The sequence below is a fragment of the Bacillus sp. Hm123 genome (assembly GCF_051842975.2).
In the GTDB taxonomy this organism is placed as follows: Bacteria; Bacillota; Bacilli; order Bacillales; family Domibacillaceae; genus Bacillus_CE.
The window spans coordinates 32,501-87,500 of sequence record NZ_CM200277.1; the positions used below are offsets into that span (position 1 = coordinate 32,501).

Here is a 55,000-nt window from a genome sequence, read left to right on the forward strand (position 1 = left end):
AGCCCCAGTAAACGGCGGCCGTAACTATAACGGTCCTAAGGTAGCGAAATTCCTTGTCGGGTAAGTTCCGACCCGCACGAAAGGCGTAACGATCTGGGCACTGTCTCAACGAGAGACTCGGTGAAATTATAGTACCTGTGAAGATGCAGGTTACCCGCGACAGGACGGAAAGACCCCGTGGAGCTTTACTGTAGCCTGATATTGAATTTTGGCACAGCTTGTACAGGATAGGTAGGAGCCTTTGAAGCGTGAGCGCCAGCTTACGTGGAGGCGTTGGTGGGATACTACCCTGGCTGTGTTGAACTTCTAACCCGCACCCCTGATCGGGGTGGGAGACAGTGTCAGGTGGGCAGTTTGACTGGGGCGGTCGCCTCCTAAAAAGTAACGGAGGCGCCCAAAGGTTCCCTCAGAATGGTTGGAAATCATTCGCAGAGTGTAAAGGCACAAGGGAGCTTGACTGCGAGACCTACAAGTCGAGCAGGGACGAAAGTCGGGCTTAGTGATCCGGTGGTTCCGCATGGAAGGGCCATCGCTCAACGGATAAAAGCTACCCCGGGGATAACAGGCTTATCTCCCCCAAGAGTCCACATCGACGGGGAGGTTTGGCACCTCGATGTCGGCTCATCGCATCCTGGGGCTGTAGTCGGTCCCAAGGGTTGGGCTGTTCGCCCATTAAAGCGGTACGCGAGCTGGGTTCAGAACGTCGTGAGACAGTTCGGTCCCTATCCGTCGCGGGCGCAGGAAATTTGAGAGGAGCTGTCCTTAGTACGAGAGGACCGGGATGGACGCACCGCTGGTGTACCAGTTGTCTTGCCAAAGGCATCGCTGGGTAGCTATGTGCGGACGGGATAAGTGCTGAAAGCATCTAAGCATGAAGCCCCCCTCAAGATGAGATTTCCCATAGCGCAAGCTAGTAAGATCCCTGAAAGATGATCAGGTAGATAGGTTCGAGGTGGAAGCGTGGCGACACGTGGAGCTGACGAATACTAATCGATCGAGGACTTTTCCTAGGCGATTTGCAAGGTTACAATACTTATTATCCAGTTTTGAAAGAACAACTCTTTCAAACTTTATAGTCTGGTGGCGATAGCGAAGAGGTCACACCCGTTCCCATACCGAACACGGAAGTTAAGCTCTTCAGCGCCGATGGTAGTTGGGGGGTTCCCCCTGTGAGAGTAGGACGTTGCCAGGCACTAACTAAAAGAACAGCATAAGCTGTTCTTTTTTCGTATGGGAAAATGATTCACTAGGAAGTCAATAGATTCGCATATTTTAAGAGAAAGTGGAAATACTACCAAGTAGGAGGTGGAGAATATGCAAAAAAAGCTGGAAGATCATATTTGTATGGTCTGTGAACAAAGTAAGCAAGAAGGTATGTATATTTATCAAGCTTTTATATGTAAGGAATGCGAAAAAAAAGTGCTACAAACGGAACCAGAAGAAAAGGCGTATATTCACTTTGTAAAGAAATTGAGAAAGATTAGAATCTCCTCTGTTTTTTCGTAAGAATTGTATGGTAGGCTAGTAGAAAAGTATAGAAAAGGATAGGATCTATAGTGAATCAAGAACGTATCCCGCTTATGGAAGTTCTTCAGCAACATATCGACAAGAATACTCTATCTTTTCATGTTCCTGGTCATAAAAGTGGACATGTGCGGATGGATGGTATTGCTGAGGACTTTCATAAGCTTTTGGCATATGATCAGACAGAAATCACAGGCTTGGATGATTTTCATTCTCCAGAAGGGTGTATTGAAGAGGCTCAACGATTATTAATAGATTTGTATCAGACGAGGAAAAGTTATTTTTTAGTGAATGGTAGTACGGTCGGAAATTTGGCAATGATTTTAGCTGTTTGTGAAGAGGGTGACTTCATTTTTGTTCAGCGTAATTGTCATAAGTCAATTTTAAATGCGTGTAAGCTTGCCAAGGTCACGCCTATATTTTTAGAACCTGAGTATGATGCTTCGTTCAATGTGGCGAGTGGCATCAGCTTAGATACGGTTGAACAAGCATATCAACAATATGATTCAGTAAAGGCCATTGTGTTAACGTATCCCAATTACTATGGGACGGCTACAAACATCGAGCAAGTGATCAATGTTGCACAGGAAAATGGCTCATTTGTATTAGTTGATGAAGCTCACGGACCACATTTTGTTTTAGGTAAGCCATTTCCTAGCAGTTCATTACAATGGGGGGTGGATCTTGTTGTGCATTCGGCTCATAAAATGTTGCCGGCGATGACAATGGGGTCCTTTTTGCATGTGAATTCGTCGAGAGTGCCATTAGAGAAGCTAGAGTTTTATTTACAGGCATTACAGTCTAGTAGTCCATCCTATCCCATTATGGCTTCTTTAGATGTAGCGCGGGCGTTTCTAGCAGGGTTTTCTCATAAAGACGTGGCTTTTACGTTAGAAATAAAAGCAATGTTGACTGAGCGATTGCAGGGGAAAGGACTGGAGGTTTTATTACCGGATGATCCTTTGAAATTACTGCTGCGAAAACAAGGATATACGGGATATGAGCTTCAAAGTCATTTAGAAGCAGCAGGGATTTATTCAGAGCTCTCAGACGCTTCGCAAGTGTTATGTACGTTACCTTTGTTGAAAGCAGGAAACAGCGATTATGTCGAGCTAGCTACGCGGAAAATTGATGGGCTTGCTCTAGATGAAAAACAGTCTGTTTGTGAAGTTGTCGATTATACATCGTCTTTAAAAAAGACTTCGATGTTAATGCTTTCTTATAAGGAGCAAGAAACGCTTCCAGGAGTATGGGTGCCTTTGGCTGAAGCAGTTGGTGAAATTGCGGCGGAGACAGTGATTCCTTATCCACCAGGTATCCCTTTACTAATCGCAGGAGAGCGAATAACGTTCGAACAGATAGCTACTTTGACTAAACTGCTTGCACAGGATGTACATATTCAAGGAGGCCAGCAATTAAGTAGAAAGAAGGTTGCAGTGTATCGAACATCTGAAGCTTAAACATATTAATAAAGTTAGTTCATGTTTTGGAGGGTACAGGATGAAAAAAGGGTTATTTATTTCGATTGAGGGGCCTGAAGGGGCTGGAAAGTCGAGTATGATGCATAGGCTAATTAAGAGTCTTGAAGAAAATGGGTTTCGTGTGACTGGGACACGCGAACCTGGTGGCATCTCTATTTCCGAACAAATTCGTGAAGTGATTTTAAATAAAGAGAATACGGAGATGGATGGACGCACAGAGGCGCTTTTGTATGCGGCCGCAAGAAGGCAGCATCTTGTGGAAAAAGTGATGCCGGCATTATTGAGAGGCGATATCGTGCTTTGTGATCGTTTTATTGATAGCTCGCTCGCTTATCAAGGATATGCAAGAGGACTTGGGATGGAGGAAGTATTTGAAATCAATCGCTTCGCTGTAGACGACGTCATGCCGGATTTAACATTATTGTTTGATGTTAGGCCGGAAGTGGGGTTAGCCCGAATTAATGCCCATGAGGAACGGGAAGTGAATCGACTGGATTTAGAATCGCTTTTCTTTCATGAAAAGGTGAGAGAAGCCTATTTGCTTTTAAGCGAAAGGTTTCCAGAGCGAATTGTCAAAATCAATGCAGAAGCAGCTGTTGAAGAAGTGTTCGACGAAAGCATGACTTGTATTTTAGAGCGAATTAGAGCTACGAAGCAATAGTTAAGAGTATTTATATTTTGTTTTCTTCTCTGCGCTTGTTTCATTTTCTTGGTATAATGGAAGAAGGAGAATGGAAAAGGGGAGGCGGGAATGATGAAATTAATCTTAGCGGTTGTGCAGGATCAAGATAGTCATCGCTTATCACAAGCCTTAATTGATCATAATTTTAGAGCGACGAAACTCGCTTCGACTGGTGGTTTTTTAAAAGCAGGAAATACGACATTTATTATTGGAACGGATGACATTCGTCTTGATAAAGCTTTAGGAATCATTAAAGAAAATTGTCAATCAAGAGATCAAATGGTGGCACCAGTATCGCCGATGGGTGGAAATGCGGATTCGTATGTTCCTTACCCGATCGAAGTACCTGTAGGTGGAGCGACCGTATTTGTCTTGCCAGTAGAACAATTCCATCAATTTTAATAGGGGATAGCTCATATGAAGATTGAAAAAGACATACATTTTAATATAGACAAGTTGCGAAAAGATCAAAAGCTTAGTTCAAATGGACAATCCAAATTTTCCACGATCGTTCAACAACAGGGAGAACAATTGAAAACGGACCAAATTCAACGGTTATTAACGGATATTGAAGGAGCCGGAAAGCGACTAGCTCATTCCCGGACCTTTCAAGATTTAGCAAAATATAAAACGCTTGTCCGCCGATTTATTCGAGAAACTGTTGAATTTGGCATGAACTTGAAAAATTCTCATACATGGAATCAATTTGGAGAAGGTCGAAAGTTAAAGATTGTTGAGACGATTGATGAGAAATTAATTGAGTTAACGGAAGATGTTGTAAATAAAGAGAAGAAATCAGTGGATCTACTTGGACAAATAGGAGAAATTAAAGGATTAATTATTAATTTATATACGTAGGCAGGGATGTACATGTCTGAGGTATGGAAAGAATTGAATGAATTACAGCCGATTGTGCTCAGAATGTTAACGAATAGCCTAGAAAAAGAGCGAGTGGCTCATGCTTATATTTTTGAAGGTGACCAAGGAACAGGGAAGAAAAACGCGGCGCTGTTTTTTGCGAAAAGCCTGCTTTGTGAAGAAGAAGGAATCACGGCTTGTGAAGCGTGCAATAGCTGTCGTCGAATTGACAGTGGGAACCACCCAGATGTTCATTATCTTGAACCAGATGGCTTATCGATCAAAAAACAGCAAATTACTTTTTTGCAGCAGGAATTTAGTAAAACAGCGGTAGAAGCGAAGCGGAAGATTTATATTATTCATCATGCGGATAAGATGACAGCTAGTGCTGCCAACAGCTTGCTGAAGTTTTTAGAAGAGCCGAATGCTGATACTGTTGCTTTATTATTGACTGAGCAAGTTCAACGCTTACTGCCTACGATTATTTCTCGTTGTCAGCTTCTAGTTTTCAAGCCGTTACCATCCGAACTTCTTCAAAATAAGCTAATAGAAGCAGGAGTTTCTGTACCGATGGCCTCTATAGTAGCCAAGTTAACTAATAATTTTCAAGAAGCGCTCGAATTAAGTCATGAAGAGTGGTTTGCACAGTCACGTACAATAGTGTTAAAATTGTATGAAGTCCTTCAAAAAAATCCACTAGAAGCAATGGTGAAATTACAAGAGGACTTTAATGGGCATTTTAAAGATAAACAACAAGTGAACCAAGCGCTTGATCTGCTACTGCTGCTGTTCAAAGATTTGTTATCGTTGCAGACAGGAAAAGAAACGGGCCTTGCTTTCCCGGATCAGCTTGCATTACTTAAGCACAACGCTCTACAATCTTCTGCCAAAAGAATTACAGAGCAAATGACAGCCATTTTAGAGGCGAAGCGCAAGCTCGATGCCAATATGAATCCACAATTGTTGATGGAACAGCTTGTGTTGAATTTACAGGGGGGAGCATCCTTTGTATGATGTAGTAGGAGTCCGCTTTAAAAAAGCGGGAAAAATATATTATTTTGATCCAGTCGAGCTGAAGATTGAGAACAACGACCATGTGATCGTTGAAACAGTTAGAGGCGTCGAACATGGACAAGTGGTTGTCGGAATGAAAAAAGTGGAGGAAGAGGATATTGTTCTTCCTTTGAAGAAAGTGATTCGCGTCGCTGACCAAAAAGATCGTCTCATCGTAGAAGAAAATAAATTAGCGGCGGAAGAAGCTTTTGAAGTATGTTGCGGAAAAATTATTGAACATAAGCTAGATATGAAGCTTGTAGATGTAGAATATACATTTGATCGCAATAAAGTAATTTTTTATTTTACAGCTGACGGACGAGTGGATTTTCGGGAACTAGTAAAAGATTTAGCTGCTATTTTTCGGACGAGAATCGAGCTTCGCCAAATCGGTGTTCGTGACGAAGCGAAAATGCTCGGAGGAATCGGACCGTGTGGCAGAATGCTTTGCTGTTCAACATTTTTGGGTGATTTTGAACCAGTTTCTATCAAAATGGCGAAAGATCAAAACTTATCATTAAACCCCACGAAAATTTCAGGCTTATGTGGCAGACTCATGTGTTGCTTGAAATATGAGAATGATGAATATGAAGCGGCGAAAGAAATCCTTCCAGATGTCGGTGAAAAAGTAAATACCCCGCATGGATTTGGGAAAGTAGTGGGGTTAAACATTTTAGAACGAGTTCTTCAAGTTGAAGTATTCGAACAAGAGCGAGTGCTTGAATTTACGATGGAAGAAATTACGACAGAAGGTGCCATTTCAGCACAAGCCACAGAGTAATGGGGTGGAATGAGTGGATAAAAAAGAGTTCTTCGATTCAGTCAGCGATATGGAATTACAAATTGGCCAACTGTATAAACAGCTCGGTGGTTTAAAAAAGAGTTTGGCAGAAATACTAGAAGAGAACAACTCATTAAAGCTCGAAAATGAAAACTTGCGACGTAGGTTAGAAGAGCTAGAATTTTCTCGGAGACAAGTTGCTCAAGGAAAAGATGGAGAAAATAACAACGCAAGTCCTTCAAAATTGATGGATATTGGAGAAGGTTACGACAATCTCGCTAGGCTTTATCAAGAAGGGTTTCACATTTGCAATGTTCATTTTGGTAGTCCGCGTAAAGACGAAGATTGCTTGTTTTGTTTATCATTTTTAAATAAAAAATAATGAATGTATTGAGGCTGTCCAAAAGGTCAGTGCCACAACTTCTGCGCGTGAGAAGATAAGGCCTGTCGAGGGGCAGTCTTTATTTTTATTCAATTGATACAACGGAGGAAAAAGAATGGTCACATTGAAAGGCGATGAAAGACTAGACTATTTGTTGGCAGAGAATTTAAGAATTATCCAAAGCCCAACGGTGTTTGCCTTTTCATTAGATGCGGTACTTCTTGCTAGATTCGCTTCAATTTCATTAAAGAGAGGGTCGATCATTGATCTTTGTTCAGGAAATGGCGTTATTCCTTTACTGATGAGTGCTCGCACGAAAGTACCGATTACGGGAGTAGAGATACAAGAACGGCTTTATGATATGGCGATTCGAAATATGGAATATAATGAATTAGAAGATCAAATTACGATGATTCATGGTGATTTGAAGGATGCTCCAAGTAGGTTAGGTCGAGAAAAACATAATCTCGTCACGTGTAATCCTCCTTACTTTCTATCATCATCCCGTGAGATTATCAATATGAATGAGCATTTGGCCATCGCTCGTCATGAAATATGCTGTACGCTTGAGGACTGCATTCGTTCAAGTAGTCAATTATTAAAGCAGGGCGGGAGGGCAGCATTTGTTCATCGTCCAGGAAGATTGCTTGATTTAGTCACCTTGATGCGAAAGTACCGTCTCGAGCCGAAGCGACTTCGCTTCGTTTATCCGAGGCAGGGAAAAGAAGCGAATACGGTATTGATTGAAGGGCTGAAAGACGGGGCACCAGATATTAAAGTATTGCCACCTTTATATATATACGATCAACAAGGTGAATATACGGAAGAAATTAGAGAGATGTTATATGGAAACGAGCAATAATCATTATTTTTATGTGCTTGAATGTCGAGATGGTTCTTTTTACGCTGGTTATACAACGAATATAGAAAAGCGTGTCAACACACATAATGCCGGTAAAGGAGCAAAGTATACACGCGGAAGAGGACCGGTGCGCCTCATCCATTTTGAAACGTATCATACCGTTAGAGAAGCGATGCAAGCGGAATATGCTTTTAAGCAATTGACGAGAAAGAAAAAAATCAACTACTTGCAAAAGGAGGGAAGGTCGAAATGATTACTAAACAAAAAAGCTTTGCAAATGAAGAAGCAGGGATTCTTTACTTAGTCCCTACTCCAATTGGCAATTTGGAAGATATGACGTTTCGAGCGATTCGCATGATGAAAGAAGCGGATCTAATCGCCGCAGAAGATACAAGGAATACGAAGAAGCTTTGTAACTATTTTGAGATTTCCACGCCAATTACGAGCTATCATGAGCATAATAAAGAAGTAAGTGGAAAAGCGTTGTTAGAAAGAATTCTCAAAGGAGAGAAGGTTGCTCTTGTCAGTGATGCTGGGATGCCTTCTATTTCTGATCCAGGCTTTGAACTGGTTGTCGCTGCAATTGAAAATGGTATTACCGTAGTGCCGCTTCCTGGGGCGAACGCCGCGTTAACTGCGTTGATCGCTTCAGGCTTAGCGCCGCAACCTTTTTACTTTTATGGCTTTTTAAGTCGGAATAAAAAAGAAAAGAAAGCAGAACTAGCTCAGCTGAATAAGAGCCATGATACGTTTATTCTTTATGAATCGCCTCATCGACTGAAAGATACGCTTCAAGCGATGGCAGAAGTGCTCGGTGAACAGCGGAAAATTGTATTATGCCGAGAGCTGACAAAGAAGTTTGAAGAGTTTTTGCGTGGAACGATGGCAGAAGCGATTCATTGGTCAAAAGAAGAGGATATTTTAGGAGAGTTTTGCTTAATTGTTGAAGGCAATGCGGAAGTGGAGGAAGAAGAGAGCGAACAGTGGTGGATGAGTTTATCGATCGTGGAGCATGTCGATCATTACATAAATGAACAATCTTTATCCTCTAAGGAAGCCATTAAACAAGCGGCAAAAGATCGCAACCTACCAAAAAGAGACGTGTATCAGTCGTATCATGTCGAATTATAAAGAAAAGAAACGAGCCCGATAAAGGCTCGTTTTTTATCATGAAATAATTATTTGATTGTCTCAAAGGAAGCAGAGATTTCTTGCATTAATTGCTCTGCACCTTCGCGGCTAAGGATTAATTTTCCGCCAGCAAGTTTCACGTTGTCGTCAGAAACTTCACCAGTAACTTGGCAAGTCATGCTTGGCTTATATTTCTTTAAGATGATTTTCTCATCATCCACATAAATTTCTAATGCATCTTTCTCAGCGATTCCTAACGTACGGCGAAGCTCGATTGGAATAACTACCCGTCCTAACTCATCTACTTTACGAACAATACCTGTTGATTTCATAATAAAATCACTTCTCCCCTCAAAAATATAAGTGTTGTAGTAAACTAGTCGTTTACTCCTTGTCGTCAATATTCGACAATTTTTTTATTTATGAATATATCATACCAACCTTTCCCATGATCGTCAACAAGAAAATGTAATTTTTCTATTAAATGTAATGTTGTTACATCCTTGATATATAAGGGTTTTTAAGGGGGGTGTGAAAAAAAGTAAAAACGTTTAGAGAAAATTGTCGAATTATAGTTAAGTAAACGATAGATTCCCGTCTTTTATCGACAAATACAACCTAAAATAGTGAGTTGCTTCTTTTTCGGAAAATTAAAGAGAGAATCATAGATTAAATATTTACAATTACTCTTGAATAAGAGAAAATGAAGAGAGTGGGTACTTTACCAACGATGTATATTCATTTCATCAAAGAGACAAAATGTTAATAAAAATCAATAGTCAATGCCCATATGGCAGTGTGTAAATGGAAGCTCTCGTCCGCTGGTGAGGGCTTTTCTATATAAAGTAAAACTTCAATCAGTCGGGGTCTTACAGCCCGTTAATACGGGATAAATATCTATATGTCTATAGGAGGTTTTGGAAGTGAAGGATCAGTCTAATACATTTTATATTACAACGCCTATTTATTATCCAAGTGGTAATCTTCATATCGGTCATGCTTATACGACAGTAGCAGGTGATGCGATGGCTCGCTATAAGCGCCTGCGCGGTTTTGATGTGATGTATTTAACAGGAACAGACGAGCACGGTCAGAAAATCCAACGCAAAGCGGAAGAAACGAACGTAACTCCGCAGCAATATGTTGATCATATTGTCGAAGGTGTGCAAGAGCTATGGAAGAAGTTAGACATTTCTTATGATGATTTTATTCGTACAACGGAAGAACGTCATAAGAAAATTGTCGAAAAGATTTTCAAGCAGTTGCTAGACCAAGGAGATATTTATTTAGATGAATATGAAGGCTGGTATTGTACGCCATGTGAATCCTTCTTCACTGAACGACAACTGGAGAATGGCAACTGTCCTGACTGCGGTCGAGCAGTTGAGAAGGTAAAAGAAAAATCTTATTTCTTTAAAATGAGTAAGTATGCGGATCGTTTATTAGCGTTTTATGAAGAGAATCCTGAATTTATTCAACCAGAATCTCGTAAAAACGAAATGATCAACAACTTTATTAAGCCTGGTTTAGAGGACTTAGCTGTTTCACGTACGACATTTGATTGGGGAGTTAAAGTGCCTGGAGACCCAGAACATGTGATTTATGTATGGATTGATGCCTTATCCAACTATATTACCGCTCTTGGTTATGGAACAGATGACGAGGAGAAGTATAAAAAATATTGGCCAGCTAATGTTCATCTTGTCGGAAAAGAAATTGTTCGCTTCCATACGATTTATTGGCCAATTATGTTAATGGCACTAGACTTGCCATTACCGAAAAAAGTATTCGCCCATGGCTGGTTATTAATGAAGGATGGAAAAATGTCGAAATCGAAAGGGAATGTCGTAGACCCTGTAACATTAATCGATCGTTACGGCTTAGACGCCCTTCGTTATTACTTGCTGCGTGAAGTGCCGTTCGGTTCAGATGGCGTATTTACACCAGAGGGCTTTGTCGAACGTATTAACTTTGATTTAGCCAATGATTTAGGGAACTTATTAAATAGAACGGTAGCGATGATCAATAAATACTTCGATGGCGTCATTCCGACGTATAAAGGATCAGAAGGTGAATTTGATCAGCAACTGTTACAAACAAATAAAGAAACGGTCGAAAAATACGAAGACGCAATGGAGAAGATGGAGTTCTCTGTGGCGTTATCGGCTGTTTGGCAACTAATTAGCCGAACGAATAAATATATCGACGAAACACAGCCATGGGTGTTAGCGAAAGAAGGCGAAACAGAAAAGTTGGGCCATGTTATGGTTCACTTAGCTGAATCGTTAAGACGATCAGCGGTGCTATTACAGCCATTTTTAACGCAAACACCGAAAAAGATTTTTGAACAGCTTTCTATTGCAGAAGGAGAATTAACCGCATGGGAGAGCTTAGCTCAATTTGGTGTGATTCCTGAAGGCACAGCGGTTGTCAAAAAAGGCCAACCCATTTTCCCACGTCTTGATTTAGAAGAAGAAACAAACTTTATTAAAGAGAAAATGCAAGGAGCTCCAGTGAAGGAAGAGAAGAAAGAAGAAGAGCCTTATACGGAGCTTGCGGATGAAATTGCGATTGATGATTTCATGAACATTGACTTGCGTGCAGCGACAGTACTTGCAGCAGAGCCAGTGAAAAAGGCAGATAAACTTTTAAAACTACAATTAGATCTCGGCTTTGAAAAACGACAAGTTGTTTCAGGAATTGCCGAATTTTATCAACCAGAAGAGCTAGTTGGACGTAAAGTGATCGTCGTTGCTAACTTAAAACCAGTAAAGCTTCGTGGAGAGCTTTCTCAAGGAATGATTTTAGCTGGTAAAAAAGATGGCGTATTATCATTAGCTGGTGTCGATCCATTTTTGCCGAACGGCGCTCGGATTAAATAATTTTGTTTTTTGAAAGCATAGAATGTTTCACGTGGAACAAAAATTCGACGAGAACTTCTATGTTTTTCTTTTCAGAAAGGATGACTAGAATGCTTTTTGACACACATGTACATTTAAATGCAGAGCAATACAATGAAGATATCGATGAGGTGATTCAGCGCGCGAAAGAAGCTAGTGTAACGAATATGGTTGTTGTCGGCTTTGATCGCCCAACGATTGAAAAAGCGATGGAGCTTGTTGAACAACATGATTTTTTATACGCTAGTGTCGGCTGGCATCCAGTCGATGCGATTGATATGACGACGGATGATCTTAGCTGGCTAGAACAATTGGCGAAGCATCCGAAAGTGGTCGCTCTTGGAGAAATGGGCTTAGATTATCACTGGGATAAATCACCGAAAGACGTACAAAAAGAAGTGTTTCGCCAACAAATTCGTCTAGCGAAAAAGGTGAACCTACCGATTATTATTCATAATCGCGAGGCAACCCAAGATATTGTCGCTATTTTAAAAGAAGAAGAGGCCGGTGAAGTGGGGGGAATTATGCATTGCTTTAGTGGCAGTGTCGAAACAGCGAAGGAATGTGTCGAAATGGACTTTTATATTTCTCTCGGCGGACCGGTGACGTTTAAAAATGCGAAAAAGCCAAAGGAAGTTGCCGCAGAGATTCCGCTTGATAAATTGCTGATTGAAACCGATTGTCCATATTTAGCTCCTCACCCTTATCGTGGCAAGCGAAATGAGCCGGCTTTCGTCAAGCTAGTAGCAGAACAAATTGCTGAATTAAAAGGACTTTCCTATGAAGAAGTAGCGAAAGCAACCAATGAAAATGCATTGAAATTGTTCCACATCGAATCATAGGAGACATGAAATGAAAATTAAAGAAATTATTGTCGTAGAAGGTAAGGACGATACGGTTACGATCAAACGAGCTGTTGATGCAGATACGATTGAAACGAATGGCTCAGCAGTGAACATGGCCACGATTGAAAGAATCAAACTAGCCCAAGAATCTAGAGGCGTGATTGTGTTCACGGACCCTGATTTTCCAGGAGAGAAAATTAGGAAATTTATTTCTGAACATGTGCCAAATTGCAAACATGCCTTTTTACCGAAGCATCAAGCCTTACATAAGCGAGGCAAAGGGGTGGGTGTGGAGCATGCATCCATCGAAGCGATTCGCACAGCATTAAAGGACGCGCAATTGATGGAGCAAGAAGCGACAGAACAGATTACGAAAGAGGATTTAGTAGATGCGGGATTAATCGGCGGAGCACAGGCGAAAGAACGAAGAGAAAAACTTGGCGAAAAGCTGCGAATTGGCTATACTAACGGCAAACAGTTGCACAAGAGACTGTTAATGTTTCAAATTACGAAAGAGCAATTTGCTAAAGCATTAACAGACGTGCTACAGGAGGAAAATGAATGAAAGACATTGCAACTCCTACGCGTACGAAAGAAATTCTTCAAAAATACGGATTTTCTTTCAAAAAGAGCTTAGGACAAAATTTTTTAATCGACCCAAATATTTTACATCGAATTACAGCAACGGCGGAATTAACGAAAGAAACGGGAGCAATCGAAATCGGGCCAGGAATCGGAGCCTTAACGGAGCATTTAGCACGGACATCTGGCAAAGTAGTGGCCTTTGAAATCGATCAACGGCTACTGCCAATTTTAGCGGATACACTTTCTCCTTATGATAATGTGAAAGTCGTTCATGAAGATGTGTTAAAAGCGGATGTAGCTCGAATTGTACAAGAAGAGTTCACTGATGTGAAAGATTTAATGGTCGTAGCAAACTTACCGTATTACGTGACGACGCCGATCATTATGAAGCTACTTGAAGAAAATATTCCGTTAAAAGGGATTGTCGTCATGTTGCAGAAGGAAGTAGCGGACCGCATATCGGCTCGTCCGGGTACAAAGTCATACGGGTCACTATCGATTGCGATTCAATATTACATGGAGGCTGAAACAGCATTTATCGTGCCGAAAACGGTATTTATGCCACAGCCAAACGTTGACTCGGCAGTGATTAAACTCATAAAAAGAGAGAAGCCAGCGGTGGAGGTAGACGATGAGAAATTCTTCTTTACTGTGACACGGGCTTCATTCGCTCAGCGCCGGAAGACGATTTTAAATAATTTAACGAATCAATTACCACAAGGAAAAGCGCATAAGGAGCAAATTATCGAAGCATTACAACAAGCGGACATCGAGCCTACTCGACGGGGAGAATCGCTGTCGCTTGCGGAATTTGCGCGTTTGTCTAATCAGCTATATCCTATTTTTCAATAAAACTAAATATAATCTCATAAGAAGTCTGATGCTTATTTTGTGTCAGGCTTTTTTGTTTGTTACTCTTTAAGAGCCAAAATTCCTACTGTTGCATAGGATAGGAGGAAGAGTAAAAAGCAACGGGGATGATGAATGTGACGATTCAAGTGAATTCTATTGTTAGCCGCCCATCATATGGAAATGATATTTTATTTAGAGTGACAGCCATTCAAGAAACGAGTAAAGGAAAGCAAGCTATTTTGTTTGGCGAGGATTATCGATTGATTGCAGACGCCCCGTTATCTGACTTAATTGAAGTAGATTCTGACGAACGCAAGCGAATCAGGGATGACACGAGGCGGTTAGAGGAGCAATCTTTACATTTGTTTCGCCAAGAATTGGAATTAATTAAAGAAAGGCAAGAGTACCGCGCGACTAGCTGTTATCGTGAAGAAAATGACGTGTTTCAAATACCAGGAAGAGTGCTGCATTTAGATGGTGACTCTAATTATTTGAAAAAGTGTTTAGCTGCTTATGAAGCGATCGGACTCCCTGTGTATGGCGTTCATTGTTTAGAGCGGGAAATGCCAGAAAAAGTATCCGATTTAATGGATCAATATCGACCCGATATATTAGTGATCACAGGGCATGATTCTTACTCTAAAGTGAAGGGGAGTAAGTCGGATCTTCAAGCGTATCGGCATTCGAAATATTTTGTGCAAACGGTCAGAAATGCGCGCAAGAAAGTACCTCATCTCGATCAACTAGTGATTTTTGCCGGAGCGTGTCAATCTCATTTCGAATCCATGATCCGAGCAGGAGCTAATTTTGCTAGTTCGCCCTTTCGTGTCAACATTCATGCGCTCGATCCTGTGTATATATCGGCAAAAATTGGATTCACTCCTTTTAATGAACTGATCAACGTTCGAGAAGTGTTAAGAAATACGTTAACCGGAGACAAAGGGCTCGGTGGCATTGAAACGCGAGGACTATTGCGACTAGGCATGCCCTTTCATCAAGTAAGTGAAGAATGAGAAAGCTCTTCGCTGATGGAAGTTTCGCTTTATTTGTCATGAATAGACGAAAGTTGGGTAGGCTAAATGTATGGTGAAAAAAGCAAAGTTTTGTAAAATAAAAAACGTTGACAAGAAGGGTGGTTGATTGATAAAATTATTTATTTATTTGACTTGAATCTTTACCTGTGTTATAATTCAACTAGTGAGGTGGAAGCGGATGCCAAAAACATTAGCCGACATTAAAAAATCTCTTGATTCTAATTTAGGCAAAAGACTGTTGTTAAAAGCAAATGGAGGACGCCGCAAAACAATTGAGCGCTCCGGTGTATTGGCTGAAACCTATCAGGCAGTTTTTGTTGTTGAGTTAGATCAAGCGGAAAATGCGTTCGAAAGAGTTTCTTATAGCTACGCAGATATTCTTACAGAGACAGTAGAATTAACATTTGAAGATGCAGCAGGAAGTGCAGTTTAAGTTGGCAGTGGACATTTTGTTTACTGCTTTTTATTTTTGTCTATTTCCCACTTTTCCATCCTTTCCCGCTTATTTTCTGTTATAGGCAGGAGAAGCTATAAGCAGGCGGTAAAAGGAGGAGAACAATGGGTAGAAGACGAGGAATCATGTCTGACCAATTGAAAGAAGAGCTTGCGAAAGAGTTAGGGTTTTATGATACTGTTCAACGAGAAGGCTGGGGAGGAATTACGACTCGAGATGCCGGAAACATGGTAAAACGTGCGATTGAACTTGCAGAAAACCAATTAGCTAACAAACGCTGATGCTTTTCATCACTTCTAAATAACAACCGCCTGAGAACCGGAATTTTCTGGTTCTCTTTTTATATGACAGCTTTTCATAGCAAAAAAGAAATGTTAAAATACCATAATCCAAAAATCTACACGGACTTTATGATAAAATAAGACAAACTGTAATGTGCACAAAAGTAGGTGGCCGATAGTGAAGATAATGATGAAAGCACCAGCGAAAATTAATTTAACACTCGACGTATTACATAAACGAGACGACGGATATCATGAAGTGGAAATGATTATGACAACTGTCGATTTAGCCGATCGCATAGAGTTGGAACCTTTACCAGGAGATGAAATCCGCATTATTTCGCATAATCGTTTCGTTCCTGATGATAGTCGAAACCTTGCTTATCAGGCGGCCAAACTTCTGAAAGACCGCTTTAACGTTCGTTCTGGCGTAGCGATTGGAATTGAAAAGGTGATTCCAGTAGCAGCTGGACTTGCGGGAGGTAGCAGCGATGCAGCTGCTACATTGAAAGGGTTAAATCAGTTATGGAAGCTTGGACTCAGTTTAGATGAATTAGCTGAAATTGGGGCTGAAATTGGCTCTGACGTCTCTTTTTGCGTATATGGAGGAACAGCCTTGGCCAAAGGTAGAGGTGAGAAAATTCAACATTTGCCTCCTCCACCGAATTGTTGGGTAGTTCTCGCCAAACCAACGATTGGTGTATCAACGGCTGAAGTGTATAAAAATTTGAAGCTAGATGGATTGAAGCATCCCGATACAAAAGCAATGCTACAAGCAATTGATGCACAGGATTATGAGAGTGTATGTACAAATATGGGAAATGTGTTAGAGTCGGTTACTTTAAATATCTATCCAGAAGTAGCTCTCATTAAAGAGCAAATGGAGCGTTTCGGTGCTGATGCCGTATTAATGAGCGGCAGTGGTCCGACGGTATTTGGACTGATTCAGCACGATTCGAGAATGCATCGAGTGTATAATGGCTTAAGAGGATTCTGTGATCAAGTGTATGCTGTGCGGTTGTTAGGAGACGGAAATCCTGTTGATTAAACCCGTATGTTAGGATATATTTAAAATTAAATATTCGGTTTTACTCCTTAGGAGGGCAGAAGTAAACATGAAGTTCCGTCGAAGTGAACGTTTAATTGATATGACGCATTATTTATTGGAACATCCGCAACAGCTCGTTCCTTTAACTTTTTTTGCAGAGCGCTATGGTTCAGCTAAATCGTCGATTAGTGAAGATTTAGCGATTGTGAAAGAAACTTTTGAGCAGCGTGGGATTGGTACGTTACAAACGGTTCCTGGCGCGGCAGGTGGCGTGAAATATTATTCTAAAGTAAGTGAAGCGGAAGCACGTGAGTTTATCGCTCGCATATGTGAACAAGTAGAAAAGCCGGAGCGTTTGCTTCCAGGTGGCTATTTATACATGATGGATTTGCTTGGCCATCCTCAAGTGATTCATAAAGTAGGGAAGTTACTAGCTTCCGCTTATGCTGGGATGGAAATTGATGCGATCATGACCGTAGCAACGAAAGGGATTCCTATTGCTCATGCGATTGCTTCTCATCTAAATGTTCCGGTTGTTGTCGTTAGACGAGATAGTAAAGTAACAGAAGGGCCTACTGTGAGCATTAATTATGTCTCAGGGTCGACAAAGAGAATTCAAACGATGGTGTTGGCGAAACGTAGCTTGAAAGAAGGGGCTAAAGTACTTCTGGTCGATGATTTTATGAAAGCAGGCGGCACGATTAACGGCATGATGAGCTTGCTTGAGGAATTCAACGCGACCGTTGCGGGAATTGCTGTACTAGTGGAAGCTGAGCATGAGGATGAGCGGCTGGTTGAGGATTATATTTCGCTCGTTAAATTGCAAGATGTTAACGTGAAAGAACAAGCCATTTCGGTAGTGGAAGGGAATTATTTTTCAAGAAATATTGATTTTTCATAAGGGGAGATTAGGATGAGAACTGTATCGACTGAAAAAGCACCTGCAGCCATTGGACCATATTCACAAGGGGTATTAGTGAATAATTTGTTTTTCAGCTCTGGACAAATTCCGTTAACGGCTGAAGGCCAAATGGTAGAGGGAGATGTCGCTGCTCAAACGCACCAAGTATTTGCTAACTTACAAGCGGTGCTGCAAGAAGCAGGAGCCTCTTTACAAACGGTCATTAAAGCAACTGTATTTTTAGCTGATATGGAGGATTTTGCTGTTGTTAATGAGGTGTATGGGCACTATTTTGCCGATCATAAGCCAGCGCGATCTTGTGTAGAAGTAGCCAGATTACCAAAAGACGCAAAAGTTGAAATCGAAGTAATTGCACTCGTGAAATAATCACGAGTGTATTTTTTTGGCAAATAACAAAAATATTTCAAACTTTTTCTTAAAAAAAGAAGGAATATTAAAAATATTATTGAATTACTAGTTTAAGCTTTTTATATAGGGGGAAAGGGTGGTGAAACAGAATGGAAGTCACTGATGTGAGATTAAGACGTGTAAATACGGATGGCCGAATGAGAGCGATTGCATCAATTACATTAGATAATGAATTTGTTATTCATGATATTCGTGTGATTGATGGCAATAACGGACTATTTGTTGCAATGCCAAGTAAACGTACGCCAGATGGCGAGTTTCGTGATATTGCTCATCCGATCAACTCCAACACACGCGGTAAAATCCAAGATGCTGTTTTAGCAGAATATCACCGATTAGGGGAATTGGAAGAAGTAGAATTAGAAGAAGCAGGAGCTTCCTAAAAAAAATCAATCGCAACAAGAGCCGACGTCTAAGGTACGGCTCTTTTTTCATTTGAACGACTAAACCGTAAAAAATCCCTCCTCCCTTCCTCTACTTTCATCAAGGACAAAAAATTGTCACTTTATCAGTATCTTGAAATGAAAGTCTTTTTAAGATATATTCAATATGGACAAAAAGGTTATAGGGGGACCCCAAATGACGAATATTTATGCTGTCATTCTTGCTGCAGGTAAAGGTACACGTATGAAGTCTAAGCTTTATAAAGTGTTACATCCAGTTTGCGGTAAACCGATGGTGGAACATGTAATAGATCAAGTTTCAAATTTACATACAGAAAAGATTGTCACGATTGTTGGTCATGGAGCAGAAGAGGTTAAGGGCTATCTTGGCGACAAAAGTGAATTTGCTTTGCAAGCAGAGCAGCTTGGTACGGCTCATGCGGTTAGGCAAGCTGAAGATATTCTTGCAAAAGAAGAGGGTTGTACTCTTGTCGTATGTGGGGATACTCCATTGATTAAGTCGGAAACGATGGAAGCACTTGTGAAATATCATCAAGAGCAAGAAGCGAAAGCAACCATTTTGACAGCCTATACAGAACAGCCAGATGGCTATGGTCGAATTATCCGGAGCCAAGAAGGAACGGTAGAGCGGATTGTCGAGCATAAAGATGCCTCTGCTGATGAACGACAAGTGAAAGAAATTAACACAGGTACGTACTGTTTTGATAATCGAGCTTTATTTGAAACATTAAAGCAAGTATCAAATGATAACGTTCAAGGTGAGTATTATTTACCAGATGTCATTGAAATCTTGAAGGATGCGGGCGAAAAGGTCACTGCTTATCAGACGCAAGATTTCGATGAAACACTTGGCGTGAATGATCGAGTCGCGTTAAGTCAGGCGGAGAAAATCATGCGTGAACGGATCAATAGTAACCATATGCGTAATGGAGTGACTTTAATCAGTCCTGAAAATACGTATATCGGTCCTGATGTAACGATCGGGTCAGATACAATTATTCACCCAGGAACGGTTCTTTCAGGTCATACAGCGATTGGTGAAGACTGTCAGATCGGTCCAAATAGTGAAATTAACAACTGCCAAATTGGCGATCGTACAACGATTCGTCAATCGGTTGCTGCAGATAGCGAAATTGGTTGTGACGTAGCGATCGGTCCATTTGCACATATCCGTCCGGCTTCAAAGATTCACGATGAAGTCAAGGTAGGAAATTTTGTGGAAATTAAGAAATCGGTCTTTGGGAAAGGCAGCAAAGCTTCTCATTTAAGCTACATTGGCGATGCTGAAGTAGGAAGCGATGTTAACATCGGATGTGGTTCAATTACAGTGAATTACGATGGGAAAAATAAATTTTTAACGAAAATAGAAGATGGTGTATTCATCGGCTGTAACTCAAATCTTGTCGCACCTGTCACGGTAGGAAAAGGTGCTTATGTGGCGGCAGGTTCAACGATTACAGAGGATGTTCCTGGAGAATCGTTATCGATTGCTCGCTCACGTCAAGTCAACAAAGAAAATTACGTTCAAAAACTAAACCTAAACAAATAAGCGGAGGCCCATTATGGATAACCAGTATTTAGACCCAAACTTAAAATTATTTGCTCTTAACTCTAATCCAGCTCTAGCAAAAGAAATCGCTGATTCTATTGGAGTTGAATTAGGAAAATGTTCTGTTAAACGCTTCAGTGACGGAGAAATTCAAATCAACATCGAAGAGAGTATCCGTGGCTGTGACGTTTATGTGATCCAATCCACAAGCGGCCCTGTAAATGATAATTTAATGGAAACGTTGATCATGATTGATGCCTTAAAACGAGCATCCGCTAAAACGATTAATATTGTCCTTCCGTATTATGGCTATGCGCGTCAAGACCGTAAAGCGCGTGCACGTGAACCAATTACGGCGAAACTTGTTGCGAACTTACTTGAAACAGCAGGAGCAACTCGTGTTATCACTTTAGATTTACATGCACCACAAATTCAAGGATTCTTCGATATTCCAATCGATCACTTAATGGGTGTACCCATTCTATCTGATTACTTTAAAGGAAAGAATATTAGCAGTGAAGATATTGTCATCGTATCTCCAGACCACGGTGGCGTAACTCGTGCGAGAAAGATGGCAGACCGCTTAAAAGCACCGATTGCGATTATTGATAAGCGTCGCCCTCGTCCGAATGTAGCAGAAGTAATGAACATTGTCGGTAACATTGATGGAAAAATTGCGATTCTAATCGATGATATCATTGATACAGCTGGAACGATCACTTTAGCTGCAAGTGCGTTAGTAGAAAATGGAGCGAAGGAAGTATACGCTTGCTGTACGCATCCAGTTCTTTCAGGACCAGCGATTGAGCGCATTCAAAACTCTAACATTAAAGAGCTTGTTGTAACAAACTCTATTGCTTTACCAGAAGAGAAAAAGATCGATAAAGTTGTTGAATTATCCGTTGCTTCTTTAATCGGTGAAGCGATCGTACGCGTTCATGAAGAGCAATCAGTAAGCACATTGTTTGATTAATACACTCAAAAAAGAGCCTGTTGAAGGGCTCTTTTTTTCATGAAAAAAAGAATAATGCTTTTTATGTTTAAAGGTATTATTTAAGGGAATACATAAAAGGGAGTAAGTTGTCATAAATAGAAAAATAAAACAGAAAGGTGAGTTTCTCTAATGAGCGCATTACTTGAAGCAAAAAAACGAAACAATTTTCAAAAATCGGGGTTAACGCAACTTCGTAATGAAGGTGGTTTTCCTGCGATCGTGTATGGTAAAGGAGTCGATAGCGAGTCTATTTACGTAGACGAAGGAGCCTTCTTCAAGGTGATTAAAGAAGTAGGGCGTAACGGTGTTATTTCTTTAGCGATGGAAGGAAAAAAATATAATGTCGTATTGCAAGATTATGATCAAGATCCGATCAAGAATCATATCGTTCACGCTGATTTCCTAGCAGTCGATTTATCTTCTGAAATGACGGCTAATGTGCGAATTGATCCAGAAGGTGAAGCTATTGGTACAAAAGAAGGTGGTGTACTTCAACAACCACTGTTTGAGTTATCAGTGACAGCTAAAGTAAGTGAATTCCCTGAACATATCACGATAGATGTGTCAAATTTGGCTATCGGTGATGTCATTGCTGTTAAAGATATTCGAGATCACTATTCTTTCGAAATCAATCATGAAGATGACGAAACTATTCTTTCTATTTTAGCTCCTCGTTCGGCAGAAGATGATGTGACGGAAGAACAAGCAGAAGCAGCTAGCGAATAATATAGATAAATGATGATGTCTCTAAGGGGCAGATCTACAAGGCTCATATCTAATTTAGATATGAGCCTTGTAAGGTAAGTAGTTCATTTTTTGTGGAGAGAAAAAATGAACTAACATTATAAATAGAGTGCTAAATCAAAAAAGTTTTTGTATATCGTGACAGAACGCAAGGTAGATTGTCCAATTCCAATTTGTAAGGAAGGTTGTGAAACAGTATACTTAGAGCAAATGGTGCTTTAGTTTAATAAAGAAATATTGATAATTACAAAATGCTTGGAGTTGAACTATATAATTTCTATCATTTGTGAGTTATACTTAAAATTACATAGCTTCAATTGGATAGTTAAGAAGGAATTTGAGGTGCAGATGATGAAATTAATAGTAGGCCTTGGGAATCCAGGCTCTAAATATGAAGGCACAAGGCATAATATTGGCTTTGATATAATCGATGAACTAGCAGAACGCTTTCAAACTCCGCTCACAGAAGCGAAGCATAAAGGCGTTTATGCGGTCGTTCGTAAAGGAACGGAGAAGATGATTCTTCTTAAACCGCTTACATATATGAACTTATCAGGTGAAAGCATCGGTGAAGTGATGCGATACTATAATATTGATGTCGAAGATCTACTCGTTATTTATGATGATTTAGATTTGCCTGTCGGTAAGATTCGTCTCCGTCAAAAAGGCAGTGCTGGAGGGCATAATGGTATTAAGTCGACCATTGCTCACGTCGGTACGCAGCAATTTAATCGAATTCGCATTGGGATCGATCGTCCAACACCCCCAATGAAAGTATCTGATTATGTACTAGGACGATTTACTGCGGAAGAACAAGCAAGCATGAAGAGTGTGATTACTACAAGTGTTGATGCAGTAGAAGCATGGATTGATCAGCCGTTTCTTGAAGTGATGAACAAATTTAATCAATAAGTGAATAAATGTCGTCTGTCGTGCCTATACTAAATTTAATTATTGATGCAGTGGGTAGCGAGGAGGAAGACAGATGGCTATTCATTATTTTTGCCGTCATTGCAATGCCCTAGTTGGTTCGCTTGATCAATCTGTGATCTCTACTAAACAGTTAGGCATTCACGCACTGACGGATCATGAAAGAACGGACATGATCCAGTACGATCAAGATGGAACGATGAAGATTAAAATAATATGTGAGGATTGTCAGGAATCCCTTGAAAGGAATCCTGATTTCCATGAATATGATTATTTTATACAGTAAGTAGCTTTGGATACCGATCCAAAGCATTTTTCTGTTTGAATTGTCGGAACAGTAGAAAGAGCTTACGCTGCAACAGGGATTGGTAGTTAAAAGGGGAGGAACTGTGTGTGAATAGTTTACAAAATATATTTTTACAAAATCAAGATATCCAAGTGTTATTTAGCGGGCTATCAGAGGGCTTAAAGGAGCAGTTAGCCGCCGGATTGACCGGATCTTCAAGAGCATTATTGATTGCTTCAGCCTATCAACAGACGAATAAGCCGATTATGGTGATGACTTATAATTTGCTACAAGCTCAAAAGCTATATGATGATCTTCTGCAATTTACTGATGAGCAGGAGGTGTATTTGTATGCCTCCAATGAGCTCATTGCGGCGGAAATCAGTGTAGCTAGCCCTGAACTTCGCGCCCAAAGAATCGAAGTGTTAAACCACATCGTTAAAGAGAAAAAGGGAATTTATATCGTTCCTATTTCTGGACTTCGTAAATTATTGCCGCCAAAGCATGAATGGGCGGCGTTACAAAAACAACTGATGGTTGGAGAAGACGTTGATTTAGATCAAATGATCAATGAGTTAGTGCATATGGGTTATCAGAGAGTGGATATGGTCGATGGTCCAGGTGAATTTAGTTTGCGTGGTGGAATTATTGATATTTATCCGCTGACATTAGAAGACCCTGTGAGGATCGAACTGTTTGATACAGAAGTTGATTCTATTCGCACATTTTCCATTGAAAATCAGCGTTCATTAGAAAATAAACAATCGATTATGATCAGTCCTGTAACGGAAACTCCTTATCAGCCTGTTCATTTAATCAGGCTTGCTCAGAGGATTGAACAGGCGTTAGAGGAATCTTTAAAGAAGGTCAAAAATGAAGAGACTCAAAAGCTATTAAAAGAAAATATCCACGCGGAAATGGAAAAGTTAAAGCAAGGACAGAGCATTGACGGTTTGTCGAAGTATACGGAGATTATGTATGAAGAGCCGATGAGCCTCATTGACTATTTGCCGCAAGATGGTCTCGTGTTTTTCGACGAAGTGAGCCGTATTAAAGAGCTGAATGACTCGCTAGAGCAAGAGGAAGCCGAGTGGTATACGTCTTTACTGGAGGAAGGAAAGATCGTCCACGGTATGAAGCTTTCTTACTCATTTGCTGAAGTGAAGGAAAAGATTAAGCAGCCAATCATTTATCTTTCGTTATTCATGCGAAAAGTTGCGGGGACAAACCCGGAGAATGTCATTAAATTTTCTAGCCGTTCGATGCAAAATTTTCATGGGCAAATGAATGTTCTTCATACAGAAGTCGAACGGTGGAAAAAGCTTGGCATGACGGTAGTGTTTCTAGGTGAGACTGAAGAACGAATGAAAAAAATAGCAACGGTTCTCGCAGATTACGAGATTGAGGCCACACTTTCTTCTGGAAAAAATATGGTGACGGAGCAAGCGATTCAAATCGGTTTAGGCTCGTTAACGGCAGGCTTTGAATTTTCCGAACAGAAATTAGCCGTTGTCACTGAGCAGGAGTTGTTTAACAAGAAAACGAAGCGGAATAAGAGCCGTCAAAAGCTCTCTAATGCTGAACGGATTAAAAGCTACTCTGAGCTTAAGCCTGGTGATTATGTCGTTCACGTCAATCACGGGATCGGGAAATACTTAGGTATTGAAACACTAGAAATGAAAGGTGTTCATAAAGACTACTTAAATATTAAATATCAAGGAACGGATCAATTATATGTACCAGTGGAACAAATCGAATTGGTCCAGAAATACGTCGGTTCAGAAGGGAAAGAGCCGAAAGTATATAAGCTTGGTGGGAGCGAATGGAAGCGAGTCAAAAGTAAAGTACAATCCTCTGTTCAAGACATTGCGGATGATTTAATTAAGCTGTATGCGGAAAGAGAAGCGGCGAAAGGATATGCGTTTTCTCCGGATGGTGATATGCAGCGCGAATTTGAAACCGCTTTTCCATATGAGGAAACAGAAGATCAGCTTCGATCAATCCAAGAAATTAAACAGGATATGCAAAAGGAACGACCGATGGATCGTTTGCTATGCGGAGATGTTGGTTATGGCAAAACAGAGGTGGCGATTCGAGCTGCTTTTAAAGCGATAGCAGATGAGAAGCAGGTGGCGTTTCTTGTGCCGACCACAATTCTTGCTCAACAGCATTATGAGACGATGCTAGAACGCTTTCGTGATTTTCCGATCAACGTCGGTTTATTAAGTCGTTTTCGATCAAAGAAGCAACAAACAGAGACATTAAAAGGGCTGAAAAGCGGAACGGTTGATATTGTCGTCGGTACGCACCGTTTGTTATCAAAAGATGTACAATATCATGAACTCGGTTTACTTATTGTGGACGAGGAACAGCGTTTTGGTGTCACTCATAAAGAAAAAATCAAAAAACTAAAAACAAATGTCGATGTATTAACATTAACGGCAACACCAATTCCACGAACATTACATATGTCGATGCTAGGTGTTCGCGATTTATCCGTCATTGAAACACCGCCGAAAAACCGCTTTCCGGTGCAAACATTTGTGGCTGAAAATAATCCTGCACTTATGAGAGAAGCGATTGAGCGAGAACTGGCACGGGATGGGCAAGTCTTTTATTTATATAATCGAGTAGAGGATATTGAAAGAAAAGCAGAAGAAATTTCGATGCTCGTTCCAGATGCGAAAGTAGCATATGCTCATGGACAGATGACAGAAAGAGAGCTAGAAGCCGTCATTTTAAGCTTTTTAGAAGGCGAATCTGATGTGTTAGTGACGACTACAATTATCGAAACAGGCGTAGATATTCCGAATGTAAATACATTAATTGTTCATGATGCCGATCGAATGGGGCTTTCCCAACTGTATCAAATTAGAGGGCGTGTCGGACGCTCCAGTCGTGTTGCTTATGCCTATTTCATGTATCGCAAAGATAAAGTGCTTTCAGAAACAGCAGAAAAGCGTTTAGAAGCGATTAAAGAATTTACCGAGCTAGGGTCGGGCTTCAAAATCGCGATGCGCGATTTATCGATTCGTGGCGCAGGTAATTTACTAGGTGCTCAGCAGCATGGATTTATCGATTCTGTCGGTTTCGATTTATACTCTCAAATGCTGAAGGAAGCAGTAGAACAAAAACGAGGCGTCGATGAACAGAATAAGGCGCCATTGTTTGAAATAGAACTATCGATTGATGCGTATATTCCAGATACTTATATTAAGGACAGTCAGCAGAAAATCGAAATGTATAAGCGTTTCCGTAGCGTGGATTCATTAGAAGAAGTAGCAGAGCTGAAGGAAGAAATTATCGATCGTTTCGGTGAATACCCTCGTGAAGTAAATGATTTATTTAGAGTGGCAGAAATGAAAGTATACGCGAGCTTTGTTCAACTCGAAAAAATTAAGCAAGAAAAAGAGCTAGTCACGATTTGGATGAGTGAAGTCGGTACGCAGCAAATCGATGGCTCTAAAGTATTTGAAATTTGCCATAAACACGGTCGTGCCGTAGGGCTAGGTATGGAAAGTAATCAGTTGAAAGTCACGATTAATATTAAACAGCTGACGGATGAAGCGTGGTTTACGATGGCCTATGATATCATTCAAAATCTTGAACAGGCTAGAAAATAATCATCAAAATGCATAGAACTTCCCAGATGAAAGATAATAACATCAATGTGACAGGAATATCGATGAAAATCGCTTATTCATTGTCCTAAAAAAATCATCTGATGAAAGTGAGGCAACAAGATGAAAGCAACTGGTATTGTTCGTCGAATTGATGATTTAGGGCGGGTTGTTATTCCAAAAGAAATCCGTCGTACGTTAAGGATACGAGAAGGAGACCCGCTAGAGATTTTCGTTGATCGTGATGGAGAAGTCATTTTAAAGAAATACTCCCCAATTAGTGAACTAGGTGATTTTGCTCAAGAATATGCTGAAGCATTACATGACAGTCTCGATAGCAGTGTATTGATTTGTGATCGCGATGTCATTATTGCGACCGCTGGTGTAGCGAAAAAAGAATATATGAATAAAAATGTAGGACCATTAATTGAGTCGGCGATCAGTGAGCGCCAGCCAACGTTAAATAACCCTAGTGGTTCGGTTGAAATTATCGACGGACGTGAAGAAGAGGTGCAATCGTATACGGTCGCTCCGATCATTGCTAACGGGGATTCCATTGGGCTCGTCTTAATTTTTTCAACGGAGAGAACGATGAGTGAAATAGAGAAGAAATCAGCTGAAACTGCCGCCAGCTTTTTAGCGAAACAAATGGAACAATAGCAAGGAAAGGAAGCAGTAAAAAAACGAGCTGCTTCCTTTTTTTGTTGAGATCATTTACATTTGTAATAGTTTGTTTAGAAGGGCTAGGTGTCATTCATTGACAAATGGGGATCAAAAGTCTTTTATGCGCGGCGCTATTATTTTAACGATAGCGGCGATTTTTGTGAAAATTTTGAGTGCAGTTTACCGTGTTCCTTACCAAAACATTGTCGGGGATGTCGGTTTTTATATTTATCAGCAAGTGTACCCGTTATACGGAATAGCTGTTGCTTTATCTACTTATGGTTTTCCAGTTATTATTTCTAAGTTAGTAGCAGAAAGAGAAGGAAATCGTCTGTATGTAGAGACGATTGCTCGATTGTCATTCACTATTATTGGTGTGTTAGGTGTAATATTATTCACTGTGATCTTTTTTTGTGCTGATACAATAGCGAAATATATGGGAGATATGGGACTAACTCCGATGATTCGGATCGTTGCTTTTTCCTTTTTACTCATGCCGTTTATGACGGTATGGCGTGGAGCTTTTCAAGGCGTAGGAGATATGGTTCCGACAGCGATCTCACAAGTGGTGGAGCAACTGATTCGGGTAGGAGGCATACTGCTATTTTCTTATTTGATGATCGAAAAAGGGCATTCGCTATATGTAGCAGGTGCTAGCGCCATGGTCGGTTCGTTAGCGGGCAGTCTAGCCGGAATGTTCGTGCTATATGTGTTTATACGGAAGCGCCATTCTACTATTAAGCTTAGTTTGCTTAGAAAGAATGAATTTTATAAGAGAGAAATGCGTTTATTAGTCGTTCAAGGCACTGCTATTTGCGTATCGGGTATGATGCTCGTGTTGCTTCAGTTGGTGGACTCATTTCAATTATATAGTGGGCTTACTCAAGCCGGATTTGGCGACTTAGAAGCGAAAGTCGCCAAAGGGATTTATGATCGCGGTCAACCGCTGCTCCAGCTTGGAACGGTAGCGGCGGTGTCACTATCATTGACGCTCGTTCCGCTTGTGACAGCCGCTTTTCAAAAGAATCAGCAACAGCAAGTGAGGGAATATATGCGGCTTGCTGTAAAGGTAAGTGTCACTATCGGGCTAGCAGCTACTGTCGGTTTGATCAATATTATGGATGCCGTCAATACAATGCTGTTTGAAAACAGCGAAGGCTCTTTCGTACTGTCGATTTTTTGTATGTCCATTTTATTTAGCTCGGTGATCTTAACTTTTTCAGGAATCTTACAAAGTATAAATAAAGATATCATTCCTGCTTTAGCGGTAGTCATTGGGGTGTTTGTTAAGTATATTGGAAATATGCTACTTGTTGCTTCGTATGGAACAGCGGGTGCTGCGATCTCTACTGTTCTTGCTCTAGGCGTTATTATGATCGTTCTTGCTTTATATATTCGCAAGCAATTGAAAATGCCATTTATCCAGACAACCTTTTTATATAAAGCATTATTCTCTATGCTAATCATGACGGTAGCTTTACAAATCTGGCGAGTGGTAGTAGAAAACCTCTTATTTGCACATGATATGGACCGTCTACAAATGACGATTCTTGCACTGAGTAGCGTGGCCGTAGGTGCGTTTGTATTTATTCATACAATGATGAAAGTGAACTTATTTACAGAAGAAGAATGGAGGCAAATTCCTTTTGGAGACAAGCTGAGAGGAATGAGTCAGAAAAGGAAATAAAATTAAGGAAGAGAGTGGTAAAGCATGACTTATTCGATTACAATTGTTGGTCTTGGAGCGGGGGAGCTGGATCAATTGCCTCTTGGTGTATACAAATTATTAAAGCGAACGAACAAGGTGTATGCACGAACGATCGCTCACCCAGTAATTACTGAACTTCAAGCAGAGGGAGTATCGTTTGAAAGCTTTGATGATGTATACGAAAAACATGATCAATTTGAAGCAGTGTATGAAGAAATTGTAGCTGAGTTGATTTCGGCGGCAACAAAGGAAGAGGAAGTGGTATATGCCGTTCCCGGTCACCCAATCGTCGCAGAAAAAACGGTGCAATTGTTGTTGGAAAAAGGGAAGTTACCGGAATGGGATATCTCCATCGCAGGCGGCCAAAGCTTTCTTGACGCTTTATTCACATCCATTGAAGCAGACCCGATCGATGGCTTTCAATTTTTAGATGGGACGGCTTTACATAGGGATGATATTAATATTTTTCAACATGTGGTCATTGCCCAAGTATATGATGCCTTTGTTGCCTCTGAAGTGAAACTGACTCTGATGGAAAAGTATGCGGATGAATATGAAGTGTATATCGTGACAGCTGCAGGTAGCTCAGAACAAGTCGTCAAGAAAATTCCTTTATACGAATTAGATCGTCAAGTAGAGCTCAATAATTTAACTTCGCTTTACGTCCCGCCAGTGAAAGAAGCGGAGAAAACGTATCGAGAGTTTGCAGTATTACGGCAAATTATCGCCAAGCTTCGTGCACCAGATGGTTGTCCATGGGATCGAGAGCAGACGCACGAGTCATTGAAAAAATATTTAATCGAAGAAGCGTATGAACTTCTTGAGGCGATCGACCGTCAAGATGATGATCATATCATTGAAGAACTTGGCGATGTCCTTTTACAAGTATTACTTCATGCTCAAATTGGTGAAGATGAAGGAATGTTTTCGATTGAAGACGTTATCGAAACGCTCGCTCAGAAAATGATTCGCCGCCATCCTCATGTATTTGGCGAAAAAGTAGTGGAGGGTTCGGAGCAAGTTGTGGCGAATTGGCAGGAGATTAAACAGCAGGAAAAAGGGACAAAGGAAACCGCTTTGCTTGATGAAGTAGCGAAAGGGTTACCGGCGTTGCTTCGTGCTTATGAACTGCAGAAGAAAGCAGCAAAGGTAGGGTTTGATTGGAAGGATGCTCAAGGAGCGCTCGATAAAGTAGCAGAAGAGTGGCAAGAGTTTCTTGTTGAAGTGAAGAGTGGCGACAAAGGTCGATTGCTTGAAGAGTTTGGTGATCTATTGTTTACTCTTGTCAACGTATCTCGCTTTTATGCGATTCACCCAGAGGAAGCGTTAATTGCTGTAAATGAAAAATTTTATCGTCGTTTTACTCACGTGGAAAAACGGGTAAAAGAGAGTAAGCGAGCATTTAATGACTATACGTTGGAAGAATTAGATGCCTTTTGGAATGAGGCAAAACAGCTCGGCTTATAAAGAAAAGGGGAGAGTATGATGAGATTAGATAAATTTTTAAAAGTATCACGAATTATTAAAAGAAGAACGTTAGCGAAAGAAGTAGCGGACCAAGGACGAATTATGATTAATGGCGTCGAAGCAAAAGCAAGCTCTAACGTAAAGCTTGGCGACGAATTGACGATTCGTTTAGGTCAGCGTCTACTCACCGTTCAAGTAGAAAAACTTCAAGAGACAACGAAAAAAGAGGAAGCAGCAGGGATGTACAAGCTGCTGAAAGAAGAAAGATTAAACGAGCAGTAAAGCTTCGTATCTTTATTACATAGTTTCGCTTTCTTCTGCATACATTTAGTGGCAAAGCTTGTACTTTCCACAATGAGGGGGAGAAGGATGAATCAATCATATGATTTTCATGATAAAGGGACGGCGGAACATGATGTAGTGATGCGAGGGAGAAAGTTATTAGAAATTACCGGAGTAAAGCAGGTAGAAAGCTTTGATAGTGAAGAATTTCTTTTGACGACTGTCATGGGTGATCTATCAATTAAAGGTCAAAACTTGCAGATGAAAAATTTAGATGTAGACAAAGGGATCGTCGCTATTAAGGGGACAATTTTCAGCTTCGTATATTCCGATCATTCAGCAGGCGAAAAATCAAAAGGCTTGTTCAGTAAGCTATTCAAATGAATCTTACTGTCCAATTTGAAACGATGATGGCAATGATCGTCATGGGATTCATTTTTGGCGCACTATTAGATACGTATCAGCGTTTTCTGCAAAGATCAACTCGCCCTCGCTGGATGACTTTTATTAGCGATATGATCTTCTGGTGCCTTTATGCGGGCTTACTGTTTTACAGTCTATATAGAATTAACTATGGGGAAATCCGTGTCTATGTTTTTTTAGCTGTGCTGTGCGGTTTTGCGGCTTATCAGGCATTATTCAAATCCATTTATTTGAAGGCTTTAGAATGGGTCATCGTATTTCTTTTCAACGTATTCATGTTAATCAAGAAAACGATTTATTATTTAATCATTTTTCCAGTTGTCATTCTCTGTCAATGGGTGATTAAATGTCTATGTTTGCTGGGCAAGGGACTGATGACCCTTGCCAAAATGTGTCTTCACCTATTATTATTTATAGGGAAAGTCATATTTTTTCCTGTTCGCCTTATTTTTAAGCTATTACCGCTACGTATTCGAAACAAAATAGCCGATATAAATAAAAAAATAGCAGGAGTTTTTCTATACACCAAGAATCAATTAATAAATATAGCAAAACGTTGGAATAAATAGGCCGGGAGGAAGAGGAATGAGCGGATTAAATAAACAAAAAGTGATCGCTTTGAAAAACGCTTTTGTTTCCAACTGGACGAAAAGAGAATTACTTGTAGCAAGGCATAAGAAAAAGTTATATAGAAGGCTTGCTGCTTTCTCTATTTTAGCACTTATTATTATTGCGGGCCTTGGGTCTACACTTATTTCTCAATCTGCTCATTTGGAAGAGAAGCAGAAACTAAAAGCAGAAACGCAAGCATCGCTAGTTGAATTAAAAAAGCAACAAAAGCAATATGAAGAAGAGCTTGAACGATTGAATGATGATGAATATATTGCAGAGCTTGCGAGAAAGAAGTACTTTTTATCAGATGAGGGAGAGATCATTTTCAATATTCCTGAAGCTGACGAAAAAGGTGAAAAGACAGGAGAATAACTAGAGGTTATATTGACACCTTTTTTTTACGTAATATAATATAATGTAAAGTTCGATCATTTCTAAGGAGGAAAAATTTTTTTATGTCAATCGAAGTAGGCAGCAAGTTACAAGGTAAAGTGACAGGCATCACTAAATTCGGAGCGTTTGTTGAACTGCCAGGAGGCTCGACTGGATTAGTGCACATTAGTGAAGTAGCGGACAATTATGTGAAAGATATTAACGATCACTTAAAAGTTGGCGATGAGGTAGAAGTGAAGGTTATTAATGTGGAGAATGATGGAAAGATCGGTTTGTCCATCCGCAAAGCGAAAGATCAACTACAGCAGCAACAGCAGTCCTATCGTCCACGTCCCAAAAATAATGATTACCGTTCTAAAGGGCCAAGAGGAAGCTACACGCCTCCAAAAGAAAATTTTGAACAGAAAATGGCTCGTTTCCTAAAGGATAGTGAAGACCGTCTGTCAACTTTGAAGCGCCAAACGGAATCACGTCGTGGGGGAAGAGGCGCGAAACGCAGTTAATTGCTGCCTATTCAAACTATATGTGATAGATTTTCTAAAGGCGTTGCTTTCACAAAAAAAAGCTGTTTCAAGAGCTCGGACGTTCAAGCTCTTGAAACGGCTTTTTATTTTTAACACTTTATTGCGTTTACGCTTTTGGATAGTCAAGATCCCAGATAATGCCGAAACGATCTTGTACCTTAGCGAATTTTGAGTTCCAAAAAGTATCTTGAAGCTCCATAAGAACTGTACCATCTTGGCAAAGAGCATCGTAAATGGATTGAATTTCTTGTTCAGTTTCTAATGTAAGAGCAAGTGAAATGTGATTGCCAGATTCAACATGTTGCCCTAAAAATGCATCGGATACCATGATGACAAAATCACCTTTTCCGAATCGAGCATGCATAATTTTTTCTGCCGCTTCAGGCGGAGTTGGAAAATCGGCTTCTCCAAATGTTTGAATGCCTTGTACTTCAGCGTGAAATGTGTTGACGTAAAAATCGATCGCTTCACGTGCGTTTCCGTTAAATGTTAAATAAGGTGTTGCTTGTCCTTTCAAGAAATTCACTCCCTTCATTTTATAAGATAAATATAAGAGGTAGTATAATGAAAGTCAATAAAAAACCAGATGCGTTTGAACCACTTGGATTCAAAAACATCTGGTTTTTTGTGCCGATGACCCGTACGGGATTCGAACCCGTGTTACCGCCGTGAAAGGGCGGTGTCTTAACCGCTTGACCAACGGGCCTTTATAGATTTTGCTATTTTGGTAGCGGCGGAGGGGATCGAACCCACGACCTCACGGGTATGAACCGTACGCTCTAGCCAGCTGAGCTACGCCGCTATAAAAATAATTATTTGAAGCACAATGAATATAATACTTTACGACATAATCAATTGTCAATCATTTTTGATGTGCATATTGTCGAACACTTTTTTGAGGCAGGTCTCTCATTTTGACAAAGTTTTGTCTTGTTCTTCTTTATAATATTCAACAAACCAAAAACGAATAGAGGTGCTAACTATGGAGAGGGTGGAAAGAAACATAGTAGAGCCGGTCGGTCAGGTAGATTTGGAGGAGAGAAAAGTAGAACTGTTCCGAGGGTTGAAGAAAGTGATTTTTCAACTGCAGGAATGGATGCTTGAAAAAGGGTTTGTCTTTTTATTGATCGGTTTTTTACTGGGACGTGCCTTAATTCTGTCGCATTTAACCCCTTTCGCTCTACCATTCTTTGTATCCGTTTTTATGTTAAGGAGAGAGTCTGCTCCATTAGCATTTATCGGTATACTTGCTGGATCTCTCACTTTATCAATTGATCAAATTAGTTACTCCTTTGCAACGATTGTGCTCTTTTTAGTCGTACATCGCCTGTTTAAGAATTTCACTAAACAAGACACAATCTCTATTCCATTTCTCGTTCTGTTTATTGTGTTAAGTGTGAATTTAGGTTTGGCTTATATTCAAAATAGTTACATTCTTAATAGCTATGATGTATTGATGGGGGTGATTGAAGCCGCGCTTGCTTTTGTTTTGACACTTATTTTTATGCAGAGCATCCCGTTTTTAGCACTTAATAAACGAGTAAAGTCTTTAAAAATGGAAGAGGTCGTTAGTTTAATTATTACGCTTGCCTCTATTACGTCAGGAACGATTGGTTGGTCCCTTTACGGCTTATCAATTGAACATATCTTTTCAAGGTATTTAGTGTTAGTTTTCGCTTTGATTTCTGGAGCTGCTGTTGGGTCAACTGTAGGGGTAGTGACAGGGTTGATCTTCAGTCTTGCGAGTGTAGCTAGCTTCTTTCAAATGAGTTTACTTGCCTTCGCTGGATTGTTGGGAGGATTATTGAAGGAATGGCGCAGGCTAGGAGTATCTATGGGGTTATTGACGGCCACGTTGCTTGCTGCAATGTACAATGAAAATGGTATTCCGCTAGCGCCATCGATGTATGAATCGTTAGTAGCCGTTATGTTCTTATTTTTAACCCCAAAGATTGTTACTGATCAGTTGGCCAAGCTTATTCCTGGTACGGCAGAACATTCGAAAGAACAACAACAATATTTAATGAAAATGAGAGATGTGACTGCTAACAGAGTGGAACAGTTTTCTGAAGTGTTTCAAGCTTTATCGAAGAGCTTTTCTCATTTTAACGTGAATAATCTGGATGAATGTGAGGAAAGGGAGGTAGATGTGTTCCTAAGTTATGTGACGGAGAAAACATGCCAGACCTGCTTTAAAAAAGAACAATGCTGGACCACTAATTTTAATCAAACGTATCAATTAATGACAGATGTATTGCACGAGTTCGATGAAGGCAATGAAAAGCTTTCGCAAAAGCTTGCTAAAGATTTGGAAAGGCATTGCTTCCGTCCAAAACGAGTTGAGGAGGCGGTTAACCAACAACTGACTTATTACCAAGCGAATCAAAAATTAAAAAAGCAAGTATACGATAGTAGAAAGCTTGTCGCTGAACAGCTTCGAGGAGTATCAGAGGTGATGAGTGACTTTGCGGAAGAGATTCAGCGAGAAAGAGAAAATCATCATCAGCAAGAGGAACAAATATTTGAAGCGATTGAGTCGTTTGGCATTGAGATTGAGCACATTGATATATATAACTTGCAAAAAAGCAATGTCGATATTGACATGATCGTTCCTTATTCGAGCAACCAGCATGGGGAATGTCAAAAATTATTAGCCCCGATGCTATCGGATATTTTAGGAGATAACGTTATTGTTCATAAGGAAGAATGTGAAGGAGGGGTAGGCGGAGTTTGTGAAATCACTTTTCGTTCAGCTAAAGCATTTGCGATAGAAACGGGTGCGGCTCATGCAGCAAAAGGTGGAGGGTTTGTCTCTGGAGATAGCTATTCAACGATTGAACTAGGTGCAGGGAAATATGCGGTAGCGATTAGTGATGGGATGGGCAATGGGGAAAGGGCGCATTATGAAAGCAATGAAACTTTGCGGCTGCTTCAGCAAATTTTAAAATCAGGCATTGAAGAAAAGCTGGCGATTAAATCGGTCAACTCAATTTTGCAGCTGCGAACGACAGATGAAATTTTCTCCACGTTGGACTTAGTGATTATTGATTTGCAAGATGCTGCCGCCAACTTTTTAAAGGTAGGCTCGACTCCTAGCTTCATTAAGCGTGGCAATAACATTATTAAAGTCGAAGCGAGCAATTTACCGATGGGCATTCTTCAGGAGTTTGAAGTGGATGTGGTGAGCGAGCAATTAAAGTCGGGTGATTTAATCATTATGATGAGTGACGGAGTATTTGATGGACCGAAAAATGTGGAGAATAACGATATGTGGATGAAGCGGAAGATTGCGGAATTGGAAACGGATGATCCCCAACTAGTAGCGGACTTGTTAATGGAAGAAGTGATTCGAACAAGGGCGGGAGATATTGAAGACGATATGACCGTGGTGGTGACAAAAATAGCCCATAACTTACCGAAATGGACATCGATCCCGATGAATATCAGCTTTTCAAAAAACAGAAAGAAAATCTCTTAAAAATAGATGAAGGGCACAGATGTATATTTCCTCTTTTTTCCGGCGAGGATATTAATAACTCGTAGAAGGTAGGAGGGGATTTTTCATGAAAGCAGGTACAATTAAGCAAATATTATTGCTGACTGACGGCTGTTCGAATTCAGGTGAAGATCCAGTTGCGATGGCTACATTAGCAGCTGAACAAGGAATTACAGTCAATGTTATTGGAATTGTAGGGCGTGAGACGGAGAATCCAAGAGGGTTAACAGAAATTGATCATATTGCTCTATCGGGAGGTGGGATTAGCCAAATCGTTTATAAAACGCAGCTGTCTCATACAGTACAAATGGTGACTCGGCAGGCAATGACGCAAACATTGCAAGGAGTGGTCAATCAACAATTAAAGAAAATATTAAGCAATGATGTTGAAATAGAATCTTTACCGCCAGAAAAACGAGGCGAAGTGATGGAGGTAGTCGAGGAGTTAGGCGAAACGGCCAATTTAGAAGTATTGATTTTAGTAGATATGAGTGCCAGTATGCAAGATAAATTACCAACAGTGAAAGAAGCGCTGTTAGATCTTTCTTTAAGCATGAATGCCAGAATGGGAAACAATTTATTTTCACTCTATGTATTTCCCGGGAAAAGAAAAGAAGTTGAGCAGCTGTTAGATTGGACACCGAAGTTAGAATCATTAACTTCATTGTTCTCTAAGCTATCCACCGGAGGATTAACACCGACAGGCCCTGCGATTCGTGAAGCCATCTCACAGTTTAAGCAAAAACGAAATGAAAAAGGCTGGTTGTCACATGATGATGAATACTTCGAAGAATCAATTTAGTTTACCGAGAGGGACGGTGATTCGAGGAAAGTGGCATAAGCAAACGTATATTGTTGAGCGTGAGTTAGGGCGAGGGGCGACTGGTACGGTTTTTTTAGTAAAGGGTAAAGAGGGGTCGCTTGCTTTAAAGCTGAGTAGTCAACTTTCAATTACATCTGAAATGAACGTACTGAAGGCATTTAATAAGGTCCAGGGGTCTTCCCTCGGGCCTTATTTGGTCGATGAGGATGATTGGGAAGTAGGAGATCAAACGTATCCTTTTTATGTAATGGAATATATTCAAGGACCAACGCTTTCTTCATTCATTAATAAGAAGGGTGTTTCGTGGATCGGTGTATTGCTTTTACAGTTGCTTGAGAATTTACAAGTCCTTCATCAAGAAGGGTGGATATTTGGTGATATTAAGCCGGATAATTTAATTGTGGTTGGGCCGCCTTTTCGTCTTCGTTGTATCGATGTCGGTGGCACGACAAAGCAAGGGAGAGCAGTGAAGGAGTATACCGAATTCTTTGATAGAGGGTATTGGGGAGCGGGTTCGCGGACGGCCGACCCCTCTTATGATGTATTTGCGACAGCTATGGTAGCAGTTAACCTTGTATACCCTAATCGATTTGAAAAAGATGGGAATGGAGTGAAAGGAGTGATCGCACGTATCAAACATAAGAAGGAGTTGGAAACTTATGCCCCTGTATTGATCCATGCGTTGCAAGGTGATTATTCATCCGCAAAACAAATGAGAGCGGAATTGATGAAAGCCTTAAGTCCGAAGCTCATTCCTAATGATCCAGTGAAAAAAGTGACGAATACAAGACGTACAGGAGGAAGAACGGCGATCAAGCGGAAGCAACGTACAAGACAGCAGCTCAAAGCAGCGGCTGCTATTTTCACAATTACGTTCCTATATGCGCTTTATGTTTTTCTTGAATTATTGCAATGAAAAATGGGGATCAGAAATTGTTTTCCTTTCGAAAAAAGTGATAGTATAGTCATAAATATTAAAAGATCGAGAAGAGGAAATTATGCTGGTATTTGAAGAGCGAATGAAACGGTTTATTAAGCAGCATCAATTAATTGAAAAAGGGGATAAGGTAGCCGTCGGTGTATCAGGCGGACCAGATTCTTTAGCGCTCTTGTCTTACTTGGCTAATCATCGTGATGTGTTTCAGATCGAAGTGTATGCTCTCCATTTAGACCATATGTTCAGAGGAGAAGAGTCCTGTGCTGAACTGCGGTTTGTTGAACATTTTTGCGACAAGCGTAACATCCCTTGCTACACTAAGCAGGTGAAAGTTTCAGCGGTGATGGAACAGCAAGCAACAGGGTTACAAGAGACAGCCCGCGAAGTTCGTTATCGATTTTTTGAAGAGGGGTTGCAAAAGTTCTCTGCCAACAAACTAGCCTTGGCTCATCACGGAGATGATCAAATAGAGACGGTGTTAATGCAACTAGTGAAAGGAGCAAGCACAAGAACGGGAATTCCCGTGCGTCGCCCCTTTGCCGATGGAGAAATCATTCGGCCGATGCTTCTTTTAACGAAGGAAATGATCGAGCAGTATTGTTCAGCTGAAGGGCTTGAACCGAGGAGAGACCCGAGCAACGATCGTTTAGATTACACGAGGAATCGATTCCGACATCATCTACTTCCGTTTTTAAAACAGGAAAACCCGAAAGTCCACGAACATTTTCAGAGATTTAATGAGGAAATGAAGGAGGATGACCAGTTTTTAAATGAATTAACAGAAGCAACCATGCATAAAGTATGGGAAAAAGATGAAGCTAGTGCAAAAGTACAAATCAATGCGTTTATAGAGGTGCCTTTGCCTTTACAAAGAAGAGCGATTCATCTAATATTAAACTATCTTTACAAAGGTAAAATAGCGTTTTCCTTCATACATATTCAACAAATTCTTCAATTGCTAAAAGGCGGATCTTCATCTGGTAGCTTAGACCTTCCTGATGGGTTGAAAGTTCGCCGTGAGTATCAGCAATGTATCTTCAGTTTTGAACAGGAATGGAAAAAAGAATATGAGTTTGCTTTACAGATTGGAGAGCGTGTTGCTTGGCCGTTCGGCGGTGAATTTATGTTAACTGCTGAGGCACCTACATCGATGGAGAACGATCATTATTTCATGATCGATCCGCATGCGATGAAGCTTCCGCTGTATATACGCACAAGAAAGCAAGGAGACAAGATTTCACCAAAAGGGATGAATGGCTCGAAAAAGCTGAAACGTTTATTTATTGATGAGAAAGTTCCCAAAACGAAACGTGATCGGTGGCCAATTATTACCGATTACGACGGTGAAGTGCTATGGGTACCGGGGTTAAAGAAGTCCAAGTATGAGGCTAAAGTTACTAGCCATCATGTCACTTTAATTTATATAAGCAGTCATTTGCTAGGAGGATAACACATTGTTAAATCAAGATATTGAACAAATTTTGATTTCTGAAGAAGAAATTCAAGCGAAAATTAAAGAGTTAGGTGGTCAGCTCACCGAGGAATATCAGGATAGATTTCCACTTGTGGTCGGTGTGCTAAAAGGCGCTATGCCATTTATGTCTGACTTGTTAAAGAGAGTAGACACTTATTTAGAAATGGATTTTATGGATGTGTCTAGTTATGGAAGCTCAATGACTTCGTCTGGAGAGGTTAAAATCGTGAAGGATTTAGACACTTCAGTTGAAGGAAGAGATGTTCTCATTATCGAGGATATCATCGACAGCGGCTTAACATTAAGCTACCTTGTGGAGCTTTTCCGTTACCGTAAAGCGAAATCAGTTAAAATTGTTACGCTTTTAGACAAGCCAACAGGTCGTAAAGCGAAGATCAAAGCGGATATCGTAGGCTTTAAAGTGCCGGATGCCTTTGTCGTAGGTTATGGACTTGATTACGCTGAGAAATATCGCAACCTTCCATATATCGGAGTGTTAAAACCTGAAGTGTATACAAAAACGGAAGAGTAATAAAAGGGTTGATTGGATTAAATGAAATTGCCAAACAACATGCCAAATAGTTGTAATGCCAAGATTTTCTGTGATAGTATTGAATACAATGTTTTTTATAGTGGGAGGAGGTAAGGGATGAACCGAATATTTCGTTATACCATATTTTACTTACTAGTATTTCTCGTTATTATTGGGGTTGTTAGTTATTTCAATAATGGCAATGAGCCTAATAAAAATATAACGTATAATCAATTTGTTTCAAGTCTTGAAAAAGATGAAGTGGCATCGTTTACAATGCAACCAGAGAGAGGCGTTTATGCCGTTCGTGGTCAGCTTAAAGGAGCAGAAGAAGGCGAGTATTTCCTTACTTATGTGATGAATAGCGAGTCGATGTTAAATCGAGTAGATCAGGCAGCTAAAGATTCAAAAGTAGAAGTGCTTCCAGCTAAAGAAGCAAGTGGTTGGGTCTCTTTCTTCACGACGATTATTCCATTCTTAATCATTTTCTTGCTCTTTTTCTTCTTATTGAACCAAGCGCAAGGTGGCGGTAGCCGAGTAATGAACTTCGGTAAGAGCAAGGCGCGCTTATACAATGATGAAAAGAAAAAAGTCCGTTTTAAAGACGTGGCTGGAGCAGATGAAGAGAAGCAAGAGCTTGTTGAGGTTGTTGAATTCTTAAAAGATCCTCGCAAATTCGCTGAATTAGGTGCTAGAATTCCAAAAGGTGTTCTATTGGTGGGACCTCCTGGTACAGGTAAAACCCTTCTTGCACGAGCAGCCGCTGGAGAAGCTGGTGTTCCATTCTTCACGATCAGTGGTTCTGACTTCGTAGAAATGTTCGTCGGTGTCGGTGCTTCTCGTGTGCGTGATTTATTTGAAAATGCGAAAAAGAATGCACCTTGTATTATCTTTATTGATGAAATTGATGCCGTTGGTCGTCAGCGTGGCGCGGGTCTTGGCGGTGGTCACGATGAGCGTGAGCAAACGTTGAACCAATTGCTTGTTGAAATGGATGGATTTAGTGCCAATGAAGGAATTATTATCATTGCTGCGACAAACCGCCCAGATATTCTAGACCCTGCTTTATTACGTCCTGGTCGCTTTGACCGTCAAATTACTGTTGATCGTCCAGATGTAACAGGTCGTGAAGCGGTTCTTCATGTTCATGCACGAAACAAACCGCTTGATGAATCAGTGGACTTAAAAGCAATCGCGATGAGAACGCCAGGATTTTCTGGTGCTGACTTAGAAAACTTATTGAATGAAGCAGCTCTTGTAGCCGCTCGTCGAAATAAGAAAAAAGTTGATATGCTTGATATCGATGAAGCAACAGATCGCGTCATTGCCGGTCCAGCTAAGAAAAGTCGCGTCATTTCCGAAAAAGAAAGAAATATTGTCGCTTTCCACGAAGCGGGACATACAGTTATTGGTTTAGTGCTAGATGAAGCAGATATGGTTCATAAAGTAACAATCGTTCCTCGTGGTCAAGCTGGTGGATATGCGGTCATGCTTCCGAAAGAAGATCGCTATTTCATGACAAAGCCAGAGTTGCTTGATAAGATTACTGGCTTGCTTGGTGGACGCGTAGCAGAGGATATTGTTTTTGGTGAAGCATCCACAGGTGCCCATAATGACTTCCAGCGTGCAACGGGTATTGCTCGTCGCATGGTGACGGAGTTTGGTATGAGTGATAAGCTTGGCCCGTTACAGTTTGGTCAAACATCTGGTGGTCAAGTATTCTTAGGTCGTGACTTTAACAATGAGCAAAACTATTCAGATAAGATTGCTTATGAAATCGACCTTGAAATTCAACACATCATTAAAAATTGCTATGAGCGTGCGAAAGAAATTTTAACGGAGAATCGCGATAAGCTAGACGTCATTGCGAATACGCTTCTTGAAATTGAAACATTAGATGCTGCTCAAATTAAGCACCTTGCTGATCATGGAACACTGCCTGAAAGAAAGTATGCTGATTCGGAGTCTTCCGATGCAAGTGGAAATGATCAAGTGAAAGTTAATGTACAAAGAAAAGAGGAGCCAGCCCAAGCGGAAGATGTTGTAGAATCTGAAGACAAGCCGGTTGCTCCGATAAATAAAGATGATGAGCTGAAAAGCTAAATGAAAAGGACGTCGATGCTATGAAATCGACGTCCTTTTTTTCAAATTAGTATAGGCGTACAATAATGCCGATAAGGTTCATATGTGGTATGATGAATGGCAGAAAATAAAAAGTCTGTATGGTGTGGTGAGAAAAGTTGATATTTGTTTTGGATGTAGGGAATACAAATACCGTGTTAGGTGTGTATGAAAATGATGTATTAAAATATCACTGGCGCATTGAAACAAATCGCAATAAAACAGAGGACGAATACGGTATGATTATTAAGAATCTGTTTGAACATGAAGGTCTTACTTTTTCACAAATTGATGGGATGATTATCTCCTCAGTTGTGCCGCCAATCATGTTTTCTCTTGAGAAAATGTGTAAAAAATATTTTAATATAAAGCCGCTTATTGTCGGCCCTGGTATAAAAACAGGATTGAACATTAAATATGAAAATCCTCGTGAGGTTGGTGCGGACAGGATTGTCAATGCGGTAGCTGCTATTCATGAGTATGGCAGTCCGCTCATCATTGTTGATTTTGGTACAGCAACGACGTATTGTTATATTGATGAAGGTGGACATTATATGGGAGGGGCGATTGCTCCAGGTATTAATATTTCAACAGAAGCTTTGTATTCAAGAGCAGCTAAGCTTCCTCGTATTGAGATCGTCCGCCCTGATCAGATCGTTGGAAAAAACACTGTAGCAGCGATGCAAGCAGGTATTTTATTTGGATACGTCGGGCAAGTCGACGGGATCGTTAATCGAATGAAGGCTCAAAATAAAAAGACACCAACTGTGATTGCGACTGGTGGGTTAGCTCCTTTAATTGCTGAGGAGGCAACTAGTATTGATGTAGTCGATCCGTTTTTAACACTAAAAGGTCTTTGCCTCATTTACAAACGAAACATTGGATAAAGAAGGAAGTGCTTAGATGAAAGACTATTTAGTAAAAGCGTTAGCCTTTGATGGGCAAGTGCGCGCGTATGCAGCTAATACAACAGAAACAGTCGGTGAAGCGCAAAGCAAACATTACACTTGGCCAACAGCGTCCGCGGCGCTTGGTCGAACAATGACAGTCGGTGCAATAATGGGAGCTATGCTCAAAGGTGAAGAAAAGCTTACGATTAAATTGCAAGGTGGCGGACCAATTGGCTTAATCCTCGTGGATGCCAACGCCAAAGGAGAAGTTCGAGGATATGTGACGAATCCACAAACTCACTTTGACTTAAATCAACATGGTAAGTTAGATGTTCAGCGTGCGGTCGGAACAGATGGGATGCTTTCAGTTGTGAAAGATGTAGGGCTTCGCGACCATTTTACAGGACAAACGCCAATCGTTTCTGGAGAAATAGGAGAGGATTTCACTTACTATTTTGCTTCATCTGAGCAAGTACCTTCTGCTGTTGGTGTAGGAGTGCTTGTCAATCCAGATAATTCGATTTTAGCTGCTGGCGGCTTTATTATTCAAATTATGCCGGGTGCATCGGATGAAACGATTACTCATATTGAAGAAAAAATCACGAACATGACGCCTATTTCTAAGCTGATTGAACAAGGTTTAACTCCAGAGGAAATTCTTTTTTACATTTTAGGAGAAGAAAATGTAAGGATTTTAGAGGAGATGCCGTTAAGCTTTAAGTGTACTTGTTCAAAAGAGCGTTTTGGCAATGCAATTATCGGCCTTGGAAAAACAGAAATTGAAGAGATGATTACTGAAGAAGGACAGGCGGAAGCGCAGTGTCATTTCTGTAATGAAACGTATTTGTTTACAGAAGATGAACTGAAGCAAATGAAGGAAGAGGCCAAATGATCCTTGATCGTATGTAACAAGAAAAACCTGACAAGACGATTTTGTTTTGCAGGTTTTTTTGTAATAATTGAGAATTTAAAGGATAAAAAGATTGACTTTTCTCAAAAAAACTGCTAAATTCTATATAACCAATAAAAATACTCGGTATTGAGGTGGAGAGAATGGTACGTATAGCAAATTCGGTAGCTGAATTAATTGGGCAGACACCGATTGTAAAGTTAAATAATGTTGTAGATGAAAATAGTGCAGAAGTTTATTTGAAGCTTGAATATATGAATCCAGGTAGCAGTGTTAAGGACCGTATTGCTTTAGCGATGATTGAAGCAGCTGAAGAAAAAGGCGGTTTGAAAAAAGGAGGCACAATCATTGAGCCGACGAGCGGTAACACGGGAATTGGGCTAGCGATGGTTGCAGCAGCGAAAGGGTATCGCGCAATTCTTGTGATGCCTGAAACGATGAGTATGGAACGTCGTAACTTACTTCGTGCATATGGTGCAGAGCTTGTGCTGACACCAGGCGCGGAAGGAATGGGTGGAGCTATTCGTAAAGCGAAAGAGCTAGCAGAAGAGCACGGTTATTTCATGCCACAGCAGTTTGAAAATGAAGCTAATCCTGAAATTCACCGCCTTACGACAGGTAAAGAGATCGTTGAACAAATGGATCAACTAGACGCTTTCATTTCTGGGATTGGAACAGGCGGAACGATTACCGGAGCTGGTCAAGTATTAAAAGAACAGTTCAAAGACATTAAAATTTATGCGGTAGAGCCAACGGATTCACCTGTTTTATCCGGTGGTAAGCCAGGTCCACATAAAATCCAAGGTATCGGTGCAGGGTTTGTACCGAAAGTATTGAATACAGACGTGTATGACGAAATCATTAAAATAGAAAATGAAGATGCATTTGAAACTGCTCGTAAAGTGGCGCGTGAAGAAGGTATCTTAGGTGGTATTTCTTCAGGGGCAGCCATTTCTGCCGCTCTGCAAGTAGCAGCTAAGCTTGGAAAAGGTAAAAAAGTATTGGCGATTATTCCAAGTAACGGAGAGCGCTATTTAAGTACACCACTTTATCAGTTTGATGAAGAGTAATAACGAAAGAAAGCAGGCTGAGAAATCAGTCTGTTTTTTCTTTTGCTCTATTTCTTTGGTAAAATAAAAGCAGGTTAAAAAGTGGAAGGAGCTTTTGGAATCATGAAAGTGAAAGCGGGAGAACACCTTTTAGATTTTCAGCAAAAGACATACATTATGGGAATTTTAAACGCAACCCCGGATTCTTTTTCAGATGGCGGTTTCTTTCATCATGTCGACAACGCCGTCCGTCATGCGAAAGAAATGGTTGCTTCAGGAGCAGACTTAATTGATATCGGTGGCGAATCAACTCGCCCAGGTCACATTCCTGTCTCGCTTGAACAAGAACTTGAACGAGTTTTGCCTGTTATTCAAGCAGTGGCTGCTGAAGTAAATGTCCCTTTATCGATTGACACGTATAAAGCAGAAACAGCTCGGCAATCGATCGAAGCGGGGGCTCATATCATTAATGATGTGTGGGGAGCAAAGAAGGACCCTGAAATTGCAGCGGTCGCAGCGGAGAAACAAGTGCCTATTATTTTAATGCATAATCGCGAGCAAATGGATTATGAAGTGTTCATAAGAGATGTGTTAGCAGATCTATATGAAAGTATTAATATTGCGATGAAGGCTGGTGTCGAGAAGGGTCAGATTATTCTTGACCCTGGAATCGGATTTGCTAAAAGTATGGATCAAAACTTAGAGATGCTTCGTCAATTAGATAAGATTGTAGCTTTAGGATTTCCTGTGCTATTGGGAGCTTCACGAAAAAGAATCATCGGCCATGTTCTCGATCTTCCAGTAGAAGAAAGAATGGAAGGGACAGGCGCAACATGCTGTTTCGGTATTCAACAAGGGTGCAACATATTAAGAGTGCATGATGTGAAGTCGATTAGCCGCATGGCAAAAATGACGGATGCCTTGATAGGAAAGGGGTGAAAGTATGGACAAGATCTATGTAACAGGTATGGATTTTTACGGATATCATGGGGTTTTCCCAGAAGAAAATAAGCTTGGTCAACGTTTCCGAGTAGATGCTACGTTAGAAGTATCACTACAGCGAGCAGGAGAAACGGATCAACTGGAATACACGGTGAATTATGCAGATGTATATCAAATTTGTAAAGACGTCGCAGAAGGCTCACCATTTAAGCTAGTAGAGAGTGTGGCGGAGAAAATAGCGGCTACTCTTTTGGATAAACTTCCTTCTGTTCAAGCTTGTACAATTAAAGTGATTAAGCCCGATCCCCCGATCCCTGGACATTATCAGCATGTAGCAGTGGAAATAATGAGAAAAAGATAGAAGGATGATCCATGGAAAACAAAGCTTATTTATCACTCGGCACGAATGTGGGTGACAGACTCGCTAACTTACAAGCGGCATTGACGAGTCTTCGGAACGACGAGTATATTTTAATTAAACAAATCTCTTCTATTTATGAAACTGACCCAGTAGGTTATACCGAACAAGCTAGTTTTTTAAATATGGTGGTAGAAATTCGCACGTCTTTAAGTGCGGAGGAACTGTTAGATAAATGTCTTTCTATTGAAGCACAGCTTGGTCGAATAAGAGAAATCAAATGGGGACCAAGAACAATAGACCTTGACATTTTATTATATAATCAAGACAATATTGAATCAGAGAAACTAATTGTTCCGCACCCTAGAATGCGTGAACGTGCTTTTGTGCTTATACCGTTATTAGAGATAGATTCAACAACATGCTTTCCAGGCACACGTATGACGCTTGAAGAACTTAGTACTAGTATTCAAGGGAAAGAAGGTGTTCGGCTATGGAAACGGATCAATGGGGACGACGTATCCGGGCCTTTAGAAAATTGAAAGGCTTTACCCAGGAAGAGCTTGCTCATGAAATAGGTGTGCCTGTATCTGCATTAGGAGACGTAGAAAGAGGCTACCGTCCTATTACGGAACAGCTGCTGCAGCAAATCGCTGAAGTGCTTCAAATTCGTGTGGAAGAGCTAAGCCCGCCGGATAAATAAATAGAAAGGAGAGTGAAGTATGCTAAAAATCGGAAATATTGAAATGAAAAATCCGGTTGTTCTTGCCCCGATGGCAGGTATATGTAACTCTGCGTTTCGCTTGACAGTGAAAGAGTTTGGCGCCGGTTTAGTTTGCGCTGAAATGGTCAGCGATAAAGGGATTGTCTTTCAAAACGAAAAAACGCTAGACATGCTTTATATTGATGAGAGAGAAAAGCCGCTTAGTCTACAAATCTTCGGTGGTGAAAGGGAATCTCTCGTTCAAGCAGCAAGTTTCGTGGATAAAAACACCAACGCAGACATTATCGATATTAATATGGGTTGCCCAGTACCTAAAATTACGAAATGTGATGCGGGTGCGAAATGGTTGCTTGATCCAAATAAAATTTACGAGATGGTTGCCGCTGTTACGGACGCCGTTAGTAAACCGGTCACAGTGAAAATGCGCATGGGCTGGGATGAAGACCACATTTATGCAGTAGAAAATGCTAGAGCGATAGAAAGAGCAGGCGGACAAGCGGTTGCGCTTCATGGGCGTACTCGCGTGCAAATGTACGAGGGTCACGCCAATTGGGATATTATTAAAGAAGTGAAGCAATCAGTTAACATCCCGGTTATTGGGAATGGTGACGTTCAAACCCCTCAAGATGCCAAGCGCATGTTAGATGAAACGGGTGTCGATGGTGTCATGATCGGTCGTGCAGCACTTGGGAACCCGTGGATGATTTATCGCACCGTTCATTATTTAGAAACAGGTGAATTGATGGGTGAACCGACGGCTCGAGAAAAAATCGATGTTTGCTTACTACACTTAGATCGATTGATCGAGCTGAAAAATGAATTTATTGCTGTGCGCGAGATGAGAAAACATGCGGCTTGGTACTTAAAAAGTATTCGAGGCAATGCTAGCGTACGTAAAGAAATTAACTTATGTGATACAAGAGATGAGCTTGTGAATTTGCTGTCCGGTTTTGTTCAAGAAGTTGAGGAGAAAGAAGCAACTAGTCAAGTTGGATAAAGCGCAGGGCGATTATAGATAGAGGAGTGAATATTAGATGAGTCAAGAAGATTTAAATGACCAATTGCTAGTTAGAAGAGAGAAAATGCAAGAGTTAAGAGAAAAAGGAATGGACCCGTTCGGCAAACGATTTGAACGTACTCATTCAGCAGCAGAGATTATTTCCGAATTTGATCAGTTTTCGAAAGAAGAGCTTGAAGAGAAAGAAGTGTCGGTGACAATCGCTGGACGTGTAATGACGAAGCGTGGAAAAGGGAAGGCTGGATTTGCGCATGTGAAAGATCTTTCTGGCCAAATTCAAATCTACGTCCGTAAAGACGCTATTGGAGAAGAAGCATATGAAGTCTTCAATATGACGGATTTAGGGGATATTGTAGGTGTAGCTGGCACAATCTTCAAAACACAAGTAGGAGAACTTTCAATTAAAGTAACTCATTATGAGTACTTAACGAAAGCTTTGCGTCCTCTTCCGGATAAATTCCATGGATTGAAAGACGTAGAACAGCGCTACCGTCAACGCTATTTAGACTTAATTACAAGTCCAGAAAGCCAACAAACTTTCGTTGCTCGTAGCCGTATTATTCAATCTATGAGACGCTATTTAGATGAACAAGGCTATTTAGAAGTGGAAACACCGATGATGCATTCAATTGCTGGTGGTGCATCTGCTCGTCCATTCGTTACTCACCATAATGCTCTTGATATGGAGTTGTATATGCGTATTGCCATCGAGCTTCACTTAAAGCGTCTAATCGTTGGTGGTATGGAGAAGGTCTATGAAATTGGTCGTGTATTCCGTAACGAAGGAATTTCTACACGCCATAACCCGGAATTTACAATGATCGAATTGTATGAAGCTTATGCGGATTATCAAGATATTATGCGCTTAACAGAAAACTTAATTGCTCATATTGCACAGGAAGTATTAGGTACTACGACAGTACAATATGGAGAATATGAAGTAAATCTAGAACCTCAATGGCGCCGTTATCACATGGTGGACGCGGTGAAAGAATACGCTGGGGTAGATTTTTGGAAAGAGATGACTGACGAAGAAGCTCGTCAATTAGCAAAAGAGCATGGTATCGAGTATAAAGAAACGATGCAGTACGGTCATATCGTCAATGAATTTTTCGAACAAAAGGTAGAAGAAAAGCTAATACAGCCTACGTTTATTTATGGGCATCCAGTAGAAATTTCACCTTTAGCAAAGAAGAATGACGAGGACCCTCGTTTTACTGATCGTTTTGAGCTATTCATTGTTGGACGTGAGCATGCTAATGCATTTACAGAATTAAATGATCCAATTGATCAAAGAGAACGTTTTGAAGCTCAATTAAAAGAACGTGAACAAGGTAATGATGAAGCTCACGAAATGGATGATGATTTCATAGAAGCACTTGAATACGGACTTCCTCCTACGGGTGGCCTCGGAATCGGTGTAGATCGATTAGTTATGTTGTTAACAAACTCTCCTTCTATTCGTGACGTTCTGTTATTCCCATTAATGAGACATAAAGAATAGTATGCGAAAAAGACTGCCTTAAGGCGGTCTTTTTTCTTGAGAGTGTTGCAAAAATAAGTTTATATATGATTCTATTAAAAAAATGAAAAAAGTGCTTGCATCGACTCTTTAGAGATGTTATATTTATATTCGTTGCTAACGACGACAGCAAGTTTTGATAAAAAACTTCAAAAAAGTTGTTGACAACAAGATGGACAAAGTGTTAATATAATAAAGTCGCTAAAAATGACAGAGGTTAAAATTGATCTTTGAAAACTGAACAAAATAAACGTCAACGTTAATTCTAAAAAACTTAGTTTATCTAAGTGAAACAATTTATGAGCAATCAAACACTTTATCGGAGAGTTTGATCCTGGCTCAGGACGAACGCTGGCGGCGTGCCTAATACATGCAAGTCGAGCGAACTTGATGGAAGCTTGCTTCTATTCAAGTTAGCGGCGGACGGGTGAGTAACACGTGGGTAACCTACCTGTAAGACTGGGATAACTCCGGGAAACCGGGGCTAATACCGGATAAGTTCTTTCTCCGCATGGAGAAGGATTGAAAGATGGTTTCGGCTATCACTTACAGATGGACCCGCGGCGCATTAGCTAGTTGGTGAGGTAACGGCTCACCAAGGCGACGATGCGTAGCCGACCTGAGAGGGTGATCGGCCACACTGGGACTGAGACACGGCCCAGACTCCTACGGGAGGCAGCAGTAGGGAATCTTCCGCAATGGACGAAAGTCTGACGGAGCAACGCCGCGTGAGTGAAGAAGGTTTTCGGATCGTAAAGCTCTGTTGTTAGGGAAGAACAAGTATCGGAGTAACTGCCGGTACCTTGACGGTACCTAACCAGAAAGCCACGGCTAACTACGTGCCAGCAGCCGCGGTAATACGTAGGTGGCAAGCGTTGTCCGGAATTATTGGGCGTAAAGCGCGCGCAGGCGGTCTTTTAAGTCTGATGTGAAAGCCCACGGCTCAACCGTGGAGGGTCATTGGAAACTGGAAGACTTGAGTGCAGAAGAGAAGAGCGGAATTCCACGTGTAGCGGTGAAATGCGTAGAGATGTGGAGGAACACCAGTGGCGAAGGCGGCTCTTTGGTCTGTAACTGACGCTGAGGCGCGAAAGCGTGGGGAGCAAACAGGATTAGATACCCTGGTAGTCCACGCCGTAAACGATGAGTGCTAAGTGTTGGAGGGTTTCCGCCCTTCAGTGCTGCAGCTAACGCATTAAGCACTCCGCCTGGGGAGTACGGTCGCAAGACTGAAACTCAAAGGAATTGACGGGGGCCCGCACAAGCGGTGGAGCATGTGGTTTAATTCGAAGCAACGCGAAGAACCTTACCAGGTCTTGACATCCTCTGACAACTCTGGAGACAGAGCGTTCCCCTTCGGGGGACAGAGTGACAGGTGGTGCATGGTTGTCGTCAGCTCGTGTCGTGAGATGTTGGGTTAAGTCCCGCAACGAGCGCAACCCTTGATCTTAGTTGCCAGCATTTAGTTGGGCACTCTAAGGTGACTGCCGGTGACAAACCGGAGGAAGGTGGGGATGACGTCAAATCATCATGCCCCTTATGACCTGGGCTACACACGTGCTACAATGGATGGTACAAAGGGCTGCAAGACCGCGAGGTTTAGCCAATCCCATAAAACCATTCTCAGTTCGGATTGTAGGCTGCAACTCGCCTACATGAAGCCGGAATCGCTAGTAATCGCGGATCAGCATGCCGCGGTGAATACGTTCCCGGGCCTTGTACACACCGCCCGTCACACCACGAGAGTTTGTAACACCCGAAGTCGGTGGGGTAACCCTTACGGGAGCCAGCCGCCTAAGGTGGGACAGATGATTGGGGTGAAGTCGTAACAAGGTAGCCGTATCGGAAGGTGCGGCTGGATCACCTCCTTTCTAAGGATAGAACGGAAAGTAAGAACGTTGTTCTTACTCAAATTAACGACGCGTTTTATTTTGTTCAGTTTTGAAGGATGAATTCCTTCTATAACTATTACTTGTTCTTTGAAAACTGGATAATATCGTATAAAGTAACCAAGCAATAACCGAGTAATCGCCATTTTAGGTTAAGTTAGAAAGGGCGCACGGTGGATGCCTTGGCACTAGGAGCCGATGAAGGACGGGACTAACTCCGATATGCTCCGGGGAGCTGTAAGTAAGCTTTGATCCGGAGATTTCCGAATGGGGAAACCCACTGTTCGTAATGGAACAGTATCTCTATCTGAATACATAGGATAGTTGAAGGCATACCCGGGGAACTGAAACATCTAAGTACCCGGAGGAAGAGAAAGCAAATGCGATTCCCTGAGTAGCGGCGAGCGAAACGGGAACAGCCCAAACCAGAAGGCTTGCCTTCTGGGGTTGTAGGACACTCTACACGGAGTTACAAAAGAACGGGATAGGCGAAGAGGTCTGGAAAGGCCCATCAGAGAAGGTAACAATCCTGTAACCGAAATTTCGTTCTCTCCAGAGTGGATCCTGAGTACGGCGGAACACGTGAAATTCCGTCGGAATCCGGGAGGACCATCTCCCAAGGCTAAATACTCCCTAGTGACCGATAGTGAACCAGTACCGTGAGGGAAAGGTGAAAAGCACCCCGGAAGGGGAGTGAAAAAGATCCTGAAACCGTGTGCCTACAAGTAGTTAGAGCCCGTTAATGGGTGATAGCGTGCCTTTTGTAGAATGAACCGGCGAGTTACGATTTCATGCAAGGTTAAGTCAGAAAGACGGAGCCGCAGCGAAAGCGAGTCTGAATAGGGCGAATGAGTATGAGGTCGTAGACCCGAAACCAGGTGATCTACCCATGTCCAGGGTGAAGGTAAGGTAACACTTACTGGAGGCCCGAACCCACGTACGTTGAAAAGTGCGGGGATGAGGTGTGGGTAGCGGTGAAATTCCAATCGAACCTGGAGATAGCTGGTTCTCTCCGAAATAGCTTTAGGGCTAGCCTCAAGGGAAGAGTTTTGGAGGTAGAGCACTGTTTGGACTAGGGGCCCCCATCGGGTTACCGAATTCAGACAAACTCCGAATGCCAAAAACTTATCCTTGGGAGTCAGACTGCGAGTGATAAGATCCGTAGTCAAGAGGGAAACAGCCCAGACCACCAGCTAAGGTCCCAAAGTATACGTTAAGTGGAAAAGGATGTGGAGTTGCTTAGACAACCAGGATGTTGGCTTAGAAGCAGCCACCATTTAAAGAGTGCGTAATAGCTCACTGGTCGAGTGACTCTGCGCCGAAAATGTACCGGGGCTAAACGTATCACCGAAGCTGTGGATTGACATCTTTGATGTCAGTGGTAGGAGAGCGTTCTAAGGGCTGTGAAGCTAGACCGTAAGGACTGGTGGAGCGCTTAGAAGTGAGAATGCCGGTATGAGTAGCGAAAGAAGGGTGAGAATCCCTTCCACCGAATGCCTAAGGTTTCCTGAGGAAGGCTCGTCCTCTCAGGGTTAGTCGGGACCTAAGCCGAGGCCGAAAGGCGTAGGCGATGGATAACAGGTTGATATTCCTGTACCACCTATTTACCATTTGAGCAATGGGGGGACGCAGGAGGATAGGGTAAGCGCGCGAATGGAAATGCGCGTCCAAGCAGTTAGGCCGATGACGAGGCAAATCCCGTCATCATCAAGGCGGAGCTGTGACGGCGAGGGAAATATAGTACCGAAGTTCCTGATTCCACACTGCCAAGAAAAGCCTCTAGCGAGGTAAAAGGTGCCCGTACCGCAAACCGACACAGGTAGGCGAGGAGAGAATCCTAAGGTGAGCGAGTGAACTCTCGTTAAGGAACTCGGCAAAATGACCCCGTAACTTCGGGAGAAGGGGTGCTCTTTGGGGTGAATAGCCCCGAGGAGCCGCAGTGAATAGGCCCAGGCGACTGTTTAGCAAAAACACAGGTCTCTGCGAAGCCGCAAGGCGAAGTATAGGGGCTGACGCCTGCCCGGTGCTGGAAGGTTAAGGGGAGCGCTTAGCGTAAGCGAAGGTGTGAACCGAAGCCCCAGTAAACGGCGGCCGTAACTATAACGGTCCTAAGGTAGCGAAATTCCTTGTCGGGTAAGTTCCGACCCGCACGAAAGGCGTAACGATCTGGGCACTGTCTCAACGAGAGACTCGGTGAAATTATAGTACCTGTGAAGATGCAGGTTACCCGCGACAGGACGGAAAGACCCCGTGGAGCTTTACTGTAGCCTGATATTGAATTTTGGCACAGCTTGTACAGGATAGGTAGGAGCCTTTGAAGCGTGAGCGCCAGCTTACGTGGAGGCGTTGGTGGGATACTACCCTGGCTGTGTTGAACTTCTAACCCGCACCCCTGATCGGGGTGGGAGACAGTGTCAGGTGGGCAGTTTGACTGGGGCGGTCGCCTCCTAAAAAGTAACGGAGGCGCCCAAAGGTTCCCTCAGAATGGTTGGAAATCATTCGCAGAGTGTAAAGGCACAAGGGAGCTTGACTGCGAGACCTACAAGTCGAGCAGGGACGAAAGTCGGGCTTAGTGATCCGGTGGTTCCGCATGGAAGGGCCATCGCTCAACGGATAAAAGCTACCCCGGGGATAACAGGCTTATCTCCCCCAAGAGTCCACATCGACGGGGAGGTTTGGCACCTCGATGTCGGCTCATCGCATCCTGGGGCTGTAGTCGGTCCCAAGGGTTGGGCTGTTCGCCCATTAAAGCGGTACGCGAGCTGGGTTCAGAACGTCGTGAGACAGTTCGGTCCCTATCCGTCGCGGGCGCAGGAAATTTGAGAGGAGCTGTCCTTAGTACGAGAGGACCGGGATGGACGCACCGCTGGTGTACCAGTTGTCTTGCCAAAGGCATCGCTGGGTAGCTATGTGCGGACGGGATAAGTGCTGAAAGCATCTAAGCATGAAGCCCCCCTCAAGATGAGATTTCCCATAGCGCAAGCTAGTAAGATCCCTGAAAGATGATCAGGTAGATAGGTTCGAGGTGGAAGCGTGGCGACACGTGGAGCTGACGAATACTAATCGATCGAGGACTTAACCAATAAAGCAGAGGCGACTGTTCAGACATGACAAGCAAATGTTCTGACGCTGGAAAGACGTTAGTCTTGTAAGCGGCAGGTTATTTGACTCGAATGTCTAGGAGCCGGAGCTAGAAATAGATACACCAATAGGCGATTTGCAAGGTTACAATACTTATTATCCAGTTTTGAAAGAACAACTCTTTCAAACTTTATAGTCTGGTGGCGATAGCGAAGAGGTCACACCCGTTCCCATACCGAACACGGAAGTTAAGCTCTTCAGCGCCGATGGTAGTTGGGGGGTTCCCCCTGTGAGAGTAGGACGTTGCCAGGCAAAACATGGAGGATTAGCTCAGCTGGGAGAGCACCTGCCTTACAAGCAGGGGGTCGGCGGTTCGATCCCGTCATCCTCCACCATTAAATTTTTGATAAGCCGGTGTAGCTCAACTGGTAGAGCAACTGACTTGTAATCAGTAGGTTGGGGGTTCAAGTCCTCTTGCCGGCACCATTTTTGACAATATTATTTTGAGCCATTAGCTCAGTTGGTAGAGCATCTGACTTTTAATCAGAGGGT

53 protein-coding genes, 5 tRNA genes and 5 rRNA genes (2 of these 63 cut by a window edge) are annotated in these 55,000 nt (G+C 41.6%); 59 read left to right on the top strand and 4 right to left on the bottom strand.

The window, feature by feature from the left end:
- From ACSVDJ_RS00165 to rsmI, 13 genes are all read left to right on the top strand, one after another.
- A 23S ribosomal RNA gene (locus tag ACSVDJ_RS00165) occupies positions 1–1,010 on the top strand (it extends 1,923 nt beyond the left edge of the window).
- Positions 1,011–1,076: 66 nt separating this feature from the next.
- A 5S ribosomal RNA gene (gene rrf / locus ACSVDJ_RS00170) occupies positions 1,077–1,192 on the top strand.
- 122 nt (positions 1,193–1,314) lie between these two features.
- The gene (locus ACSVDJ_RS00175; protein WP_439171009.1) at positions 1,315–1,506 is read left to right on the top strand and encodes a sigma factor G inhibitor Gin; all 192 of its coding nucleotides are present in this window, start codon (positions 1,315–1,317) and stop codon (positions 1,504–1,506) included.
- 50 nt (positions 1,507–1,556) lie between these two features.
- On the top strand, positions 1,557–2,984 hold the full coding sequence (locus ACSVDJ_RS00180; RefSeq protein WP_439171008.1) for an aminotransferase class I/II-fold pyridoxal phosphate-dependent enzyme: 1,428 nt from the start codon (positions 1,557–1,559) through the stop codon (positions 2,982–2,984).
- A gap of 40 nt (positions 2,985–3,024) precedes the next feature.
- Positions 3,025–3,666 carry a dTMP kinase gene (gene tmk / locus ACSVDJ_RS00185; RefSeq protein ID WP_439171007.1) on the top strand — a complete coding sequence of 214 codons (642 nt, stop codon included), beginning with the start codon at positions 3,025–3,027 and terminating at the stop codon, positions 3,664–3,666.
- 93 nt (positions 3,667–3,759) lie between these two features.
- Positions 3,760–4,089, top strand: a complete 330-nt coding sequence (gene darA / locus ACSVDJ_RS00190) for a cyclic di-AMP receptor DarA (RefSeq protein ID WP_439171016.1) — start codon at positions 3,760–3,762, stop codon at positions 4,087–4,089.
- Positions 4,090–4,104: 15 nt separating this feature from the next.
- Positions 4,105–4,545, top strand: coding sequence for a YaaR family protein (locus ACSVDJ_RS00195; RefSeq protein WP_439171005.1), 441 nt, complete (start codon positions 4,105–4,107; stop codon positions 4,543–4,545).
- Between the two features lie 12 nt (positions 4,546–4,557).
- Positions 4,558–5,559, top strand: a complete 1,002-nt coding sequence (holB, locus tag ACSVDJ_RS00200) for a DNA polymerase III subunit delta' (RefSeq protein WP_439171003.1) — start codon at positions 4,558–4,560, stop codon at positions 5,557–5,559.
- Positions 5,552–6,379, top strand: a complete 828-nt coding sequence (locus tag ACSVDJ_RS00205) for a PSP1 domain-containing protein (RefSeq protein ID WP_439171001.1) — start codon at positions 5,552–5,554, stop codon at positions 6,377–6,379. The genes holB and ACSVDJ_RS00205 overlap by 8 nt, the downstream gene beginning before the upstream one ends.
- Before the next feature lie 13 nt (positions 6,380–6,392).
- Positions 6,393–6,761: a DNA replication initiation control protein YabA gene (gene yabA / locus ACSVDJ_RS00210; RefSeq protein WP_439171000.1), complete on the top strand. Its 369-nt coding sequence runs from the start codon at positions 6,393–6,395 to the stop codon at positions 6,759–6,761.
- 115 nt (positions 6,762–6,876) lie between these two features.
- A complete protein-coding gene (locus tag ACSVDJ_RS00215; protein ID WP_439170999.1) occupies positions 6,877–7,623 on the top strand; it encodes a tRNA1(Val) (adenine(37)-N6)-methyltransferase in 747 nt (248 codons plus the stop codon).
- Positions 7,607–7,876 carry a GIY-YIG nuclease family protein gene (locus ACSVDJ_RS00220; RefSeq protein WP_439170997.1) on the top strand — a complete coding sequence of 90 codons (270 nt, stop codon included), beginning with the start codon at positions 7,607–7,609 and terminating at the stop codon, positions 7,874–7,876. The genes ACSVDJ_RS00215 and ACSVDJ_RS00220 overlap by 17 nt, the downstream gene beginning before the upstream one ends.
- Positions 7,876–8,754, top strand: a complete 879-nt coding sequence (rsmI, locus tag ACSVDJ_RS00225) for a 16S rRNA (cytidine(1402)-2'-O)-methyltransferase (RefSeq protein ID WP_439171015.1) — start codon at positions 7,876–7,878, stop codon at positions 8,752–8,754. The genes ACSVDJ_RS00220 and rsmI overlap by 1 nt, the downstream gene beginning before the upstream one ends.
- A gap of 47 nt (positions 8,755–8,801) precedes the next feature.
- Here the strand turns inward: rsmI and abrB are convergent, their stop codons facing one another.
- Entirely contained in the window at positions 8,802–9,086 is a 285-nt protein-coding gene (abrB, locus tag ACSVDJ_RS00230; protein WP_439170996.1) for a transition state genes transcriptional regulator AbrB, read from the bottom strand.
- Positions 9,087–9,677: 591 nt separating this feature from the next.
- Between abrB and metG the strand changes: the two genes are divergently transcribed.
- The 25 genes from metG (at position 9,678) to ACSVDJ_RS00355 (ending at position 32,661) form a co-directional block, all read left to right on the top strand.
- Entirely contained in the window at positions 9,678–11,636 is a 1,959-nt protein-coding gene (gene metG, locus ACSVDJ_RS00235) for a methionine--tRNA ligase (protein ID WP_439170995.1), read from the top strand.
- A gap of 89 nt (positions 11,637–11,725) precedes the next feature.
- Positions 11,726–12,496: a TatD family hydrolase gene (locus tag ACSVDJ_RS00240; RefSeq protein WP_439171014.1), complete on the top strand. Its 771-nt coding sequence runs from the start codon at positions 11,726–11,728 to the stop codon at positions 12,494–12,496.
- A 10-nt stretch (positions 12,497–12,506) separates the two neighbouring features.
- On the top strand, positions 12,507–13,064 hold the full coding sequence (rnmV, locus tag ACSVDJ_RS00245; protein WP_439170993.1) for a ribonuclease M5: 558 nt from the start codon (positions 12,507–12,509) through the stop codon (positions 13,062–13,064).
- Positions 13,061–13,936 carry a 16S rRNA (adenine(1518)-N(6)/adenine(1519)-N(6))-dimethyltransferase RsmA gene (rsmA, locus tag ACSVDJ_RS00250; protein ID WP_439170991.1) on the top strand — a complete coding sequence of 292 codons (876 nt, stop codon included), beginning with the start codon at positions 13,061–13,063 and terminating at the stop codon, positions 13,934–13,936. The genes rnmV and rsmA overlap by 4 nt, the downstream gene beginning before the upstream one ends.
- A gap of 134 nt (positions 13,937–14,070) precedes the next feature.
- On the top strand, positions 14,071–14,949 hold the full coding sequence (gene yabG, locus ACSVDJ_RS00255) for a sporulation peptidase YabG (protein ID WP_439171012.1): 879 nt from the start codon (positions 14,071–14,073) through the stop codon (positions 14,947–14,949).
- Positions 14,950–15,148: 199 nt separating this feature from the next.
- On the top strand, positions 15,149–15,403 hold the full coding sequence (veg, locus tag ACSVDJ_RS00260; protein WP_094835017.1) for a biofilm formation stimulator Veg: 255 nt from the start codon (positions 15,149–15,151) through the stop codon (positions 15,401–15,403).
- 125 nt (positions 15,404–15,528) lie between these two features.
- Positions 15,529–15,705: a small, acid-soluble spore protein, alpha/beta type gene (locus ACSVDJ_RS00265; RefSeq protein WP_100332729.1), complete on the top strand. Its 177-nt coding sequence runs from the start codon at positions 15,529–15,531 to the stop codon at positions 15,703–15,705.
- A gap of 178 nt (positions 15,706–15,883) precedes the next feature.
- The gene (gene ispE / locus ACSVDJ_RS00270) at positions 15,884–16,753 is read left to right on the top strand and encodes a 4-(cytidine 5'-diphospho)-2-C-methyl-D-erythritol kinase (protein WP_439170989.1); all 870 of its coding nucleotides are present in this window, start codon (positions 15,884–15,886) and stop codon (positions 16,751–16,753) included.
- A gap of 67 nt (positions 16,754–16,820) precedes the next feature.
- A complete protein-coding gene (purR, locus tag ACSVDJ_RS00275; protein ID WP_439170988.1) occupies positions 16,821–17,654 on the top strand; it encodes a pur operon repressor in 834 nt (277 codons plus the stop codon).
- Between the two features lie 12 nt (positions 17,655–17,666).
- On the top strand, positions 17,667–18,041 hold the full coding sequence (locus ACSVDJ_RS00280) for a RidA family protein (RefSeq protein ID WP_439170987.1): 375 nt from the start codon (positions 17,667–17,669) through the stop codon (positions 18,039–18,041).
- Positions 18,042–18,172: 131 nt separating this feature from the next.
- Positions 18,173–18,466 (top strand): septation regulator SpoVG, encoded by a 294-nt coding sequence (spoVG, locus tag ACSVDJ_RS00285; RefSeq protein WP_041101893.1) that lies wholly within the window; start codon positions 18,173–18,175, stop codon positions 18,464–18,466.
- A gap of 196 nt (positions 18,467–18,662) precedes the next feature.
- On the top strand, positions 18,663–20,036 hold the full coding sequence (glmU, locus tag ACSVDJ_RS00290) for a bifunctional UDP-N-acetylglucosamine diphosphorylase/glucosamine-1-phosphate N-acetyltransferase GlmU (RefSeq protein ID WP_439170985.1): 1,374 nt from the start codon (positions 18,663–18,665) through the stop codon (positions 20,034–20,036).
- A gap of 13 nt (positions 20,037–20,049) precedes the next feature.
- On the top strand, positions 20,050–21,009 hold the full coding sequence (locus ACSVDJ_RS00295; RefSeq protein ID WP_439170984.1) for a ribose-phosphate diphosphokinase: 960 nt from the start codon (positions 20,050–20,052) through the stop codon (positions 21,007–21,009).
- Between the two features lie 150 nt (positions 21,010–21,159).
- Entirely contained in the window at positions 21,160–21,756 is a 597-nt protein-coding gene (locus ACSVDJ_RS00300; RefSeq protein ID WP_439170983.1) for a 50S ribosomal protein L25/general stress protein Ctc, read from the top strand.
- 369 nt (positions 21,757–22,125) lie between these two features.
- Complete coding sequence (gene pth, locus ACSVDJ_RS00305; RefSeq protein ID WP_439171011.1) at positions 22,126–22,686, top strand: aminoacyl-tRNA hydrolase; 561 nt, start codon at positions 22,126–22,128, stop codon at positions 22,684–22,686.
- Positions 22,687–22,759: 73 nt separating this feature from the next.
- The gene (gene fin, locus ACSVDJ_RS00310; RefSeq protein WP_439170982.1) at positions 22,760–22,990 is read left to right on the top strand and encodes an anti-sigma-F factor Fin; all 231 of its coding nucleotides are present in this window, start codon (positions 22,760–22,762) and stop codon (positions 22,988–22,990) included.
- 107 nt (positions 22,991–23,097) lie between these two features.
- Positions 23,098–26,613 (top strand): transcription-repair coupling factor, encoded by a 3,516-nt coding sequence (gene mfd, locus ACSVDJ_RS00315; protein WP_439170981.1) that lies wholly within the window; start codon positions 23,098–23,100, stop codon positions 26,611–26,613.
- 120 nt (positions 26,614–26,733) lie between these two features.
- On the top strand, positions 26,734–27,270 hold the full coding sequence (spoVT, locus tag ACSVDJ_RS00320; protein WP_439170979.1) for a stage V sporulation protein T: 537 nt from the start codon (positions 26,734–26,736) through the stop codon (positions 27,268–27,270).
- Between the two features lie 97 nt (positions 27,271–27,367).
- Positions 27,368–28,960 carry a putative polysaccharide biosynthesis protein gene (locus tag ACSVDJ_RS00325; protein WP_439170977.1) on the top strand — a complete coding sequence of 531 codons (1,593 nt, stop codon included), beginning with the start codon at positions 27,368–27,370 and terminating at the stop codon, positions 28,958–28,960.
- Between the two features lie 24 nt (positions 28,961–28,984).
- Positions 28,985–30,448, top strand: a complete 1,464-nt coding sequence (gene yabN, locus ACSVDJ_RS00330; RefSeq protein WP_439170975.1) for a bifunctional methyltransferase/pyrophosphohydrolase YabN — start codon at positions 28,985–28,987, stop codon at positions 30,446–30,448.
- Between the two features lie 18 nt (positions 30,449–30,466).
- Complete coding sequence (locus ACSVDJ_RS00335) at positions 30,467–30,730, top strand: RNA-binding S4 domain-containing protein (RefSeq protein ID WP_439171010.1); 264 nt, start codon at positions 30,467–30,469, stop codon at positions 30,728–30,730.
- Positions 30,731–30,817: 87 nt separating this feature from the next.
- Entirely contained in the window at positions 30,818–31,114 is a 297-nt protein-coding gene (gene yabP, locus ACSVDJ_RS00340) for a sporulation protein YabP (protein WP_439170972.1), read from the top strand.
- Complete coding sequence (gene yabQ / locus ACSVDJ_RS00345; RefSeq protein WP_439170970.1) at positions 31,111–31,722, top strand: spore cortex biosynthesis protein YabQ; 612 nt, start codon at positions 31,111–31,113, stop codon at positions 31,720–31,722. Before yabP ends, yabQ begins: the two co-directional genes overlap by 4 nt.
- Before the next feature lie 16 nt (positions 31,723–31,738).
- A complete protein-coding gene (locus ACSVDJ_RS00350) occupies positions 31,739–32,137 on the top strand; it encodes an FtsB family cell division protein (protein ID WP_439170969.1) in 399 nt (132 codons plus the stop codon).
- An 83-nt stretch (positions 32,138–32,220) separates the two neighbouring features.
- Entirely contained in the window at positions 32,221–32,661 is a 441-nt protein-coding gene (locus tag ACSVDJ_RS00355; protein WP_439170968.1) for a S1 domain-containing RNA-binding protein, read from the top strand.
- A 127-nt stretch (positions 32,662–32,788) separates the two neighbouring features.
- On the opposite strand, the gene ACSVDJ_RS00360 is transcribed toward ACSVDJ_RS00355, so the two are convergent.
- The 3 genes from ACSVDJ_RS00360 to ACSVDJ_RS00370 form a co-directional block, all read right to left on the bottom strand.
- A complete protein-coding gene (locus tag ACSVDJ_RS00360; RefSeq protein ID WP_439170967.1) occupies positions 32,789–33,199 on the bottom strand; it encodes a VOC family protein in 411 nt (136 codons plus the stop codon).
- A gap of 117 nt (positions 33,200–33,316) precedes the next feature.
- A tRNA-Glu gene (locus ACSVDJ_RS00365) sits at positions 33,317–33,388 on the bottom strand.
- 19 nt (positions 33,389–33,407) lie between these two features.
- Positions 33,408–33,484, bottom strand: a tRNA-Met gene (locus ACSVDJ_RS00370).
- 180 nt (positions 33,485–33,664) lie between these two features.
- Here ACSVDJ_RS00370 and spoIIE point away from each other — a divergent pair.
- The 21 genes from spoIIE to ACSVDJ_RS00475 all read left to right on the top strand — a co-directional run.
- Positions 33,665–36,160, top strand: a complete 2,496-nt coding sequence (gene spoIIE, locus ACSVDJ_RS00375) for a stage II sporulation protein E (protein ID WP_439170965.1) — start codon at positions 33,665–33,667, stop codon at positions 36,158–36,160.
- 85 nt (positions 36,161–36,245) lie between these two features.
- Positions 36,246–36,980 carry a vWA domain-containing protein gene (locus ACSVDJ_RS00380; RefSeq protein WP_095479479.1) on the top strand — a complete coding sequence of 245 codons (735 nt, stop codon included), beginning with the start codon at positions 36,246–36,248 and terminating at the stop codon, positions 36,978–36,980.
- Complete coding sequence (prkT, locus tag ACSVDJ_RS00385) at positions 36,949–37,917, top strand: serine/threonine protein kinase PrkT (protein WP_439170964.1); 969 nt, start codon at positions 36,949–36,951, stop codon at positions 37,915–37,917. The genes ACSVDJ_RS00380 and prkT overlap by 32 nt, the downstream gene beginning before the upstream one ends.
- 82 nt (positions 37,918–37,999) lie before the next feature.
- Positions 38,000–39,388 (top strand): tRNA lysidine(34) synthetase TilS, encoded by a 1,389-nt coding sequence (tilS, locus tag ACSVDJ_RS00390; protein ID WP_439170963.1) that lies wholly within the window; start codon positions 38,000–38,002, stop codon positions 39,386–39,388.
- Between the two features lie 4 nt (positions 39,389–39,392).
- Positions 39,393–39,944, top strand: coding sequence for a hypoxanthine phosphoribosyltransferase (gene hpt / locus ACSVDJ_RS00395; protein WP_439170962.1), 552 nt, complete (start codon positions 39,393–39,395; stop codon positions 39,942–39,944).
- A 117-nt stretch (positions 39,945–40,061) separates the two neighbouring features.
- Positions 40,062–42,047 (top strand): ATP-dependent zinc metalloprotease FtsH, encoded by a 1,986-nt coding sequence (ftsH, locus tag ACSVDJ_RS00400; protein WP_439170961.1) that lies wholly within the window; start codon positions 40,062–40,064, stop codon positions 42,045–42,047.
- 137 nt (positions 42,048–42,184) lie between these two features.
- Positions 42,185–42,952 carry a type III pantothenate kinase gene (locus tag ACSVDJ_RS00405; RefSeq protein WP_439170959.1) on the top strand — a complete coding sequence of 256 codons (768 nt, stop codon included), beginning with the start codon at positions 42,185–42,187 and terminating at the stop codon, positions 42,950–42,952.
- A gap of 16 nt (positions 42,953–42,968) precedes the next feature.
- The gene (hslO, locus tag ACSVDJ_RS00410) at positions 42,969–43,847 is read left to right on the top strand and encodes an Hsp33 family molecular chaperone HslO (protein ID WP_439170957.1); all 879 of its coding nucleotides are present in this window, start codon (positions 42,969–42,971) and stop codon (positions 43,845–43,847) included.
- Between the two features lie 161 nt (positions 43,848–44,008).
- Entirely contained in the window at positions 44,009–44,935 is a 927-nt protein-coding gene (gene cysK / locus ACSVDJ_RS00415; RefSeq protein WP_439170955.1) for a cysteine synthase A, read from the top strand.
- Positions 44,936–45,037: 102 nt separating this feature from the next.
- On the top strand, positions 45,038–45,853 hold the full coding sequence (gene folP / locus ACSVDJ_RS00420) for a dihydropteroate synthase (RefSeq protein WP_439170954.1): 816 nt from the start codon (positions 45,038–45,040) through the stop codon (positions 45,851–45,853).
- Positions 45,854–45,857: 4 nt separating this feature from the next.
- Positions 45,858–46,217, top strand: a complete 360-nt coding sequence (gene folB / locus ACSVDJ_RS00425) for a dihydroneopterin aldolase (RefSeq protein WP_439170953.1) — start codon at positions 45,858–45,860, stop codon at positions 46,215–46,217.
- Between the two features lie 11 nt (positions 46,218–46,228).
- Positions 46,229–46,756: a 2-amino-4-hydroxy-6-hydroxymethyldihydropteridine diphosphokinase gene (folK, locus tag ACSVDJ_RS00430; RefSeq protein WP_439170952.1), complete on the top strand. Its 528-nt coding sequence runs from the start codon at positions 46,229–46,231 to the stop codon at positions 46,754–46,756.
- Positions 46,708–46,917, top strand: coding sequence for a helix-turn-helix domain-containing protein (locus tag ACSVDJ_RS00435; protein WP_439170951.1), 210 nt, complete (start codon positions 46,708–46,710; stop codon positions 46,915–46,917). Before folK ends, ACSVDJ_RS00435 begins: the two co-directional genes overlap by 49 nt.
- Positions 46,918–46,936: 19 nt before the next feature.
- Positions 46,937–47,935 carry a tRNA dihydrouridine synthase DusB gene (gene dusB / locus ACSVDJ_RS00440; protein WP_439170949.1) on the top strand — a complete coding sequence of 333 codons (999 nt, stop codon included), beginning with the start codon at positions 46,937–46,939 and terminating at the stop codon, positions 47,933–47,935.
- Between the two features lie 37 nt (positions 47,936–47,972).
- A complete protein-coding gene (gene lysS / locus ACSVDJ_RS00445) occupies positions 47,973–49,460 on the top strand; it encodes a lysine--tRNA ligase (RefSeq protein WP_439170948.1) in 1,488 nt (495 codons plus the stop codon).
- Positions 49,461–49,794: 334 nt separating this feature from the next.
- A 16S ribosomal RNA gene (locus tag ACSVDJ_RS00450) occupies positions 49,795–51,349 on the top strand.
- A 168-nt stretch (positions 51,350–51,517) separates the two neighbouring features.
- Positions 51,518–54,450: ribosomal RNA gene (locus ACSVDJ_RS00455) — 23S ribosomal RNA — on the top strand.
- Positions 54,451–54,644: 194 nt separating this feature from the next.
- Positions 54,645–54,760, top strand: a 5S ribosomal RNA gene (gene rrf / locus ACSVDJ_RS00460).
- Together the 16S, 23S and 5S rRNA genes with 3 tRNA genes alongside form the textbook arrangement of a ribosomal RNA operon.
- 7 nt (positions 54,761–54,767) lie before the next feature.
- Positions 54,768–54,843 (top strand) — tRNA-Val (locus tag ACSVDJ_RS00465).
- A gap of 15 nt (positions 54,844–54,858) precedes the next feature.
- Positions 54,859–54,934: transfer RNA gene (locus tag ACSVDJ_RS00470), tRNA-Thr, on the top strand.
- Positions 54,935–54,953: 19 nt separating this feature from the next.
- Positions 54,954–55,000 (top strand) — tRNA-Lys (locus ACSVDJ_RS00475); it runs 26 nt beyond the window's last position.

Coding starts and splice junctions, on each gene's coding strand:
- ACSVDJ_RS00175 (WP_439171009.1), top strand. CDS start 1,315: ATGCAAAAAAAGCTGGAAGATCATATTTGTATGGTCTGTGAACAAAGT.
- tmk (WP_439171007.1), top strand. CDS start 3,025: ATGAAAAAAGGGTTATTTATTTCGATTGAGGGGCCTGAAGGGGCTGGA.
- darA (WP_439171016.1), top strand. CDS start 3,760: ATGAAATTAATCTTAGCGGTTGTGCAGGATCAAGATAGTCATCGCTTA.
- ACSVDJ_RS00195 (WP_439171005.1), top strand. CDS start 4,105: ATGAAGATTGAAAAAGACATACATTTTAATATAGACAAGTTGCGAAAA.
- holB (WP_439171003.1), top strand. CDS start 4,558: ATGTCTGAGGTATGGAAAGAATTGAATGAATTACAGCCGATTGTGCTC.
- ACSVDJ_RS00215 (WP_439170999.1), top strand. CDS start 6,877: ATGGTCACATTGAAAGGCGATGAAAGACTAGACTATTTGTTGGCAGAG.
- ACSVDJ_RS00220 (WP_439170997.1), top strand. CDS start 7,607: ATGGAAACGAGCAATAATCATTATTTTTATGTGCTTGAATGTCGAGAT.
- abrB (WP_439170996.1), bottom strand. CDS start 9,086: ATGAAATCAACAGGTATTGTTCGTAAAGTAGATGAGTTAGGACGGGTA.
- ACSVDJ_RS00240 (WP_439171014.1), top strand. CDS start 11,726: ATGCTTTTTGACACACATGTACATTTAAATGCAGAGCAATACAATGAA.
- rnmV (WP_439170993.1), top strand. CDS start 12,507: ATGAAAATTAAAGAAATTATTGTCGTAGAAGGTAAGGACGATACGGTT.
- rsmA (WP_439170991.1), top strand. CDS start 13,061: ATGAAAGACATTGCAACTCCTACGCGTACGAAAGAAATTCTTCAAAAA.
- veg (WP_094835017.1), top strand. CDS start 15,149: ATGCCAAAAACATTAGCCGACATTAAAAAATCTCTTGATTCTAATTTA.
- ACSVDJ_RS00265 (WP_100332729.1), top strand. CDS start 15,529: ATGGGTAGAAGACGAGGAATCATGTCTGACCAATTGAAAGAAGAGCTT.
- purR (WP_439170988.1), top strand. CDS start 16,821: ATGAAGTTCCGTCGAAGTGAACGTTTAATTGATATGACGCATTATTTA.
- ACSVDJ_RS00280 (WP_439170987.1), top strand. CDS start 17,667: ATGAGAACTGTATCGACTGAAAAAGCACCTGCAGCCATTGGACCATAT.
- spoVG (WP_041101893.1), top strand. CDS start 18,173: ATGGAAGTCACTGATGTGAGATTAAGACGTGTAAATACGGATGGCCGA.
- glmU (WP_439170985.1), top strand. CDS start 18,663: ATGACGAATATTTATGCTGTCATTCTTGCTGCAGGTAAAGGTACACGT.
- ACSVDJ_RS00295 (WP_439170984.1), top strand. CDS start 20,050: ATGGATAACCAGTATTTAGACCCAAACTTAAAATTATTTGCTCTTAAC.
- ACSVDJ_RS00300 (WP_439170983.1), top strand. CDS start 21,160: ATGAGCGCATTACTTGAAGCAAAAAAACGAAACAATTTTCAAAAATCG.
- pth (WP_439171011.1), top strand. CDS start 22,126: ATGAAATTAATAGTAGGCCTTGGGAATCCAGGCTCTAAATATGAAGGC.
- fin (WP_439170982.1), top strand. CDS start 22,760: ATGGCTATTCATTATTTTTGCCGTCATTGCAATGCCCTAGTTGGTTCG.
- spoVT (WP_439170979.1), top strand. CDS start 26,734: ATGAAAGCAACTGGTATTGTTCGTCGAATTGATGATTTAGGGCGGGTT.
- yabN (WP_439170975.1), top strand. CDS start 28,985: ATGACTTATTCGATTACAATTGTTGGTCTTGGAGCGGGGGAGCTGGAT.
- ACSVDJ_RS00335 (WP_439171010.1), top strand. CDS start 30,467: ATGAGATTAGATAAATTTTTAAAAGTATCACGAATTATTAAAAGAAGA.
- yabP (WP_439170972.1), top strand. CDS start 30,818: ATGAATCAATCATATGATTTTCATGATAAAGGGACGGCGGAACATGAT.
- yabQ (WP_439170970.1), top strand. CDS start 31,111: ATGAATCTTACTGTCCAATTTGAAACGATGATGGCAATGATCGTCATG.
- ACSVDJ_RS00350 (WP_439170969.1), top strand. CDS start 31,739: ATGAGCGGATTAAATAAACAAAAAGTGATCGCTTTGAAAAACGCTTTT.
- ACSVDJ_RS00355 (WP_439170968.1), top strand. CDS start 32,221: ATGTCAATCGAAGTAGGCAGCAAGTTACAAGGTAAAGTGACAGGCATC.
- spoIIE (WP_439170965.1), top strand. CDS start 33,665: ATGGAGAGGGTGGAAAGAAACATAGTAGAGCCGGTCGGTCAGGTAGAT.
- ACSVDJ_RS00380 (WP_095479479.1), top strand. CDS start 36,246: ATGAAAGCAGGTACAATTAAGCAAATATTATTGCTGACTGACGGCTGT.
- prkT (WP_439170964.1), top strand. CDS start 36,949: ATGATGATGAATACTTCGAAGAATCAATTTAGTTTACCGAGAGGGACG.
- tilS (WP_439170963.1), top strand. CDS start 38,000: ATGCTGGTATTTGAAGAGCGAATGAAACGGTTTATTAAGCAGCATCAA.
- ftsH (WP_439170961.1), top strand. CDS start 40,062: ATGAACCGAATATTTCGTTATACCATATTTTACTTACTAGTATTTCTC.
- hslO (WP_439170957.1), top strand. CDS start 42,969: ATGAAAGACTATTTAGTAAAAGCGTTAGCCTTTGATGGGCAAGTGCGC.
- cysK (WP_439170955.1), top strand. CDS start 44,009: ATGGTACGTATAGCAAATTCGGTAGCTGAATTAATTGGGCAGACACCG.
- folP (WP_439170954.1), top strand. CDS start 45,038: ATGAAAGTGAAAGCGGGAGAACACCTTTTAGATTTTCAGCAAAAGACA.
- folB (WP_439170953.1), top strand. CDS start 45,858: ATGGACAAGATCTATGTAACAGGTATGGATTTTTACGGATATCATGGG.
- folK (WP_439170952.1), top strand. CDS start 46,229: ATGGAAAACAAAGCTTATTTATCACTCGGCACGAATGTGGGTGACAGA.
- ACSVDJ_RS00435 (WP_439170951.1), top strand. CDS start 46,708: ATGGAAACGGATCAATGGGGACGACGTATCCGGGCCTTTAGAAAATTG.
- dusB (WP_439170949.1), top strand. CDS start 46,937: ATGCTAAAAATCGGAAATATTGAAATGAAAAATCCGGTTGTTCTTGCC.
- lysS (WP_439170948.1), top strand. CDS start 47,973: ATGAGTCAAGAAGATTTAAATGACCAATTGCTAGTTAGAAGAGAGAAA.